Origin of the sequence: Streptomyces sp. NPDC001852 (assembly GCF_042891825.1) — a bacterium.
GTDB lineage: Bacteria > Actinomycetota > Actinomycetes > Streptomycetales > Streptomycetaceae > Streptomyces.
In genome coordinates this window covers 112538-167682 of sequence record NZ_JBIATN010000020.1, presented here as the reverse complement: position 1 = coordinate 167682, position 55145 = coordinate 112538, and the positions used below count along the sequence as shown (strand labels likewise).

Here is a 55145-nt window from a genome sequence, read left to right as displayed (position 1 = left end):
AGCACGGGGCGGACACGCACTTCGAGGATCCGCTCGCGCATCTGGCCGTGTCGCTGGACGCGCAGCGGGCCGTGCAGGTGGCGTGTCATGAGCTGGCGCACGAGTACGCCGGGGGGAAGTGGGTGGCGCTGGGGGGCGGGGGGTACGCGGTGGTGGACGTCGTGCCGCGGTCGTGGACGCATCTGGTGGGGATCGCGGCGGGGAGGCCGATCGCTCCGGAGACGGTGATTCCGGAGGGGTGGCGGCAGGAGGTCTTCGCCCGGACCCGGCAGTTGGCGCCGCAGCGGATGACCGATGGGCGGTGGCCGGTGAGTTGGGCGTCGTGGGAGTCGGGTTACGACCCCGCGGACCGCCTGGATCAGGCGGTACGGGCCACTCGTCGGGCGGTGTTTCCGCTGCGGGGGCTTCTTCCCTGAACCGGCCCGGCCGGCCGCAGCCAAGCGTCGTTTACGCCAACCGTGGGCATTCCAGCGGATTTCCTCCCGTGCCTGTCCCCGGTGCGTCACCATCGCACCCATGTCGACCAGCGGAGCTCTGCGTGCGCATCTGGTGGCTGTTCGGCTTGCCGGGGTGGTGGGGACCTCTCGGGAGGACAGTCTGCGCAGTTATCGGCTGTTCGCGGCCCGGGATCCTCGGGTGCTGATCGGGATTGATCCCGAAGGGGCCTGGGGGCAGCCGGAGTTGCTGGAGCTGATGGCGGAGAAGTGCGGGGTGTCGGGCGATCCTCGGCACACTTCGGGACCGGATGTGATCGATCCGGAGCGGACGCTGGCCGGGTTGGACGCCTTTGCGGGCCGGATCCGGGAGGTGGCCAGGCGCGGCGCGCCCGTGTTGTTCGGGACCGGGCACCCGCAGCGGCTGCTCGGGTTCTACGCCGGCTTGGCGGACGCCCTCTCGGCGGCGGGGTGTGACGTGCTCACCCCCGCGCAGGGTCGCCGTATCGACATATTGACCCGGTTCGGTCTACGTACGTGTGCACTGGACTACGCACGAGGAGTCGGGTTGGTGCGGGAAACCGACGATGGGCGCCCCGGTTGTGAGCCCGGCGTGCACAGTCATTCGCCGCTGCCGGTTCGGGTCGTGCTGGAGGCCGCGGCGGAGGGCGGCGGGCCGCTGCCCGAGTTGGTCGTGGGGGATCACGGGTGGGTCTGCGGCGCTGGTCAGCTGGGCTTCGAGGCCATCGGGCTGGCCGACACCGACGATCCGGCGCTGTTCGTGGGGGAGGCGGAGGGGCGCGTGTCCGTCGTCGTTCCGGTTGATGACGGCGTGCGGTCTGAGTACTACCGGCCACTCACCCGCTACGTACTCAAACGAGCGTGTCTGTCACAGTAGGCCTGCGATGGGTGCACCTCTTCCCCACTTGCATCACCCGCCCCTACATTGGGGAGTGAGCACGCAACGACGAAGAGTCACCGGAAGGGGAAGCCGGTGGCCGTCGAGTGCGGAAGGTTCAGGTGTGTCATGGCTGCAGCTGACGAGAGGCCTCTGAACGAGGTCGTGTTCCTTACCGTGGCGGAGGTCGCCTCGGTGATGCGAGTGTCGAAGATGACCGTGTACCGCCTGGTGCACAGCGGTCATCTGCCCGCGATCCGGGTCGGGCGGTCGTTCCGTGTCCCGGAGCAAGCGGTACACGAGTACCTCCGTGACAGCTATGTGGGGGTGGAGACGGCCTGACGGCAACCCGAGGGTGACCCGGGGGTGACCCCGGGTACCCCCCTCGATTACGACCTTGGCGCTCGGTTGGGTAGGCTAGCCCCTCGTAGGTCGTGTGGGCCCATGGCGCCCAAACAACCGAGTGATGAGAAGTGAGCGAGGGTAGTCGTGGGCTCTGTTATCAAGAAGCGGCGCAAGCGGATGGCCAAGAAGAAGCACCGCAAGCTGCTCAAGCGCACGCGCGTTCAGCGTCGCAACAAGAAGTAGGCGACGCGCGAGAGCGTGTCAGCGTGGTCCGTGGCCTCCCATCAGCATTGGTGGGGGGCCACAGGCATATGTGGGGAACCAGGGACGCCCGGGGAACCCGGAAGTTCCGTTGAGTGAATTTCCGTCACTTCATGCATCGGGCAGTCATCACAGCGCAACATCGACCCGCTAGGTTGGCCATACGCATCACGTACGAGGGAAGGCGCTGATCTTGGGGAAGGTCGTGCTCGTCACCGGAGTGGCCCGGCAACTGGGCGGCCGGTTCGTACGGCGGATCCAGCGGGATCCGGAGGTCGACCGGGTGATCGCCGTGGACGCGGTGCCACCGGCGCACCATCTCGGCGGCGCGGACTTCATCCAGGCCGACATCCGGCACCCGACCATCGCGCGGGTGCTGGCGGAGACGGGCGCCGACACGGTCGTCCACATGGATGTGACCGGTACGGCGCTGGGCAGCGGCAACCGGGCCACGGTCAAGGAGACCAACGTCATCGGCACCATGCAGCTGCTCGGCGCCTGCCAGAAGTCGCCGACCGTGAAGCGGCTGGTGGTGAAGTCCAGTACCAACGTGTACGGGTCCGCGCCGCGGGATCCGGCCGTGTTCACCGAGACGACCCCGCCCAAGTCGCTGCCGAGCGGCGGGTTCGCGAAGGACGCCGTCGAGGTCGAGGGGTATGTGCGCGGGTTCGCCCGGCGGCGGCCGGACGTCGCCGTGTGCGTGCTGCGGTTCGCCAACATCCTCGGGCCGACCGCCGAGACCCCGCTCGCCTCCTACTTCGCTCTGCCCGTCCTGCCGACCGTGTTCGGCTACGACCCGCGGCTGCAGTTCGTGCACGAGGACGATGTCGTCGAGGTGCTCAGGATCGCCTCGCACGAGCCGCGCCGGGGCACCCTCAACAGCGGGACCTTCAACATCGCGGGCGACGGCGTGCTGCTGCTCTCGCAGTGCTCGCGGCGGCTCGGGCGGCCGACCGTGCCGTTGCTGCTGCCGGCGGTCACCTGGGCGGGTTCGCTGGTGCGTACGCTCGGTATGACGGACTTCTCGCCGGAACAGATCCGGCTGCTCACGCACGGGCGGGTGGTCGACACGGTCCAGATGCGCGAGACGCTGGGCTTCACGCCCAGGTACACGACGGCGGAGACGTTCGCGGACTTCGCGCGCGGCCAGGGCCCGGGACTGGTGCCGCCGGAGGCCCTCGCGGGGGCCGTCGACCGGATCGCCGCGCTGGCCGTCAGGGGCGGCGGCCGGCCCACGACGCACAGCGCCGACAGCACCAACTGAGGAGAGCGGCAACGATGGCGGACGCCAAGGTCATTCCGTTCGACGACGACCGGTCCCGCGGGAGCGCCGCACAGCGCCCGGCGCGGCGCCGCGGCACGGGCAGCCGGCGGGGCGCCCTCACCGAGGCCGGGGCCGGGGAGATGGGTGAGGTCCAGCCACTGCCGGGTCGCGGCCGGGCACGGGAGGATGGGCCTGTGAGCCGTGAGGAGAAGCGGGAGGCGCCGCCGGAGCGGGCGCCGGGTGCCGGCGGTCAGGGCGGCGGCCTGGAGCGGCGTGTGGCGGCCGGGCTGGCCTTTCTGCGGCGCCGGCTGACCGGGGACTACGACGTCGACGACTTCGGTTACGACGAGGAGCTGACCGACCAGGTCCTGATGTCGCTGCTGCGGCCGGTGTACGAGAAGTACTTCCGGGTCGAGGTGAAGGGCATCGAGAACGTCCCGGCGAAGGGCGGGGCGCTGATCGTCGCCAACCACTCCGGGACGCTGCCGCTGGACGGGCTGATGATGCAGGTCGCCGTGCACGACCACCATCCGGCCGATCGTCATCTACGGCTGCTGGCGGCCGACTTGGTGTTCGTGCTGCCGGTGGTCAACGAGCTGGCCCGCAAGCTGGGGCACACCCTGGCCTGTGCGGAGGACGCCGAGCGGCTGCTGGCTCAGGGTGAGCTGGTCGGGGTGATGCCGGAGGGCTTCAAGGGCATCGGGAAACCTTTCAGCGAGCGGTACAAGCTGCAGCGGTTCGGGCGGGGCGGGTTTGTGTCGACCGCGCTGCGGCAGGGGGCGCCGATCATCCCCTGCTCGATCGTCGGGGCGGAGGAGATCTACCCGATGATCGGCAACGCGAAGACGCTGGCGCGGTTGCTGGGCTTCCCGTACTTCCCGTTGACGCCGACGTTTCCGTGGCTCGGGCCGCTCGGTGCGGTTCCGCTGCCGACGAAGTGGACGATCCAGTTCGGGGAGCCGATTCCGACGGACGGGTATCCGGCGGAGGCGGCGGAGGATCCGATGCTGATGTTCAACCTGACCGATCAGGTGCGGGAGCAGATCCAGCACACGCTGTACAAGCTGCTGGTGCAGAGGCGGTCGGTGTTCTTCTGAGCTTGTTCGCCCACCCGCCCGACTCGGTGGGAGGGCCTTTGCCACCCACCCGCCCGTGACTGTCGGGCGCCCTGTCTCGGGTGTGTACGACACCGGGGGCGCCCCGCTCGGGTGGGGTGCCCCCGGTGTCGTGGCCGTAGCGGCGCTAGTGGGTGTCCTCGCCCTCGATGCCCAGGCCCGGCAGGAGGCCGGGGAGGAGCGGGGGGAGGGTGACGTCGGGGGCCGTCGTCGGGGGCTTGCTGGTGGACGGGGCGCTGCTGCCGGTGCCGGTCTTCGGCGGCTCCAGCAGACCGCCCGTGTCGCCGCCGATGAGGCCCACGCCGCTGCTGCCGGTGGCCGAGTTGCTCGGGTCGCCGGAGCGTGCGTGCTTGCCGGAGGACGGGGTGCTGCCGGAGGAGCTGGGCGCCGTCGACCGGTGGCCCCCGGAGGAGCCGGAGGATGCCGAGCCGGAGCCCTGCCGCTTGCCGTCGCCGCCCTGGGCGGGCGACTGCGGGAGCAGGGACTGCAGCGGGGCGACCTCTTGGTCTATGGCGTCGAACACCGACGACACCTGCTGTTTGACGTCCCCGAGCTGCACGGGCAGCTTGTCGCTGAGCGCGGTCCACACCTCCCGGTGGGAGCGGGAGAACGTGGACAGGGCCTGGATGGGGCCGAGGGAGTGGGGATCGGCCTCGTAGGCCTCGTGGAGCAGCCGGTGGCCCTCGGTGACGTCCTGCCGCATGCCGGAGAGCGTGCGGCGGATCTCGCTGATGGACTCGTGGTCGAGGTGTCCGCCGCGGCCGCGCTCCATCAGCCGGCGGGCCTCGCTGAGCCGGGTGGAGGCCTGGTCGAGGTAGGTCTGGCCGCGCTGGTCGTCGCCGTTGGTCAGATAGTTGAGCTTGAAGTCCTCGATGCCGCGCTTGAGGCCGTACAGGGAGTCACCGGGCAGGGCGTCCGAGCTGGCGGCGGCTACTCCGCCGAAGGCTCCGGCGGCCACGCCCACGCTGAGCCCGCCCGCCGCGAGCCCCTTGGTCAGCCGGGAACGCGGGCGGAGTTTGCCCAGCGGGTTCGCCCGGTGCGCGCCTCTGGACCTCGAAGAGCGCTGTTCCGGTACCGACGCATCCGCCGCCCCCGTGCCCTCCTGAAGCATGGCCTCCATCGCGGCCACCAGCTGGGCGCGCTGCACGACCTTGACCTCGGGGTCGAGTTGCGGCTTGGGCAGCGCGTCGAGGTCCGCGGCCAGGGCCAGCAACTCGCCCCGTTCGGTCTGTTCCTCGGCGGTCGGCGGGGATCCCGCCGTGCCTACGGACTGCTCGGCCGCCGTGTCCCGGTCGGACTGTTCTTCCAGGGCCTGGGCGAAGGCGTTCGCCCGCCGGTGCGCCGATACGTTCGCGATCACTGGCGGCACCTCCTCTCGTCATGACGGTCGACTCCCCAGGGGGTCCTGAGGGTTGCACGCCCGCGACCACTTCACACGATCGAGTGATCAAGGTCGGCCAAGACGTGACCACAGGGAGCCTGTATCCCGCACAACGACTGGCGCGGCACTTGGGTTACGGACGACGGACGCCCGGATCCGAAAGGCAACCGGCTTTCACGGAACGTGAGTTGACAGTCGCCGAAAGTAACCCGGTTCAGCGGGCGTCGTCGGGCAGCAGGCGGGCGAGCGTGCGTACGGCGCGGTACTGGAGGGTCTTGATGGCGCCCTCGTTCTTGCCCATGACACGGGCCGTCTCGGCGACCGAGAGGCCCTGGAGGAAGCGGAGCGTCACACACTCCTGCTGCTGCGGGTTGAGCCGTCGCACGGCGTCCAGCAGCGCGGCGTTCGACAGGGACTCCAGGACGGAGTCCTCCGGGGAGCGCTCGACCTCGTTGGCGTCGAGCATCTCGCCGGTGGTGACCTCCAGCCGGAAGCGGCTGGACTTGAAGTGGTCGGCGACGAGGTTGCGGGCGATCGTGACCAGCCAGGCCCCGAAGTCGCGGCCCTGCCAGGTGAAGGTGCCGATCCGGCGCAGGGCCCGCAGAAAGGTCTCGCTCGTGAGGTCCTCGGCGGTCGCGCGGCCGCCGACGCGGTAGTAGATGTACCGGTACACCGTGTCGCTGTACTGGTCGTACAGCCGGCCGAAGGCCTCGGCCTCGCCGGCCTGGGCGCGCTCGACCAGGTCCATCATCCGGGCGCTGTCGCTGTCCGCGGCCGGGCGGCGGGCGGTGGCGGCGGCGCCGGCGGAGCGCCCTCGTCTGCCGACCGCGGCGCTGCCTTCGGCCAGTGCGTAGCACGGGCCTACGGGCGCGGCGGCGGCGAAGGCGGGGACGGCGTACGCGGTGGGGACGAGGCCGCGCAGCGTCTCTTTGACCGTTGCGACTGTTGCGCGCAGCGTAGCCAGGCCCGAGGCGTCAACCCCGACGTGTGGGTACACGGGACTCCCAGAGGCAGAGCTTCCATCACGTGCAGTGCGGGACCGTTCACCCGTCGTGGCGACGGAGGGGTACCGGTTTGCGTCTGAGGAGAATAACGCTTCGTGCAGGCACTGCTACACCGAGTTGCTCAAATCATCGATTGCGTCGCTTCTGTTGCCGATTGACGCCATATCAAGTGCCGCAGTCTGATCGCTTGTTGACCGGATTCTGGCCGGTTTCGGTGAGGTACAGGGCGTGTTGAAATGGCCGCGGCATAATCCCGGGCGCGGGTACCGGGGCGGGCAGCGCCCCGAAGGGGCGCGGGGCGTATCGATGTGCGGCTCCGCCGCGTGGGCGCGACCGGCCGCGACGGACCCGCACCCGGTGACGGGGCGCGGGCCCCAGGGTGGTGGTCCCTGCCGCCGACCTGTACCTATCGGCGCCGTCGGCTCAAAGCAATGGCCGCCGCAGTGCCACCGGCAACCGCGCCGACCCCGGCCGCCGCCGGAATCCCCACCTTCGCCGCCTTGCGCCCGGTGCGGTAGTCCCGCAGGCGCCAGTCCTTCTCGCGGGCGTGCTTGCGCAGCTTGGCGTCGGGGTTGATGGCGTAGGGGTGGCCGACGAGGCACAGCATCGGGATGTCGTTGTGGCTGTCGCTGTAGGCCGCGCAGCGGGAGAGGTCGAGCCCCTCCGCCGCGGCCAGGGCGCGGACCGCCTCCGCCTTCGCCGGACCGTGCAGCGGCTCGCCGACCAGCCGGCCCGTGTAGACGCCGTCCACCGACTCGGCCACGGTGCCGAGCGCGCCGGTGAGGCCCAGGCGGCGGGCGATCACCTGGGCGATCTCCACCGGGGCCGCCGTGACGAGCCACACCTTCTGACCGGCGTCCAGGTGGGCCTGGGCCAGGGCGCGGGTGCCGGGCCAGATGCGGTCGGCCATGTACTCGTCGTAGATCTCCTCGCCGATCGACTCGAGCTCGGCGACCCGGTGGCCCTTCACGATCGACAGCGCCGAGTCGCGGGCGTCCTGCATGTGCTCGGGGTCCTCGACGCCGGCCAGCCGGAACCAGGCCTGCTGCCAGGCGAACTTGGCGAGGTCGCGGGTCTCGAAGAACTTCCGCTTGTACAGGCCCCGGCCGAAGTGGAACAGAGCGGCGCCCTGCATGACGGTGTTGTCGAGGTCGAAGAAGGCGGCGGCCTTGTCGTCGCCGATGACGGGGAACTCCGGTTCCCTGTCGGCGGCCTGCGGCGTTTCCTGCGCCTCCTGCGAGGACTTGCGGGCAGCCTCCGCCGAGGCCTCGCCTGCCAACACGCTGCGCGCCGTGGCGGAGCGCCTACGAGGAGTGAGCCATCCGAGAGCGGCCATGTCGTGAGCATAGCCAGTTTGTTCGGTGCTTCCGTCGGTCGAGAGGTTGGATGCGTGTGAACTCTCCGCGACCGAGCCGTTAAAGACCTGATCCGAAGCGTGCGCGGCACGCGCGAGAATGGCCGGTATGAGTCCCCTTTTCCGGCGCAAGGCCGACCCGACCGACCCCCGTGACCGGCTGGTCACGCTGATCCGCAAGCCCGGCTGCCATCTCTGCGACGACGCGCAGGTCGTGATCGAGAAGGTCTGCGGAGAACTGGGCGTGTCCTGGGAGCGCAAGGACATCACCGAGGACCGGGCCCTGCATGACCAGTACTGGGAGCAGATCCCGGTCGTACTGATCGACGGTGAACAGCACACCTTCTGGCGCGTGAACGAGGAGCGGCTGCGCCGGGCACTGACCGACTAGTCCAAACAGGTCGGAAAGTCGCTTAGGATCGACGGCGGTCTGATCTCGGGGGCGGGATTCGTGAGGAGAGTGTGCGATTTTGCCCCCAGTAACGAAGGAACGTCGGTGCGTATGCGCCGGTTCCCGTCGAGGGCGCGAAAGGCGCGTGACCCCGGTCACTTCTGCCGGGCAAATCGGACACCATCTTTGTGCACGCGTTCACAAAGACATAGCCTGCTGTCGACGGGGCGGTCTGGGGACGTATGACCGCCTGCAGCCCCGCTCTACCCGCAGGAGCACCGTGGCAACTGGCCGAACACACCGACCGGCGACCCGTAGCCGAGGGATTCCCGAGGCCACCGTCGCCAGGCTTCCGCTGTACCTCCGAGCCCTGACCGCGCTGTCGGAGCGCTCGGTGCCCACGGTCTCCTCCGAGGAGCTCGCGGCCGCGGCGGGGGTCAACTCCGCCAAGCTGCGCAAGGACTTCTCGTACCTGGGCTCCTACGGAACGCGCGGTGTCGGCTACGACGTGGAGTATCTCGTCTACCAGATCTCCCGTGAACTCGGCCTGACCCAGGACTGGCCGGTTGTGATCGTCGGTATCGGTAACCTCGGCGCCGCCCTCGCCGGCTACGGCGGGTTCGCCTCCCGTGGCTTCCGGGTCGCCGCGCTGATCGACGCCGACCCCGCGATGGCCGGGAAGCCCGTCGCCGGTATCCCCGTGCAGCACACGGACCACCTCGAAAAGATCATCAAGGACAACGGGGTGTCCATCGGCGTGATCGCCACCCCCGCCGGCGTCGCCCAGCAGGTCTGCGACCGGCTCGTGGCCGCCGGGGTCACCTCCATCCTGAACTTCGCGCCGACCGTGCTGTCCGTCCCGGACGGCGTCGACGTGCGCAAGGTCGACCTGTCGATCGAACTCCAGATCCTCGCCTTCCACGAGCAGCGCAAGGCCGGCGAGGAGACCCCCATGGAGACCGCGGTGGGCGACGGCGCGCTGCCCGCGACCGCTCCCCGTGGCGCGGCCGCCGACGCTTCCACCGACCAGGGGCCCGACGGGGACGTACCCGCCGTGATGCCGGCATGAGTCTCCTCGTCGTCGGGCTGAGCCACCGCAGCGCGCCGGTCAGCGTGCTGGAGCGGGCCGCGCTGAGCGCGGACGCCCAGATCAAGCTGCTGCAGGACACGGTCGCCGCCGAGCCGGCCACCGAGGCCGCGGTGCTCGCCACCTGCAACCGCATCGAGCTGTACGCCGACGTGGACAAGTTCCACGCCGGTGTCGCCGAGCTGTCCACGCTGCTCGCCCAGCACAGCGGCGTCGGCCTGGAGGAGCTCACCCCCTATCTCTACGTGCACTACGAGGACCGGGCCGTCCACCACCTGTTCTCGGTGGCCTGCGGCCTGGACTCGATGGTCGTCGGCGAAGGGCAGATCCTCGGCCAGATCAAGGACTCCCTGGCCAGGGCGCAGGAGCTGCACACCGCCGGCAGGCTGCTGAACGACCTGTTCCAGCAGGCTCTCAGGGTCGGCAAGCGCGCCCACTCCGAGACCGGCATCGACCGCGCAGGGCAGTCCCTGGTCACCTTCGGCCTGCAGCAGCTGGCCCTCGGTGGAGCCGTCGAGGACTGGGCCCCAGGCAAGAAGGCGCTGGTCATCGGCGCCGGATCGATGTCCTCGCTGGCCGCCGCCACGCTGGCGCGGGCCGGGGTCGCCGAGGTCGTCGTCGCCAACCGCACCTTCGACCGCGCCGAGCGGCTGGCCCAGATACTCACCGAGGCGGACGACAACGCGGTGACCGCCCGCGCGGTACGGATGGACGCCGTGCCGGGCGAGCTGACACGTGCCGACGTCGTCGTCTCCTGTACCGGGGCGACGGGCCTGGTGCTCACGGCGCAGGCGGTCGCGCAGGCCGTCGAGGGCCGCACCGGAGCCCCCGTCGCCGAGATCGCCGACAGCGGTCGTACGACCCCGAGGGCCGCCGTCGCCCCGCTGCCGGCCGCCGGCGCCGACGAGAACTGCCCCCTGGACCTGGCCGCCGTACAGCCCGGCTTCTCCCTCATGGGCGAGGCCGCCGTGGCCGGGATGGACGCCGCGACGCTCGAGCAGCACGCGGCCTGGGCCGCGGGCAGCACCCTCGACCGCGTCGGCCGCCGTACCCCCGAGGCGGACGCCGAGCTGATCACCGCGCTCGCCGCGACCGCCGCGACGGTCGGCCGGATCCCCGAGCGGCGCAGGCCGGAGCCCCCGGCCGAGCGCCCGGCGCCCTTCTTCTTCCTCCTCGACCTGGCCATGCCCCGCGACATCGACGCGGCCGTGCACCGGCTGGCCGGGGTGCGGCTGGTGGACATCGAGTCGCTGGCGGAGGCTTCCGCCGACGCCCCGATGGCGGCCGATGTGGACCAGGTCCGGCGTATCGTCTCCGACGAGGTCGCGGCCTTCGGCGCGGCACAGCGGGCGGCGCACATCACGCCGACCGTGGTCGCGCTGCGCACCATGGCCGCCGACGTCGTCGCCAGTGAGATCGCGCGGCTCGACGGCCGCCTGCCCGACCTGGACGAACGCCAGCGCGGCGAGATCCGCCAGGCCGTGCACCGGGTCGTGGACAAGTTGCTGCACGCGCCGACCGTACGGGTCAAGCAGCTCGCGGCCGAGCCCGGCGGCGCCGGGTACGCGGACGCGCTGCGCACCCTGTTCGACCTCGACCCCGAGACGGTCGCAGCCGTCTCCCGGGCCGGGGACAGCACAGACACGAAGGACCGACCGGCATGAGTGACAACCCACTGAGGCCACTGCGCCTGGGAACCAGGCGGAGCAAGCTCGCCATGGCCCAGTCCGGGCAGGTGGCGGAGGCCGTCCGCCGGGTGACCGGGCGACCGGTCGAGCTGGTCGAGATCACCACCTACGGCGATGTCTCCCGTGAGGCCCTCGCGCAGATCGGCGGCACCGGCGTGTTCGTCACGGCGCTGCGCGACGCGCTGCTGAAGGGCGAGGTCGACTTCGCGGTTCATTCGCTCAAGGACCTGCCGACCGCGCAGCCCGAGGAGCTGGTCATCGCCGCCGTACCGGTGCGCGAGGACCCGCGGGACGTGATCGTCGCCCGGGACGCGCTGAAGTTCACGGACCTGCCGCGCGGGGCGCGCATCGGCACCGGTGCGCCGCGCCGCATGGCGCAGCTGAACGCGTACGCCCGCGCCCACGGCCTGGACGTGGAGACGGTCCCGATACGCGGCAACGTCGACACCCGCATCCGGTACGTCCGGGACGGCGAACTCGACGCGGTCGTGCTGGCCGCCGCCGGACTGAACCGGATAGGCCGGATCGACGAGGTGACCGACTTCCTGTCGGTCGACACGGTTTTGCCCGCCCCCGGCCAGGGGGCCCTGGCGATCGAGTGTGCCGCGGGCAACGCGGACCTGATCGCGGCGCTCGGCGAGCTCGACGACCCGTTCACCCGGGCCGCCGTGACCGCCGAACGGTCACTGCTCGCCGCCCTGGAGGCCGGTTGCAGCGCCCCTGTGGGCGCGCTGGCCGACCTTCTGGCCGACGGGCAGATTGTCAAGGAAATGCGCCTGCGCGGCGTCGTCGGCACGACCGACGGCACCCGCATGGTGCAGCTGTCCACCACCGGTCCCGTGCCCGAGACGCACGACCAAGCGCTGGCGCTCGGTCGCGACCTCGCAACCGAGATGCTTGCCCAGGGCGCGGCCGGTCTGATGGGGGAGCGAGCACATTGAGCCCCACCGCCCTTCCTGCCGCCGGTCCTGAGCACGGGCACGTCACCTTCCTCGGTGCCGGACCCGGAGATCCGGGACTGCTGACTCTGCGCGCCGTGGAGGCGCTGTCGAGCGCGGACGTCCTGATCGCCGAGCACGAGGTGCTCGACGTGATCCGGACGCACGCCCGACAGGGCGTCTCCGTGGTCCAGACGGACGCAGACCCCTCTTCGGTCTCGCCGCCGGGCACGGGCACGCCCCAGCTGACGGTCGTTGACGGCACGTCAACAACCGCCGCTTTCCCGGGCGCTGCCCGGGACGCCGCTCATCTTGTCATGGAGGCTGCGCGGGGCGGCAGGCGGGTCGTCCGTGCGGTGTCCGGGGACCCGGGACTTGATACGTACGCGGCCGAGGAAATGCTCGCCTGCGCCGCCGCCGGGGTCCCCTTCGAGGTGGTCCCGGGCGTCGCGGCGGCGGTCGGTGTCCCCGCGTACGCCGGTGTGCCGCTGCGGGACGCCGAGGGCGCGGACGTCCGGTTCGTGGACGCCCGTACGGCCTCGGACCGCTGCTGGACCGAGGTGGGCGCCTCCGACGGCACGGTCGTGGTCTCCACGACCCTGGACGCGGTGGCCGCGGCCGCCGGGGAGCTGGTGTCCGCGGGCCGCAAGCCCGACACCCCCCTGTCGGTCACGATCGCCGGTACGACGACCCGCCAGCGCACCTGGACGGCGACGCTCGGCACGATCGCGCAGACCCTGAAGCAGGCGAAGGTGCTGCCGTCGCCGGAGGGCGGCAGGCCGGTCATAGCCGTGGTCGGTGAGCGCAGCACCGCCGCCCGGCGCGACCAGCTGTCGTGGTTCGAGTCCAAGCCGCTCTTCGGCTGGAAGGTGCTCGTGCCGCGCACGAAGGAGCAGGCGGCGTCGCTCTCCGACCAGCTGCGGTCCTACGGCGCGGTGCCGCACGAGGTCCCGACGATCGCGGTGGAGCCCCCGCGCACCCCGCAGCAGATGGAACGTGCCGTCAAGGGTCTGGTCACCGGCCGCTACGAGTGGATCGCCTTCACGTCGGTCAACGCGGTGAAGGCGGTGCGGGAGAAGTTCGAGGAGTACGGCCTCGACGCGCGTGCCTTCGCGGGCATCAAGGTGGCCGCGGTGGGCGAGCAGACGGCCAGGGCACTGGTCGCGTTCGGCGTGAAGCCGGACCTGGTGCCGAGCGGTGAGCAGTCGGCCGCGGGCCTGCTGGAGGACTGGCCGCCGTACGACCCGGTCTTCGACCCGATCGACCGTGTCTTCCTCCCCCGTGCCGACATCGCCACGGAGACGCTCGTCGCCGGTCTGATCGAGCTCGGCTGGGAGGTGGACGACGTCACGGCCTACCGGACCGTCCGCGCCTCGCCGCCGCCGGCGGAGACCCGTGAGGCCATCAAGGGCGGCGGCTTCGACGCGGTCCTCTTCACGTCCTCGTCGACGGTCCGCAACCTGGTGGGCATCGCGGGCAAGCCGCACAACGTGACGGTCATCGCCTGCATCGGCCCGGCCACGGCCAAGACCGCCGAGGAACACGGTCTGCGGGTCGACGTCATGGCCCCGGAGCCTTCCGTGCACAAGCTGGCGGAGGCCCTGGCCGACTTCGGGATGAAGAGGCGGGCTGCCGCGGTGGAGAACGGGGATCCGGTGACGCGACCGAGCGAGCGGCGGCCGGGGGCGCGTAGGCGGCGGTCGACGACCTGACGTGCGGGCGGAGTGCTCCTTACCGGGACACTCCGCCTTTCCGCTCGGTCAGTGCTGCGAGGCGTACGGCAGGACCACCCTCCGCGTGTCTGCGATGCTGATCGGCATGTCTGAGGATGATCGGGGGCGGAGCCAGGGCGTTGGGGCCTGGTTTCGGCGGCGTGCCGTGGCGGTGGTGCTGACGGGCGTCGGGGTAGGGGCCGCCATCGTGCACGTCGTGGCGCCCGGGCTGAAGGTCGACGGTGTCACGGTCGCGCTGTTGGCGGTGGCGGTGGTGCCGTGGCTCGGGGATCTGGTCCGCAGTATCGACGTACCGGGCCTCGGACGGATCGAGTTCCGGGACATGCAGCGTCAGCTCGCCGTAGTTCAACGGACGGCGAACGCGGCACTCGTCGGTGACGGTCCGCAGGGCGGCGACGTCGACGACACCGCCGCCTCGGACGCGGTCCGGGAACTGGCCGCCGAGTACGGCAGGGTGCGAGACGAACTGCCCAAGGGCCCGGCGCGGACCCACCGGCTGGACCAGGTCTTCGCCCGCCTGGTACGAGCGACGCAGAGGGTGCGCGACTTCGACGCGGAGGCTTTGCTGCGCTCCCCGGACGCCGGGCTGCGGCTCGCGGCCTACGCGCGCCTGTACGCGCTGCCCGAGCCGGAGTTGCTGGGCGCGCTGGTCGACGTGGTGACCAGTGAGCCGCTGGCCTTCAACCAGTACTGGGGGCTGCGCGTGGTCGGCAGAGTGGTGGAGGAGACGGGAGCGGAGCACGTTCCGCTCGGCGTGGTCCGCCGCCTGGAGGAGTTCCGCTCCCGGATGCCGCGCGACAGCGACCGGGGCCTGCTCGCCGACCGGGTACTCACTGAGTTCGGCGGGGGGTGAGCGGCCGGCGGGACCGGGGAAGTGGTGACCCGTCGGCCGCTGTCGGGTCAGGCCGCCGTGCCGCCCGCGTAGTCGCTGTTGAACGTCGTCTCGATCGTCTGGGCGACCGGCTGGGCCACGCCGGTGCCGGTGAGGATGATGCCGAGCTCGCGGTTGTTGCTCAGGGAGTTGCTGCTGATGTTCATCGAGCCGGCCTCGACCTCCTGGGTGGACAGGCCGTAGTCGGCGACCATCGCCTTGGCGTGGATGTAGAAGCCGTTGGGGTCGGAGTAGCCGACGACCGTGCCGCCGGCCGCCTCGACGGCGGAGACCTCGCTGGCGTAGCTGGAAGGATTCTCCAGGACCACGCGGACCTTCACGCCCGCCTTGGCGCGGGCCACGATCGCGTTGACCACCGTGCTGTCGCTGAACTCCAGCTCTTCCACGTCGAGGGTCTTGGTGGCGGAGTTGATGAAGGACACCAGGCGGTTGCGGGAGTCGGTGGGGGACCACAGCAGGTGGTCGCCGTCGGTGGGGGTGACGGAGGTCGCCGTGTAGTCGGCGTTGAAGACCTTCTCGATGGCGGCGACGTCGCGAGTGTCGTCGGTGAAGACGCCGTAGTCGCGGCTGGTCGTGTAGTACTGCGAGGTCAGGTTGCCGGTCATGACCAGGGACTTGGTGCCGTCGACGGTGATCGTCTTCTGGTGGGTGTAGACGTAGGCGGAGGACGACCAGACCACGCCTATGCCCGCGTTCTTCAGGGACGTGTACGCCGAGTTGTTGGCGCTCTGGTGCTGGCGGTCGAGGATGACGCGGACCGTGACGCCCTTGTTCTTCAGGGCTATGAGGTCGTTGACGGCCGTGGTGTCCTCCAGCTCGTACATGGTCAGGTCGAGCGTGCTGGTGGCCGAGTCGATGAAGTCGTAGATCGTGGGCTGGCTGCCGGTCTGGGAGAAGGCGAACGCCGAGTAGCTCGCGGCATTGGCGGGGACGGCCGTGGCGACGACGGCGGTGCCGGCGGTCAGGGCGATGGCCGCGCGGGTGAGGACCTTCCGCAGCATGCGTGACTCCTGGGCTCATGGGCGAGGAGGGGGTGGCGCGGGCATGACACCACGCGCGTAGAACGCTGAGGAGGCCGCAGGATCCAGGGATGACCAGGGGAGCGCAAAGACTTCGTATACGCGCGCCGCTATGCCCGCGAATGGCGTGAATGGGCTGTCTGTGGGACGCCTGTGAGTCCGTCGCCGAGTCCGCTGTCGCCCCTTGAGCCGGACCGACAGGGCGTCGGCAAAGGCGGGGGCGCGGCGGGCGTAGCGTAGAAGGCATGACGAAGTACGGATCTTTTCCCGGGGCCCGTCCCCGGCGACTGCGGACCTCGCCCGTCATGCGGCGGATGGTCGCGGAGACGCGCCTGCACCCCGCCGACTTCATCCTGCCCGCCTTCGTCCGCGAGGGCGTGAGCGAGCCCGTGCCGATCGCCGCCATGCCCGGTGTCGTCCAGCACACCCGCGACAGCCTGAAGAAGGCCGCGCTGGAGGCCGTGGAGGCCGGCGTCTCCGGGATCATGCTGTTCGGCGTGCCGGAGGAGGACAAGAAGGACGCCCAGGGCACGGCCGGCACCGACCCCGACGGGATCCTCCAGGTGGCGCTGCGCGACGTACGCGCCGAGGTCGGCGACGACCTGCTCGTCATGTCCGACCTGTGCCTGGACGAGTTCACCGACCACGGGCACTGCGGCGTCCTGGACGCCGAGGGCCGTGTCGACAACGACGCGACCCTGGAGCGGTACGCCGAGATGGCCCAGGTGCAGGCCGATGCCGGCGCCCATGTCGTGGGCCCCAGCGGCATGATGGACGGCCAAATCGGCGTCGTCCGCGACGCGCTCGACCAGATCGGGCGCGAGGACGTGGCGATCCTCGCCTACACCGTCAAGTACTCGTCCGTCTTCTTCGGCCCCTTCCGCGAGGCCGTCGCCTCCTCGCTCCAGGGCGACCGCAAGACCTACCAGCAGGACCCCGCCAACTGGCGCGATTCCCTGCGGGAGCTGTCCCTCGATCTGGAGGAGGGCGCGGACATGGTCATGGTCAAGCCCGCCGGGCCGTACCTCGACATCCTCGCCCGGGTCGCGGACGCCGTGGACGTGCCCGTCGCCGCGTACCAGATCTCCGGCGAGTACTCGATGGTCGAGGCCGCCGCGGAGAAGGGCTGGATCGACCGCGACCGCGCCATCTTCGAGACCCTGACCGGCATCAAGCGCGCCGGGGCCCGGAACATCCTCACCTACTGGGCGACCGAGGCGGCGCAGAAGCTGCGCTGAGCCGGTGCGAACACGCTGCGGCCCCCGGGCCGGCTCGGAGCGGAGCCGACCCGGGGGCCGCATGCCTGTCGGGGTGCTCCGGCCGGGGTCAGTCCCACCAGAAGGCCCAGGCGGGCGCCCCCACCAGGTCCTTCGCGTAGGCGCGGAAGGTGTCCCGCTCGCCCTGGAGGACGTTGTCCGGGCAGAACGCGAAGTGCTCCGCCGCCACCGCCTCGGCGTCCTCCTCGGTGGCCGGTGGAGCCGCCACGGAGACGACGAGGGCGTCCAGGCCGAGGGCCACGACCCGTATGCCGAACCGGTCCTCCCAGGAACGCAGCACCGCGCACATCCGGGCCACATCGCTCTCGTAGTTCACCGGGCCGGTCCAGCCGATCGCCGCCGGTATGTCGGCGGACCGGCGGGCCGGCACCAGGGCGAGGTGTGCCTCCTCGATCATCGCGCCCCGGCCGCCCTCGAGCGCGTCGGCGACCTGCGCGGCGCGGGTGTCCGGATCCGCGGAGAGGGAGCCGACCGGTGCGAGGCCGGGCCACTCGCCCCCGAACGGCTCGATCTCCTCGGCGAGCTCGCCGTCCTCCGTCTCCTCCTGCCAGTACTCGGCCAGGACGTCCTCTGCGTCGTGATCCCCCGGGTACGACGTCTCGCCGGGCCGCAGCCCCCAGTCCTCCGGGCCGCCCCGGGACGCGGCCAGGTCCACGAGCACCGGCAGCAGACCGGCGCGGGCGGCTGGTGCCCCCAGCGCCTTCCACGTGCCCGGCGCGGCGGGCTTTTCCGCGTGCCACAGCAGGGGTTCGTGCCAGGGCCCGTCGTACGTCATGTCGACGAGCCTGCCGGGTGGCAGCTGAAGCCCGAGGGAACGGCCGCTGGGGTCGGTGGCCAGCCTGGGCAGCGGGTTGGGAAGAGTCGCCATACCCGTGACTGTAAGGGCCGCCACTGACAACGGCGTTGGCCTGCTCGTCCCGAGCAACCCCGACCCGCCTCAGCTTCTCTTACCGGGGGGTGTTGTGATGGCTGGGGACACGGTGACCGGCGTGACGGGAGGACGGAGGAACGTGCAGATCGGGCGCTACCCGGTGCGGTGGCACATCGTGCTGCTCACGCTGTGGACGGCCGTGTGGTTCGTCGTGGCCGAACGACACGCGGCCGTATCCTGGCACTATCTGCGCGAGGGCGAGCAATTGCTCTTCGGCCACGGCGACGGCGGCGGCCTCGCCCTCTACGCCAACCATCCCGAGCTGCAGATAGGCCCGGTCAGCTTCTTCGTCGCCGGACTCTTCGCGCCTTTCCCCGCCGCCCTTGGTGAGAAATTGGCCGACGCGTTCATGTCCGGCCTGGGCCTCTACATGCTCGTGCTGGTGGGCCGTGCGGCGGCCGACCACTACCTCGGCACAGGCGTCAACCACAAACGCCTCCAACAGCGCGTCCTGATCGCCGGCGCCGCCTTCATCCCCATGTGGGTCGAGGTCTCGGTCCGTTTCGCCCACCTCGACGACGTCCTCGCCCTGTTCTTCACCACGCTCGCCGTCCGCGCCCTGGTCCGGGGCAACGCCACGGCCGTGGGCGTGTTCCTGGCCCTCGCGGTCGACTCCAAACCCTGGGCCGTGGGCTTCCTGCCCCTGCTCCTGGCCCTGCCCCGGCCGACCCGCCTGCGCGCGGCGGCCTGGACCTTCGGCCTGGTGGCGGTGGCCTGGCTCCCCTTCTACCTGACCCACCTGGACACCCTGCACGCTGCCCGCTTCACCATCCCCAACCAACCCGCCTCCTCACTGCGCTGGTTCGGCGTGAACGACCCCGTGACCCCCTGGTGGGACCGCCCCACGCAGATGGCCCTGGCCATGGGTCTCGGCGCCCTGGCGGTACGACGGGGCCGCTGGCCGGCGGTGGTCTTCCTGGCCGCCGACGCCCGCATCCTGTTCGACCCCAGCGTCTACACCTACTACAACGCCTCCGTCCTCCTGGGCACGTTGATCTGGGACTCGATCGGCCAGCGCCGCCTGGTCCCGTGGGTCAGCTGGATCGCCCTCATCACCCTCTACGGCAGCGCCCTGGTGGTCCCGTCGGACTCCACCCGGGGTCTCATCCGCCTGGCGTTCTGCCTCGGCTCGGCGGCGTACGTGCTGTTCTGGCCCCAGAGGGCGCCTCGCGGCGGCCGCCGGGGCCGGCGCCCAGGCAGGGAGCCCGCCCACGGGACCCTCATCAGCGACGGACCCCACGGCACGGCACTGAAGTGAACGCGGGCAGGGTGCCGTACCTCTCGTACGTCCTGCCCCGAACGCCTACACCAGCGTCGTGATGCAGAACGGGTGCCCGGCGGGATCCAGCAGCACCCGCCACCGCTCCCCGCCCGGCTGGAACTCCGGCTTCTCGGCGCCCAGTTCGAGCAGCCGCTTCTCGGCGACGTCCAGGTCGTCCACCCCCAGCTCGATGTGCGCCTGCTTCTCCTGCGCCGGGTCCGGCCAGGTCGGCCGGCGGTAGTCGGCGAGGCGGTTGAAGCCGAGACCGGTCGCGCCCTCCTTGCCCAGCAGAACGAAGTCGTCGGTGGAGTAGAGGGCCGACATGCCCAGCAACTCGCCGTAGAAGTTCGCGAGTTCGGCAGGGTCGGCGCAGTCGAAGGTGACGGCGGCACAGCGGAACGCGGGTGCGGAAGGGGACGTGGAAGAGGACGTGGAAGTGGTCTGTGTGGTCATGAGCGGCAGACTAGGACGTGACCAGGACAGTTCCGGTCCTGGTCATGTAGGCCATGTGCCAGACTTCCCGCCGTGCTCAGCTCCTCCGCCCGCCTGCTCCGCCTGCTCTCCCTGCTGTCCTCCCGCCCCTGCTGGACCTGCGCCGAACTGGCCGAGCGCATGGAGGTCACCGGCCGCACGGTCCGCAGGGACATGGCGAGGCTCCGGGACCTCGGCTACTCGGTCGACTCGGAGGCCGGCCCCTGGGGCGGATACCGCCTGCGCGCCGGGTCCCGGGTGCCGCCGCTGATCCTCGACGACGAAGAGGCACTCGCCGTCGCCGTCGGCCTGCGCGAGGCGGCCCTGAGCGACGCGCTCGGCGGCGACCAGGCGGCGCTGTCGGCGCTGCTGAAGCTGCGGCACGTGCTGCCCCGGCGCATCGCGGACCGCCTCGGCGAGCTGGACGACGCCTTCGTACGACTTCCCGGAGCCGACAGCCCCCGGATCAGACCGGGCCTGCTGCTGGAACTGGCGGTCGCCTGCCGTCAGGGCGAACGGGCCCGGCTGTCGTACACCGACGGGGAGGGCAGGAGCACGGTCCGCGAGGTCGACCCCTACCGCCTGGTCCACACCGGCCGACGCTGGTACTTCGTCGCCCGGGACGTGACCCGGGGCCAGTGGCGCACCTTCCGCGCCGACCGGGTCGACCGCCTCCAGCCCACCGGCCACCCGGCAGACCTCACCGACCCACCGGACCCGGCCCTCCTGGTCTCCCGCAACATCGCGAACGGCCCCTACCCCCTGTCCGCGACCATCCGCCTCCCCCTGCCCCTGGACCAGGCGCTGCGGCTCGTCCCGGCGACGGTCGGCACCCATCGCCCCGACGGCCCCGACGCCACCCTCGTCGACATCGGCGGCCCCGACCCGGACGGCCTCGCCCGCTACCTCCTCGGCCTGGGCTCGCCCCTGCGCGTCCTCGAACCGGAGTCGGTACGGCAGGCCCTGGCGCGCCGCGCCCGCGAGCTCGCCGAGGAGAACGCGGCCCAAGGGTAGCCAAGGCCCTACGGCGAGCGTCAGAGCTTCTCGGGCGTCCGGATGCCCAGCAGCGCCATGCCCTGGTGCAGGGTGCGGGCCGTGACGTCACACAGGAAGAGGCGGTTCTCCACCTGCTGCGGCGTCTCGGCCTTCAGGACAGGGCACTTGTCGTAGAAGGACGTGTACAGCGACGCCAGCTGGTACAGGTACGCGGCCAGCTTGTGCGGGGCGTACTCCGCCGCCGCCTCCGCGACCGTCTGCGCGAAGGCGTCCACGTGCAGGCCCAGGGCACGCTCGGCCTCCGCCAGCGCCAGCTCCGGGTGCGCGGCCGGGCGGGTCTCGCCCGCCTTGCGGAGGATGGACTGGATACGGGCGTACGCGTACTGCAGGTACACCGACGTGTCGCCGTTCAGGGACACCATCTGGTCCAGGTCGAACTTGTAGTCCCGGTTCGCCGACGTCGACAGGTCCGCGTACTTCACCGCGCCGATGCCCACCTGGGCACCCCGCTCGGCGATCTCCTCCTCGGAGAGGTCCTGGGCCTTCTCGCGGACCACGGCCGACGCGCGGTCGATCGCCTCGTCCAGCAGGTCCACCAGGCGGACCGTCTCGCCCTCACGCGTCTTGAACGGCTTGCCGTCCTTGCCGAGGACCGTGCCGAAGGCCAGCTGGAAGGCCGTGATGTCCTCGTTCAGCCAGCCGGCCCGCCGCGCCGTCTCGAAGACCATCTTGAAGTGCAGGGCCTGCCGGGCGTCCACCACGTAGAGCAGGTTGTTCGCCTTGAGGTTGAACACGCGGTCGCGGATGGCGGACAGGTCGGTCGCCGCGTAGCCGTAGCCGCCGTCAGACTTCTGGACGATCAGCGGGACCGGGTTGCCGTCCGGGCCCTTGACGTCGTCGAAGAACACGCACAGGGCGCCCTCGCTGCGGACCGCGACGCCCGACTCCTCCAGCAGGCGGCAGGTCTCCGCCAGCATGTCGTTGTAGCCGGACTCGCCGACGATGTCGGGGTCGCGGATCTCCATGTCCAGCTTCTCGAAGACGGAGAAGAAGTAGATCTTCGACTCGTCCACGAACTTCTGCCACATGGCCAGCGTGTGCGGATCGCCCGCCTGGAGGTCCACCACCCGGCGCCGGGCCCGCGTCTTGAACTCCTCGTCGGAGTCGAACTTCTTCCGCGCGGCCTTGTAGAGGCGGTCCAGGTTGGACATCGCCTCCTCGCCGGAGGCCGCCGTGTCCTCGGCGGACGCCTTGTGGTCCAGCTCGTGCGGGTGCTCGTCCAGGTACTGGATGAGCATGCCGAACTGGGTGCCCCAGTCGCCGATGTGGTGCCGGCGGACCACGTTCTCACCCGTGAACTCCAGGAGCCGGACCACCGAGTCGCCGATCACCGCCGACCGCAGATGGCCTACGTGCATCTCCTTCGCCACGTTCGGCTGCGCGTAGTCGATCACCGTCGTGCCCGGCTGCGCGGCGGTCGGCACGCCGAGGCGGCCCGTCTCGTCCGCGTACCGCGCCGCCAGGTTCCCGGTGATCGCCCGGTCGGCGATCGTGATGTTCAGGAAGCCGGGGCCGGAGACCTCGACGTCCTTGACCAGCTCCTCACCCGTCACCACGTGGGAGACGACCTGCGTCGCCAGCTCCCGCGGGTTCGCCTTCGCCTTCTTGGCCAGCGCCAGGATGCCGTTGGCCTGGAAGTCGGCCCGGTCGCTTCGTCGCAGCAGCGGGTCCGCGCCGGCCGCCTCCGGCAGGGTGGCCGAGAGGGCGGACGCGAGGTGCTGCTGGACGGAATCGCTGAGGGACGTGACCGAGGCCATAGGAATGGGTGCCGTTCTCCTCGTGGGGATGGATAGTCCCAGCCAGTATCCCATGGGAGGTAAAGCCGTTTTCGCGGGCGCGAGCCGGTCTGTGAGAATGGAGTGTCACCCCGATCAGACGGAGTGCCACCCCCGTTCAGAAAGAAGGACGTGCCGATCGTGGCTCAGAGCACCGAGACCACCGACTGGGTCTCCCGTTTCGCGGATGAGGTCATCGAGGAATCGGAGCGCCGTGCCCCGGGCAAACCGGTCGTCGTCGCGTCCGGACTCTCGCCGTCGGGCCCGATCCACCTCGGCAACCTCCGCGAGGTCATGACCCCGCACCTCGTCGCCGACGAGATCCGCCGCCGCGGACACCAGGTCCGGCACCTGATCTCCTGGGACGACTACGACCGCTACCGCAAGGTCCCGGCGGGCATCGCCGGCATCGACGAGTCCTGGGCCGAGCACATCGGCAAGCCGCTGACCTCGGTGCCCGCGCCGCGCGGATCGTCGTACCCGAACTGGGCCGAGCACTTCAAGGCCGCCATGATCGCCTCGCTCGCCGAGCTGGGCGTCGAGTTCGACGGCATCAGCCAGACCGCGCAGTACACCTCCGGCGTTTATCGCGAGCAGATCCTGCACGCCATGAAGCACCGCGGCGACATCGACGCGATCCTCGCCCAGTACCGCACCAAGAAGGCCCCCAAGAAGCAGCAGCAGAAGGCCGTCGACGACGCCGAGCTGGAGGCCGAGGAGGGCTCCGGCGCCGCCTCCGAGGACGACGGCAGCTCCGGCTCCGCCGGGTACTTCCCGTACAAGCCGTACTGCGGCAACTGCGAGAAGGACCTGACGACCGTCACCTCCTACGACGACGACACCACCGAGCTCGCCTACACCTGCAACGACTGCGGCTTCACCGAGACCGTCCGGCTCAGCGAGTTCAACCGCGGCAAGCTGGTCTGGAAGGTCGACTGGCCGATGCGCTGGGCGTACGAGGGCGTGATCTTCGAACCGAGCGGCGTGGACCACTCCTCGCCGGGGTCCAGCTTCCAGGTGGGCGGGCAGATCGTCGGCATCTTCGGCGGCAAGCAGCCCATCGGCCCCATGTACGCCTTCGTGGGCATCAGCGGCATGGCGAAGATGTCCTCCTCGCGCGGCGGAGTCCCCACGCCCGCCGACGCGCTGAAGATCATGGAGCCGCAGATCCTGCGCTGGCTCTACGCCCGCCGCAGGCCCAACCAGTCCTTCAAGATCGCCTTCGACCAGGAGATCCAGCGGCTCTACGACGAATGGGACAAGCTCGCCGGAAAGGTCACCGACGGCTCCGCCCTCCCCGCCGACATCGCCGCCTACACGCGCGCCGTCGGCACGGCCGCCGGTGAACTGCCGAAGACGACGCGCCCGCTGCCGTACCGCACCCTCGCGTCCGTCGCCGACATCACCGCCGGACACCAGGACCAGGCCCTGCGCATCCTCTCCGAGCTCGACCCGGAACAGCCCCTCGCCTCCCTGGACGAGGCCCGCCCGCGCTACGACAAGGCCGAGGCCTGGATCAACACGCACGTGCCCGCCGACCAGCGGACCATCGTGCGCGACGAACCCGACGCCGAACTGCTGAAGTCCCTCGACGAGGCCTCCCAGCAGTCCGTACGGCTGCTGCTCGACGGCCTCGCCGAGCACTGGTCCCTCGACGGGCTCACCCACCTCGTGTACGGCGTACCCAAGGTGCAGGCCGGATTCCCCGCCGACGCCACACCGAAGGAACTGCCGGCCGAGATCAAGACGGCCCAGCGCGCGTTCTTCGCCCTGCTCTACCACCTGCTCGTCGGCCGGGACACCGGGCCCCGCCTGCCCACACTGCTGCTCGCGGTCGGGCAGGACCGGGTGCGGCGCCTGCTCGGCGAGTAAGCGGCAACCGAGAACGCGGCAACCGGGCAAGCGGCAACCGAAGAAGGGGCCCTCGGATCGAGGGCCCCTTCTTCATGCGCTCATGTTCTTCATGCGCTCAGGCGAAACGCGCTCATGCGATGTGGTCTTCCTCCAGCTCCGCTGAATGACGCTGCTGGAAGCGCTCCGCGAGCGTCTTCAGGGCGCTGGGGCTCAGCGTCGTCCCGAAGGTCGCCTGGATGTTGTCACCAAGGACCCGCGGCGTGGGATAGCTGCCGTCGATCGACTGACGGAAGACCTGGTAGTAGGCCTCCTCGTCCGGCTCCGGCGACCCACCGCCCTCGCCCAGCTCGCGCGTCCGGTTCGGGCCCACCGGGATCGGGAAACTCCCCGTCTCCTCCGGCGAGGGCTGCTGGAAGTCCTCCGGCTGCTGCTCCTCGTACCACTCCCCGTACTGCTCGTCCGGCGCGTACTGAGGCTCCTGCATCATCGGGTCGTAGGTGGGGTCGTAACCGCCGTGGTAGTCGACCTGGCGCTGCGCCTGGAACCAAGGGCTCTCCTCGTCCACCGGGGCGCCCTCCGCCTGCCCGGCGTACTGACCGGGCAGCTCCAGGCGCTGCCCGCTCGCAGGCGCCGCCTTCTGCGGGACCGGCGCCACCCCAGCGGCACGACCACCCGCAGCCGCGGCCGGTATCAGCGCCGGCTCTATGCCCGCCGCCGCAAGCCCCGCCGGAGCCGTCTCCGCCAGCGGCACCCCGTACCTCGCCAGCCGCAGCGGCATCAGGGACTCCACCGGAGCCTTCCGCCGCCAGGCACGGCCGAAGCGGGAACGCAGACGGGCCTGATAGACGAGACGTTCCTGCTCCAGCTTGATCACCTGCTCGTACGAGCGCAGCTCCCACAGCTTCATACGACGCCACAGAAGAAACGTGGGAACCGGCGAGAGCAGCCAGCGCGTCAGGCGGACCCCCTCCATGTGCTTGTCCGCCGTGATGTCGGCGATCCGCCCGATCGCATGCCGGGCCGCCTCCACCGCGACCACGAACAGCACCGGGATCACCGCATGCATACCCACGCCCAGCGGATCCGGCCAGGCGGCGGCACCGTTGAACGCGATCGTCGCCGCCGTCAGCAGCCACGCCGTCTGACGCAGCAGCGGGAACGGGATACGGATCCAGGTCAGCAGCAGGTCCAGGGACAGAAGCACACAGATACCTGCGTCGATGCCCACCGGGAACACATAGGAGAAGTTCCCGAAGCCCTTCTTGATGGCCAGCTCACGCACGGCCGCGTAAGAGCCGGCGAAGCCGATACCGGCGATGATCAAGGCGCCGGTCACGACCACGCCGATGAGAACGCGGTGCATCCGAGACAGCTGCAGTGGCGCGGCCACGCGTACTCCCCTCCCCTTGCCTGTTGTTGCGCGCAACAGGGTGGCACACGCGAACGGCGAACGTGGTATCGGTCGGGCTTCGAAAACCCCTCAGACCCCTCGCTCAGCCCTTCTTCGCGGCCGACTTGGACGGAGAAGCACTGGAAGAAGCCGACTTGGACGGAGAACCCGAGGCGGACTTCGAAGGCGAAGCCGACGTCGACGGCGCCGAACCCCCCGACGACGAGCCGCCATTGGCCGACGACACCGCGCCGACCACCTCCTTCACCGCGCCTTCCGCGGCCTTCGTCAGCTCATCCGCGTCCGGAGTCTTCTCGCCCGCCAGACCGGCCCCGTTGTAGTCGAGCGTGACGACCACGTTCTCGACCCGCGCGACCACCGTCTGCTGCTTGAAGAGACCCTCCTTCTTCTGCAGGTCGTAGCGCACGGCCGTCGCCTCCGCGCCCGTACCCGACAGCGGGGTCTCCTTGGTGTTCTTCGCACCCGCCACCGACGCGGCGTCCTTGACCTGCTGGGCGAAGTACGTGTGCGCCTGCGCGTCACCGGCACCACGCGTGCTGTCCGAGTCGAAACGCAGCAGCGACACGTTCAGCCACCGGAACTGCGAACCCTTCACACCGTTGTTGTCCAGGCTGCTCCACGAACAGGAGCCACGCGACGACGGATCGTCCGAACTGCCCTTCTTGCCCGACGTGCCCTGCGGCACCAGATCCGTCAGCGTCTTCTTCGACAACACCGCGCACGCGTCCGGCAGCCTCTTGTACGCCGCCGCCTGCACGGTCGGGGACGAACTCGCCGACGACTGCGCGCCGCCGCCCGCGGACTGCTGCGCGCTGCTGCCGGATCCCTTGCCCTTGGAATCACCCGAGTCCGAAGAACAGGCCGCGGTGATCAGCACCGCCGGCACGGCTGCCGCGCAGACAAGAACACGGCTCAGGCGCTTGCCACGCATTCCTCGCTGGGCACGGTCGTCTCGCTGGGCTGCTCGCTGCATGGTTCCTTCACTCATGACGCTCGGTGGTCGTGCGGGTTCCTGCGGGGGCCCACGGTACGCGGTGAAGGAGCTGTGCGGTTTCCGTTCGGGTGCTTTGCGCACAGCGGGACGAACGGCTCCCGCCGCCGTCAACCGCCCAGCGCGTCATCCAGATGAGAGGCCAGATTACGGGCCCTGTCCTGCATTTCCTTGCTGTCCGGGACCGTTCCGACAACCGTCGGCTGCTCCTCGTACTCGATGGTGACGACGACGTTGGACGTGCGGAACACCACAGTCACCGTCCGCTGTTCGGCCGTCGAACCCGACGAGCCGAGCTGGTCGTCGATATACGCCTCGTCACCGAGATCGGACAGCACCCGCGGCTGCAGATCGGCCGCGGAGCCGGAGGGGGAGGCATCACCGGCGGACGCCGAGGCGCTGCCGCTGGACGAGGAGGAGGGCGAAGACGAGGAGGAGGCCGACGGCGACGACGAAGACGAGGGCGACGAGGAAGACGAGGAAGTGGGCGTCGGCACCCCGCTCGCCGTCGGGGAACCGCTCGGCTCCGGGAGGTTGGCCGCCACCTGCTTGCCCTGGAACAGCTTCTTCGCCTGGTCGTCGTCGCTGACCGCGTTGTCGTACGACACCACACGCTCGAAGTCGACCGAGAGACGGTCGGTCGCGTCGGCGGACTCCACCTTCCAGTGGCAACCGACCTTTCGATCGGTGTCATAGGTGAGCTCCGCCTCGCCCTGGTACGCCTTGTCCCGCTGGGCGGGATCGGCGATCTGCTTGATGCCGGGCAGCATCGAGTCGAGGGTGTCGTGGCCGACCGCACCGCAGGGCTCGGGCAGTGTGCGGTACTTGCCCGGCTGGGCGGCGACCGTGGTGGTGCCGGTGTCGCCGGGGTTGGCGTTGTCCGTCGAACCGTCGCTCCCCGAGCCGCTCGTGCAGCCGGCCACCAGCGCCGCGAGGAGGGCGGCGGTGCCGGTTACGTACGCCTTCCGCTGCACGGTCGGGCTCCTCTCGGGTGTGCGCTCGCTCGATGGTCCAGTGTCCCCGCTGGTTATTCGCTTGCCGCAGCGGGGCGTCCCCTGGAGACAATGTGTATCGCACGCGCCGCCGTGGCCGCCGGTCCCTTGTCCCTTTTCACCGGCGTCAGCGCTGAATTTCCGTTCTGCTGCTTATAAGCCTTGCGTAAGCCTTTGTTGTCGTTTTCGGGGGAATGAGGACCATATGTCGTACGTGGAGATGCCGGGCGCGAAGGTCCCGATCCGGATGTGGACCGACCCCGCGACGGTCGAGGACGTGGCCCTGCGCCAGCTCCAGAACGTGGCGACCCTGCCCTGGATCAAGGGCCTCGCCGTGATGCCGGACGTGCACTACGGCAAGGGTGCGACGGTCGGCTCCGTCATCGCCATGCAGGGCGCGGTGTGTCCGGCGGCGGTGGGGGTCGACATCGGGTGCGGGATGTCCGCCGTCAAGACGTCGCTGACGGCGAACGACCTGCCTGGCGACCTGTCGCGGCTGCGGTCGAAGATCGAGCAGGCGATTCCGGTGGGGCGGGGGATGCATGAGGATCCCGTGGAGCCGGGGGACTTCCATGGGCTCGCGACTGCGGGGTGGGACGGGTTCTGGGGGCGGTTCGACGGGGTCGCGGAGGCGGTGAAGTTCCGGGAGGAGCGGGCGCATAAGCAGATGGGAACGCTTGGAGCGGGCAACCACTTTTGCGAAGTTTGTGTAGATATGTCCGGTTCGGTGTGGCTCATGCTCCACTCCGGTTCCCGGAACATCGGCAAGGAACTCGCCGAGCACCACATCAGCGTGGCCCAGAAGCTCCCGCACAACCAGGGCCTGGTCGATCGCGATCTCGCCGTGTTTGTCGCGGACACTCCGCAGATGGCGGCCTACCGCAACGACCTGTTCTGGGCGCAGGAGTACGCCAAGTACAACCGCACGCTCATGATGGCGCTCCTGAAGGACGTGATCCGGAAGGAGTTCAAGAAGGCCAAGCCGACCTTCGAGCCGGAGATCTCCTGCCACCACAACTACGTTGCGGAGGAGCGGTACGACGGCATGGATCTGCTCGTCACCCGCAAGGGCGCGATCCGGGCCGGCTCCGGCGACTACGGGATCATCCCGGGCTCAATGGGTACGGGGTCGTACATCGTGAAGGGCCTCGGAAACGAGAAGGCCTTCAACTCCGCCTCGCACGGCGCGGGTCGGCGGATGAGCCGTAACGCGGCCAAGAAGCGGTTCTCCACGAAGGACCTGGAGGAGCAGACCCGGGGCGTGGAGTGCCGCAAGGACTCCGGTGTCGTGGACGAGATCCCGGGCGCCTACAAGTCCATCGACCAGCAGCGGGACCTGGTGGAGGTCGTGGCGAAGCTGAAGCAGGTCGTGTGTGTGAAGGGCTGACGTGAAAGGCCCCCGGTCGGTGCCGGGGGCCTCGCTCAACTGGTCACTGATCGCTGGGTTTGGATGCTTGGCCGGAGTTCAGGCGCCAGAGGCGGAGATGGCAGCTCTGGGTGGTCCTGCCGAGTACCTCCGCGGTGGCCGTTGGGCTGTTGAGCTGCAGGAGGATCCGGTCCTCGTGTTCAGTCCAGCGGCGCCTTGTGTAGGCGGCCCTCATTCCTGCGGGGCGTACCCAGGTCGAGAGCGAGTCGGCGGCGGTGTGCTTGCGCTCCAGGGCCAGGCAGCCGGGGTAGTACAAGTCGGTTGCGAGGCGCTGCGCCACCTCCTTCAGGTAGAGGACGTTGTAGATGTCGTCGCGGGCGTTGCGCTTGAGGATGCGCTCGGCTCCCGTGACGTCCCTGCAGTAGTCGCGCAGGCAGGACGCGATGGCGCTGCTGGCCGTGGTCAGGGAGACGAAGGGGAACCCCTTGCCGGTGAAGCCGACTGAGCCGTCTGCGTCGATCAGTCCTCGGAGATAGTCACGGCGGGGGAACTCGACACTCGGGGGAGCGATCGTCTTTGACTTGCGGCCGTAGGGCAGGCCGAGTTCGTTGAGTGTGGTCCTGGCTTCGAGGGAACACAGGCTCCAGATGGCGGCGGTGTGAGTCTCGGTGAAGTTGGTGGATCGGGTGCGCTCGGTGATGCTGCTGTAGTAGGGCGTCAGTTTCTGGAACTTACGCAGGAGATCGATGTCCCGGGCGCTGATCTCGACGGTCAAACGGCCCTTTTGTCCCGTGCCCTTCGCCAGATGGCCATCCGCCTGCAAGAACCCGAACATGTACGCGTACTCGGGCACCGTGAGGTCCATGAACCGGTGGGCGCTAGGCTCGCATTCAGCCACAGGGAAGCCTCCACTTCCATGCTGGTGAGGCCCTCGGCGGGGCTGCATCCCTGCCGAGGGCCGTCGAAGTGATCGTGTGGCGCGAGCCTAGATCGCCAGTTCGTACGGCGATCGGGTGATCGGGGAGGTTCGCCCGTTTGGGTTAATTGTGGGCTGATCGTCGGTCACTTCGCGTGGCGGACCGCGTAGATCATCACGAAGGCCACGATGTGGATGCCGAAGAGGAAGTAGCCGAGGAAGTACCAGACCTTGCGTTCGTCCTTGGTCTCCTGGGCCAGGCGGGCCTTTTCCAGCGACTCGGCGGCGTCTGCGTTCTCTTCAGGCATCACGGCTCCCGGTGGACCTTGGTGTTGGACGCCTGGGCGCGGGGGCGGAGGACGAGGAGGTCGACGTTGACGTGGCTGGGGCGGGTGACGGCCCAGGTGATCGTCTCGGCGACGTCGTCGGCCGTGAGGGGTTCGGCGACGCCCTCGTAGACCTTGGCCGCCTTCGTCTCGTCGCCGGCGAAGCGGGTCAGGGCGAACTCCTCCGTCTTCACCATGCCGGGGGCGATCTCGATGACGCGGACCGGCTGGCCGACGATCTCCAGGCGCAGGGTCTCGGCGAGGACGTGGGCGCCGTGCTTGGCGGCGACGTAGCCACCGCCGCCCTCGTAGGTGCCGTGGCCGGCGGTGGAGGAGACGACGACGATGGCGCCGTCGCCGCCGGCGACCAGCTTGGGCAGCAGGGCCTGGGTGAGGTTCAGGGTGCCGATGACGTTGGTCTCGTACATCGTGCGCCAGTCCGCCGGGTCGCCGGTGGCCACCGGGTCCGCGCCGAGGGCGCCGCCCGCGTTGTTGACCAGGACGCCGATGGTCTGGAAGGCCGTCGCGAACTCGTCGACGGCCGTGCGGTCGGTGACGTCCAGCTGGTAGGCGACCGCCGAGTGGCCGGCCTTGGTCAGTTCCTCCGCCAGCGCCTCGATCCGGTCCTTGCGGCGGGCGGTGAGGACGACGCGGTAGCCGGCCTCGGCGAGCTGCCGGGCCGTGGCGGCGCCGATGCCGCTGCTCGCACCGGTGACGACGGCGATGCGGGAGGCGGGGGCCATGGGCAGCTCCTGGAGTTCTGGGGGCTTTCAAGGTCCCGTCCAGCGTAAGTGAGGCTCAGGCGCCGTTTCGCGGGGCCCACATGATCACGGCCATGCCGGCGAGGCAGATCAGCGCCCCGGTCACGTCCCAGCGGTCGGGGCGGTAGCCGTCGGCGATCGCGCCCCACAGAAGTGAGCCGGCGACGAAGATGCCGCCGTACGCGGCCAGGATGCGGCCGAAGTGGGCGTCGGGCTGGAAGGTGGCGACGAAGCCGTACGCGCCGAGGGCGAGGACTCCGCCGGTCATCCACAGCCAGCCCCGGTGCTCGCGCATGCCCTGCCAGATCAGCCAGGCGCCGCCGATCTCGAAGACGGCGGCGACGACGAACAGGGCGGCGGAGCGGAGGATCGGCATGGGCAGCAGCTTGGCATGGGTGCGGGGCGGGAGCCGGTGGTCAGGCGGGGTTCTCGGTGTCGTAGCGCTCGCGGGCCGCTCGTACCTCTTCGAAGTGGGTCTCGGCCCAGTCCTTCACGGCGGTCAGCAGGCCGGCGAGGCTGGCGCCGAGGGGGGTGAGCGCGTAGTCGACGCGGACGGGGACGGAGGGGGTGAGGGTGCGGCTGATGATGCCGTCCCGTTCGAGGGTGCGCAGGGTCTGGGTGAGCATCTTGGGGCTGACGCCGGCGATGGTGCGGCCGAGGTCGCTGTAGCGCCTGGGGCCGCCGGAGAGTGCGGCGATGACGAGGCTGACCCACTTGTCGCTGAGGCGGCCGAGCAGCTGGTGGGAGGGGCATGCGCGCAGGAAGGCGTCGTAGTCGGCGCGGGCCTGTTCGCGGCGCTGGGCGGCGGTCGTGGTCGCCATGGGCTCTTCCCTTCGGGGCAGCTACGCACTCTGAGGTAACTACTTACTGATGGATAGTAGCTCTCCTACGGTTGGTGGTGCGGCCGGAAAGGTGCCGCGGAATCATCAACTGGCTTGTGTTTGGGGAGAGTTGGCATGCGTGCTGCTGTGGTGAGGGTGTTCGGTGGCCCGGAGAGTGTGGAGATCGCGGACGTCGCGGTGCCGGAGCCGGGGGCGGGGCAGGTGCGGATCAAGGTGGCCGCGGGTGCGCTGAACCCGGTGGACGCGGCCGTGCGGGCCGGCGTCTTCGGTGGGGCCGGCAAGACCCTGGGGCTGGGCTGGGACGTGGCCGGCACGGTGGACGCGGTGGGTGCGCCCGCATCCTGGGAGGTCGGTGATGCGGTGGTGGCGCTGGTGGCGGGCGTGGCCGAGCCGCTGGGGTCGCATGCCGAGTACGTCGTGGTGGACGCGCGTGCGGTGGCCTCGGCACCGGTCTCGGTGGACGCGGCGCACGCGGGCACCCTGCCGTTGAACGGGCTGACCGCGGTGCAGGCCCTGGACCTGCTGGGCCTCGCGCCGGGCGAGAGGCTGCTGGTGACCGGGGCCGCGGGTGCGGTCGGCGGGTTCGCGGTGCAGTTGGCCGCGCACCGGGGCATCGAGGTGACCGGGCATGCCCGCGTGGACGACGAGGAACTGGTGCGATCCCTGGGTGCCGCGCGCTTCACGGCCGACGGGGTGGAGCCGGGGAGCGTGGACGCGGTGCTGGACGCCGCCGTGCTCGGGGCGCCCGCGCTGGCGTGGGTGCGGGACGGGGGCGGGTTCGTCGCGGTCCGTGACGGGGTGCTGCCGGAGGCGGAGCGTGGGGTGCGGACGGAGAACGTGTGGGTGCGGGCGGACGGGGCGCAGCTCGCGGAGCTGGTCCGGCTGGTGGACGAGGGGGTGCTGACCCTGCGGGTGGCTCAGACGTACGCACTGGAGGAGGCGGCGAAGGCGCACGCGCGGCTGGCGGAGGGCGGGGTGCGCGGGCGTCTGGTGCTGGTGCCGCCGTTCGCCGAGCAGGCGCCGGGCTTGCGGCCCTGACCTGGGGGCTCCGTCCCCAGTCGACGGCCTTGCGGCTCTGAGAGCGGTGCCCCGGCGCTCGGGTGGGGTGAGAAGACGGTAGGGCGGCGGGCAGGGTTGCCCATGTGACGGTGAGAGGGGGGTAAAAAGGGTGATCGTAGGTCCGCCCGCCCCGACCGAACCGGCCGAGGCCTTGGCAAACTGGGTGCGTGCCCCAGACTGTGCTGCTCGCCGAAGACGACCGTGCCATCCGTCATGCCCTGGAGCGTGCCCTGACTCTGGAGGGGTACGAGGTGACGGCGGTGGCCGACGGTGTCGAGGCGCTGGCGCAGGCCCACAAGACCCCGCCGGACGTCCTTCTGCTCGACGTGATGATGCCGGGGATCGACGGCCTCCAGGTCTGCCGCGTGCTGCGGGCCGAGGGTGATCGCACCCCGATCCTGATGCTCACCGCGCTCGTGGAGACCGCCGACCGCATCGCGGGACTGGACGCCGGCGCGGACGACTACGTGGTCAAGCCGTTCGACGTCGAGGAGGTCTTCGCCCGGCTGCGCGCCCTGCTCCGCCGTACCAGCCCGGCGCCGGCCGGCGGCAACGGTGGCGGCGGTGAGAGCGGCGGCCGGGAGCCCCAGCTCTCCGACCGGCAGGTCGAGGCCGCCGGTATCCGCATGGATCTGCAGGCCCGCCGTGCCTGGCGCGGCAAGCGTGAGCTGGAGCTGACCCGCACGGAGTTCGAGCTGCTGGAGCTGCTCGTGCGCAACGCGGGCATCGTGCTCGACCACTCCACGATCTACGACCGGATCTGGGGCTACGACTTCGGGCCCGGCTCGAAGAACCTCGCCGTGTACGTCGGCTACCTGCGCCGCAAGCTCGACGAACCGGGTGCGCCGCAGCTGATCCACACCGTGCGGGGCGTGGGTTACGTGCTCCGGGAGGACTAGGTGGGCCGCCTGCGGCGGCTGCTGGCCCCGGGCCGGCCCAAGCTGGTCTCGCTGCGCACCACGTTCGCCGTGTCCTTCGCGGCCGTGACCGCCGCCGTCACCGTCCTCGTCGGCATCCTGTCCTACGGCAGTGCCGCGCGGCTCGTCCGGGTCGACCAGCAGTCGGTGTTCACGCAGGTCGTGCAGGACGTGCAGGGCGAGGTGCGGCAGCACGAGATGGTCCCCGAGGACTTCTCCTCCTCCCGTCCCGGGCACGACCTGGTGCGGCCCGCCCGCACCGATGTGCAGGTGCTGGGTGCGCAGGGGCAGATCGTGGACCACGGCAACCCGAGCCTGCCCGTCTCCTCCCGTGACAAGGCGATGGCGCTCGCGACGACGGCCGGGAAGGTCGTCGAGCACAAGGACGTACCGGTGGACGGGGACCTGTTCCGCATCGCCACGGTCTCCCTGGGTGACGGGCGGGGTGCGGTCCAGGTCGCGCAGGAGTTCAGCGACACCGAGGACCTGCTGCGGACGCTGCAGCGGCGGACACTGATCCTGATGGTGGCGGTCGTGGTGGCGGCCGGGCTGTTCGGCTGGTGGCTGGCCCGCCGGATCACCCGGCGTCTGGTGATTCTGACCTCCGCCGCGGAGGACGTGGCCCGCACCCGGCAGCTGGGCATCGAGGTGCCGGTGGCCGGGCTGGACGAGGTGGGCCGGCTCGGCCGCGCCTTCGACCGCATGCTGGGCCGCCTGGCCCAGTCCGAGGAGGACCAGCGGCGCCTGGTGCAGGACGCGGGGCACGAACTGCGCACTCCGCTGACGTCCCTGCGTACGAACATCTCCCTGCTGCGCCGGATCGACGAGCTGTCGCCCGCCATGCGGGAGGAACTGGTCGCCGATCTCAGCCAGGAGGCGCGGGAGCTGACCGACCTGGTCAACGAGCTGGTCGACCTCGCCGCGGGGCAGTCGGACACCGAGCCGCCGCAGCGGGTGGACCTCGCCGACATCGCCGAGGACGTCGTGGGGCTCGCCAAGCGCCGTACCGGGCGGGAGATCGTCCTGCGCACCAGCGGGGACACGAGGACCGACGGGCGGCCGGGAATGCTGCAGCGGGCCATGTCGAACCTGGTGGAGAACGCGGCCAAGTTCGACCGGGAGGGGAAGGGGCCCATCGAGGTCCACATCACCGGGCCGGCGCGGTCGGGGCCCGTGCGGGTGGAGGTGCTGGACCGGGGGCCGGGCATCGCCGAGAGCGATCTGATCCGGATCTTCGACCGCTTCTACCGGGCTGCCGACGCCAGGTCCCTGCCGGGGTCGGGGCTGGGGTTGTCCATCGTCCGCGAGGTCGCCATGGCGCACGGCGGGGCACCGTTCGCCTTCCGGCGGGAGGGCGGCGGAGCGGTGATCGGTTTCACCGTGGGCGGCTGAGCGCCGTAGGGGTGCTTCGGCGTCGCCGGGTGTCGTCAGGAGGGGGACAGGATGCCCTCGCCGGTTTGGCGTGGACCCTTTGCGGACCGCCGGGGTGAAGTCAGCCCGGCGGTCCGCGACACCGTGACGCCGCTACTGCTTGCGGCCGCCGAGTCCCGGGAGTTCGAGGAACCCCTCCGCACGGGCGCTCGCCAGGCCGATCCGTGGGATGTCGCTGCTCTTGGCGAAGAGCAGGAAGCGCGGTTCCCACACCGGGCGGTACTTGGCGTTGGCGCGGTAGAGGGACTCGATCTGCCACCAGCGTGAGAAGAAGGTGAGGGTGGAGCGCCACAGGCGCAGGACGGGGCCCGCGCCGAGGCGGGCGCCGCGTTCGAAGACCGAGCGGAACATCGCGAAGTTCAGCGAGACCCGCTGGATCCCCAATTCCTTCGCCCGCAGCAGGAGTTCCACGACCATGTACTCCATCAGGCCGTTCTCGCAGTCGCGGTCGCGGCGCATCAGGTCCAGCGAGAGGCCGTGCTCGCCCCAGGGCACGAAGCTGAGCAGGGCGCGCGGTTCGTCGTTGCCGTCGCGGCACTCCAGCATCACGCAGCGGCCGTCCGTCGGGTCGCCGAGACGGCCGAGGGCCATGGAGAAGCCGCGTTCGGTGGCGCCGTCGCGCCAGTCGTCGGCGCGCTTCATCAGCAGGGCCATCTCGTCGGCGGGGATGTCCTCGTGGCGGCGGATGCGGACGGTGTAGCCGGCCCGCTTGACCCGGTTGTGGGCCTGGCGGACCACGCGCATGGCGCGGCCCTCGAGGGTGAAGTCGGCGATGTCGACGATGGCCTCGTCGCCGAGTTCGAGGGCGTCCAGGCCGTGCCGGGCGTAGATCGTGCCGGCCTCCTCGCTGGCGCCCATGACGGCCGGGGTCCAGGCGTGCCGGCGGGCCTCGGCGAGCCAGGCGTCGATGGCACCGGGCCAGGCCTCGGGGTCGCCGATCGGGTCGCCGGAGGCGAGGGAGACCGCGCCGACGACGCGGTAGGTGACGGCCGCCTTGCCGGTGGGGGAGAAGATGGCGGCCTTGTCGCGGCGCAGCGCGAAGTAGCCGAGGGAGTCACGGGCGCCGTGCTTGTCCAGCAGGGCCCGCAGCTGGGTCTCGTCCTCCTCGGTGAGCCGTCGCCGGCCGCGCGGGGAGCGGAAGCAGGCGTACAGGACCAGGAGGAAGGCCGCGGCGAGCAGGATGTTGATGATGATGTCGACCCAGCGGGGCGCGTGCACGGAGTCCACCCGGTCGGCGAGCGGGCCGACGCTGATGCCGCGCAGCAGGCTGTAGGCCAGCTCTTCGTACACGCTGGCGCCCGTCAGCTTGTTGGTGGCGTGCACGAGCAGCGTGCCGAGACCGCCGGTGACCAGGACGCCGCCGGCGCCGACGGCCAGCGCGAGCTTCGGGTTGGAGGGGTCGCCGATGGCGTTGAACTCACGGCGGCCGATCAGCAGCGCGACCACGAAGAGGCCGGTGAGGGCGGTGGAGACCCAGTTGAAGGCGTGGTCGCGGAACGGGTGCTGGGTGAGCGCGAGGACGTAGAGCACGAACAGGGGGCCCGCGCACAGCAGGTTGACCACCCAGGCGGCGCGCTTGCCGCGCCGCATCACCAGCGCCAGGAAGATGGCCGCCGCGGCCGAGGCCAGGCCGGCGGTGGCCAGGTACGGGGTGAAGAACTGGCCGGCGTGGTGGGTGTGCGCGTGCACGTGGCGGGCGGTGAAGAGCTTGCCGTCGTTGTGTTCCTGCACCTCTTTGCGGAACGGCAGCGACAGGACCGCGATGATGTTGAAGACGGCGATGAGCCGCAGGTACCACACGGTGGCCGAGGCGGCCCGCGCGCGCAGGCGGGGCCCGGGCACGGGCAGTTGCGGCACACGGCGCGTGCCGCGCTGTGCGGGGACCTGTGAGGAGAGCAGGGTCTGCTGCTGAGCGGGCATGGTGACTGGTCACCTTGTGGAGTGGGGGACGGTCGACCCCGGTCGGGGCCACCTTGACCCTACAGCTTGTAGGGTAGTCCGGTTGGGCGCTGTTCCGGGACAGGAGCGTACCGACAACCGCTCTTACCCGGCACTTCCCGTGTCGTGCCTCTTACCCGGCCCTTCCCCTGTCACGCCGGGCCGCCACCAGATGCCAGCCCAGGTTGCCCACCGCCGCGCCGGCCGCCACCGCGGCGACGATCACCCCGCCGGTGGCGAGTCCGTCGCTGAACAGATGCGGCCGCCGGTCGAGGCTGTGCAGCCCGAACCCGCACAGCTCGTACACGCCGACGGCGGCGACGAGAAGGCTGACGGCCAGCAGGGTCAGTGTCGGCGCGAGACTGCGCACACAGACCTGCACGGCTGCCTCCGTTTCCGTGTTCTGCATGGATCCCCCGATGAACAGACGAATGAACAGCCCTGCGATCGCCGCCGGTTGGGAACCTACAATACGTAGGGTCGGCCGGGGGTGATGACGACGGCGTGGGCCCGCGAGTCGTGGTCCGGGTGTGCTCAGTCCTCCTCGGTACGCCCCGTGCGGCGGGCGTAGGCGCGGGCGGCGCGGGCGCGGTCGCCGCAGCGGGTGGAGCACCAGTGCCGGCGGCCGTGGCGGAGCAGGTAGCGGTTGCAGGGGGCCGAACCGCAGGCGGTGAGACGGTCGGCGTCGGGGCCGGTGAGCAGGTCGGCGGCGTCGGCGGCGAGGGCGGCCAGGGCGTGTTCGAGGATCTGTGTGGCGGGGTGGGCCGTCGCACGGTACGGGCCGCGCTCCGGGGACCACTGCAGCAGCGCCGCCGCGGGGGCGCGGGTGAGCGCGTCGTTGACGGCGTTCAGGGCGCCGGCCGGAGGGGTGTGTCCCTCGACCCGGGCGGCGATCAGCGACCGGAGGTGCTCGCGCAGGGAGCGCAACTGGGCCGCGCAGGTCTCCCGCAGTCCGGCGTCGGCCGGGGCGAGCCCGTGCGCGGTGAGCCAGTGGTTCGCGGCCTGCGGGGTGCCGAGCAGGTCGGTGAACCGGCCGCCGGGCAGGGCGGGCGCGCTGTTGGCGAGGTCGAGCGCGGCGTGCTGCTCGGCGCCCGGTGCGGGTGGCAGCCCCATGTCGTCGGTCAGGCGTTCCTTCACATCTCTCATGGTACGGCTTGCGTTCAACCGTGAGGTGGGGCTAGCTTCTTGTCACGGACAGCAATAGATTCAACCGTGAGGATCCCGCCATGACTGCTCCTGCCGAGCCGGTTCCCGTGCGCGTACTCGGTGGCCCGACCGTTCTCATCGAGTACGGCGGTCTGCGCCTCCTCACCGACCCCACCTTCGACGCCCCGGGCGACTACTCGCGCGGCGGCGACCGGTTCCTGAGCAAGACCGCCCCGCCCCGCCTGCCGCAGACGGACCTGGGCCCGGTCGACGTCGTCCTGCTCTCCCACGACGAACACCCCGACAACCTCGACCACTCCGGCCGGGCCCTGCTCGCCTCCGTACCGCGCACCTTCACCACGAGCGGCGGCGCCGTCCGTCTCGGCGGCACCGCCGAGGGCCTCGCCCCCTGGCAGTCCGTCGAGCTGCCCCGGCCCGACGGCGGCACGCTCACCGTCACCGGCGCACCCGCCCTGCACGGCCCCGACGGCGCCGACGCGGTCATCGGTGAGGTCATCGGCTTCGTCCTCACCTCGGCCGACCTGCCCACTGTCTACGTCAGCGGGGACAACGCCTCCCTGGAACTGGTGAAGGAGATCGCCGACCGCTTCGGCCCGGTGGACACCGCGGTGCTGTTCGCCGGGGCGCCGCGCATCCCGGGCATCCTCGACGGCGCCCTGCTCGTCCTGGACGCCGCCGCCGCCGTGACCGCCGCCGGGCTCCTCGGCGCCCGCCGGGTGGTCCCGGCCCACTGCGACAGCTGGGCCCACTTCACCGAGACCCGTGACGACGTGCTGGCGGCGTTCGAGGAGGCGGGGCTGGCCGACCGGCTCCAGCTGGACTGATCCGGACGCGTCCCTCAGGGCTCCAGGCCGCGCAGCAGTACGGCGAGGCCGCCGAAGAACTCCCGCTCCGCGTCGACCCGTTGGGCGTGGGCCGCGGTCTGTGCCATGAGCGGGAACTCCTCGGGCGCCAGCGCGGCGATGGCCTCGGTGCCCGCGCCCGACAGGGAGCCGAGCCGGGCCAGCTGCAGGGCGCCGTTGACGTAGGCGACCAGGCTGCGCAGGGCCACGACCCGGCGCTCGCCCGCGAAGCCCGCGTCGGTGAGGATGCCGAGCACCGTCTCCGACCAGCGCAGCACGGTGCGGGAGTGGTGCCGGTGGGCGACCGACAGCGGGATCACCGAGGGATGCGCGCTCAGGGTGTCCCGCAGCCGCCGCACCATCACCTCGACGCGCTCGCGCCACGGCAGGTCCGCCGGCGGGGTCCCGGTGTCGACCGCCCCGAGCGCGGACTCCACGACCAGCCGCTCCAGTTCCTCGCGGTCGGCCACGTACCGGTAGAGCGCCATCGTGCTCATGCCGAGTTCCTTGGCGACCGTACGCATGGACAGCCCGGCCAGTCCGTCGCGGTCGAGGACGGCGAGCGCGGCCGACGCCAGCCGGCCGGGGGTCAGGGAGCGGGGTCGAGGCATGGCGCTTGACAGCGTACGGCACACGCTTACGCTCGTAGGTGTACGACGTACGCCTACACGTCCGTGCCTACGAGGGAGGCATCCGTCCATGTCCTCGCCCACATCCCGACGGCCCCTGGGCCCCGGCTCCCGGCTCTCCCCGCGCGAACTCACCCCGCTCTGCGGCCCAGCCCTGCCCGTGCCCGACCCGGACCGGCTGGTCCACCTCCAGTTCCGCCGCTTCGCGGGCTGCCCGGTCTGCAACCTGCATCTGCGGTCCTTCGTACGCCGGCACGCGGAGATCGAGGCGGCCGGCATCCGCGAGGTCGTCGTCTTCCACTCGCCCGCCGGGGAACTGCGGCAGCACACGGCGGACCTGCCCTTCGCCGTCGTGGCCGATCCGGACAAGCGGCTGTACACCGAGTTCGGCGTGGAGTCGGCACCCCGAGCGCTGCTGGACCCGCGGGTGTGGGGGCCGATCGCGCGGGCGGTGCTGCGCGGCACCTGGGCGATCCTGCGCGGGCGGGAGCGGCCCCCGGCGTCCCGGCCGCACGGCGGCCGGCTCGGCCTCCCCGCGGATTTCCTGATCAGCACCGACGGCAGCGTGCTCGCCGCGAAGTACGGCGAGCACGCGTACGACCAGTGGGAGGTGGCGGAACTGCTGGAGCTGGCGGGCGGGGTACGACGGCCCGGTACGGCCCGCGCCTGAGGGGTGCCGCGTGCTGCGGCCGGGCGGGGGGAGAGGCCCGAGAAGGTTCGGCGAGGGGCCCCGTCAGGTCCGTGCCGACGGCTGTCCGACCCCGAGGACCTCCAGCATCGCCCGGGTCGCGGGGCTCGGGTTGAACCGGCCCCAGGCCAGGTACTCGAGCCGCCCCGGCCCGTCGGCCACCGGAACCAGGGCCAGCCCGGGGTCGTCTTCGGCGAGCGGCCGGATGAACGCCGACGGCAGCAGCGCGACGCCGAGCCCGCGCCCGATCAGCCGGGTGATCAGCTCCACGACACCCGCCTCGTACGCGACGTCACGGGACAGCCCCGCCGCGGCGAACGCCCGGTCGGACTGGGCGCGGGCGGGCGTCCCGGCCACGAAGTCCACGAAGGTCTCGTCGGCGATGTCCGCGAGCGTGACCCGGGAGGCGCCCGCCAGCCGGTGCCCCGCCGCCACGACCAGGACATGCCGGTCGTGATCGAGGACGACGGTCTCCACACCGGCCGGCCGCTCACCCTCCGGCAGACCCAGGAAGGCGATGTCCAGTTCCCCGGCGCGGATCGCCGCCACCATCTCGTCACTGCGTCCGGACCGCAGGACGACCCGCACCTCCGGGTGCCGCGCGCGATACCGCTGCAGCAACTCGGGTACGTCGACGGCGGCCGCGGTCACGATCACGCCGACCGCCAGCCGCCCGCGCACCACGCCGGTCGCGGCGGCGGCGTCGGCGACCGCGCGGTCGGCGGCGGCCAGGCACTCGCGGGCGCCCACGAGGAACGCCGCGCCGGCGCCGGTCAGTTCGACCCGACGGCTGGACCGGGCGAACAGCCGTACCCCCAACTCCCGCTCCAGCGCGGCGATCCGATGGCTCAGCGCGGACTGCACCACCTCACACCGCTGCGCGGCACGGGTGAAGTTGAGGGTGTCGGCGACGGCGACGACGTAACGCAACTGCTGAAGGTCCACGGATCAATCGTGATCGTTCATGGCTGCCATGACAAGCATGCGTTGGAGTCATGGGCGTCTCGGCTCGACACTTTCCCCATGCATCGGTACAAGACCCAGGCGGCGACCGTCCTGCTGACCGCGCTCGCGCCCGCGTCCTGGGGCACCACCTACGTGGTCACCACACGGCTGCTCCCGCCCGGACACCCCCTGTTCGCCGGCCTGATGCGAGCCCTGCCCGCCGGGCTGCTCGCGCTGGCGATCACCCGGGTGCTCCCGCGCGGGGAGTGGTGGTGGAGGACCGCGGTCCTCGGCGTCCTCAACATCGGCGCCATGCCCCTGCTGTTCGTGGCCGCCGAGCGCCTGCCCGGCGGTGTGGCCGCCACCCTCGGCGCCGCCCAGCCGCTGCTGGTGGCCGCCCTCGGCCTCGCGCTGCTCCACGACCGGCCCACCGCCTGGCGGCTGGCCTGGGGCGTGCTCGGCGTGCTCGGGGTGGGGCTGGTCGTCCTCGGACCGCGGGCCCGGCTGGACGCCGTCGGCGTGCTCGCCGGCCTCGGACACACGGCGATGATGGCCGCCGGGGTCGTCCTCACCAAACGCTGGGGCCGGCCGGCCGGCGTCGGCCCGCTCACCCTGGCCGGCTGGCAACTGACCGCCGGAGGGCTGCTGTTGCTGCCGCTCACCCTGGCGGCCGAGGGGGTGCCGCAGCGGATCGACGCGGGGGCCGCCGGCGGCTATCTGTGGCTCGGCAGCATGGGCGGACTGATCGCGTACACGCTGTGGTTCCGCGGGATCGGCAGGCTTCCGGTCGCCGCGTCCGCGCCGCTGGTGCTGCTGTCACCGCTGGTCGCGACCGTCATCGGCGTCGCGCAGGGCGAGTCGCTGAGCATGCCGCAGGTCCTGGGTTTCGCCCTGGCGCTGATCGCGCTGGTGGCCGCGCAACTCGGCCCGGCGGAACGGAAGAAGACCGAGACGAAGGAGGAGTTCCACCATGCCGAAGAGCATGACGATCGCCGTGCTCGGAGCCACCGGGATGGCCGGCGGCCGAGTGGTCGACGAGGCGAGGAGGCGCGGACACCGCGTGCGGGCGCTGTCCCGGAAGCCGCCGGCGAGCGACGACCCTGAGGTGACGCCGGTCGCGGTGGACGCGACCGACCCGTACGCCGTACAGCGGGCGCTGGCCGGCTCCGATGCCGTCGTGCTCGCCGTACGGACGACCCCCGTCGACCAGGAGTTCCTGGTCGGCGCCACCCGCGCGGTGCTGGACGCCGCCGCCCGGCCGGGTGTCCGCGTTCTCGTGATCGGCGGCGCGGGCGCCCTGCGCAGCCCCGGCGACCGGGACCTGCCGGTCGCCGAGAACCCCGCGTACGTGCCCGACGAGTACCGCGCCGTGGCACGCGCGGGCGTCGCCCAGCTGCACGCCTGCCGGGCCCACACCGGCGCCGACTGGGTCTACCTCAGCCCGCCCGCCGTACTGGAACCCGGCACCCGCACCGGCCACTACCGGCGCGGCACCGACACCCTGCTCCTCGGCACCGACGGGGAGTCCCGCATCAGCGCCGGGGACCTGGCGGTGGCGGTGCTGGACGAGCTGGAGCGTCCGGGCGGCGACCGCCACTTCACGGTCGTGGAGTCGGACCGCTAGGTCCTGTCGTCACCTTCCCGTCGTCCGCCCGGAGGGCGGGCCCTGCGCCCGCCCCGATGGGGGTCCCCCCCCCGCGAGCCTGTTCGAACGTGGGGGAAGGAATTCGACGACAGGGCCTAGTCCATGTCCACGGGGCCGTCGTCCGACTTCCGGTCCCTGCCGGAGCGCAGCTGCAGCAGGCCGTTGACGTCGCCCCTGGTGCCCTGGCCGCCCTGGCCGTCCTTGTCCTGGCCCAGGCCCTGCCGGACCGAGTCGAGGATCGTCAGACCCTGGGACACCAGGCCCGCGGCGATCTCGCCGAGGCCGTCCGCGCCGTTCAGGACGTTGACGTTGGCGCCGGACAGCCCGCCGGCGGCCTCCTTCACGATCTGCGGGAGCTGGTCGATGAGCATCCGGTCGAGCGCGACCCGGTCGTAGGAGGCCGCCGCCTCCGCCTGGATCTTCATGCGCTGGGCCTCGGCGGCGGCGAGGATCCGCACCCGCTCGGCCTCGGCCTCGGCGGGCTTGACGACCTCGGCCACCAGCTGCTTCTGGCGCAGCTCGGCCTGGCGCTGGGCCAGCTCCGTCTGGGCCTCGAGCACCTCCTGCTGGGCGTGCGCCTGGGCGAGCGGGCCGGCCTGCGCGGCCTGCGCCTGGGCGCGGTCCACCTCGGCCGAGTACTCGGCCTTCACGATGGCGGTCTGCCGGGCGTACTCGGCCTGCTTGCGGGCCGCCTCCTGCTCCGCCTCGACCGCGGCCTGGGTGGCCTGGGCCTGGGCGATCTGGGCCTGCCGCTGGATCGCCGCCTTGTGCGGGGCGGACATCGCGTCGATGTAGCCGGTGTCGCCGTCGTCGATCGACTGGATCTGCAGCGAGTCGACGATCAGGCCGATCTTCGCCATCTCCGTCTTGGAGGTGTCCAGCACCTCGGCGGCGAGCTTCTGCCGCTCGGTGACGATCTCCTCGACGGTCATCGAGCCGATGATCGCCCGCAGGTGGCCGGCGAAGATCCGGCCGGTGAGCACCGACATCTGCTCCTGGTCGGAGAGGAAGCGCTGACCGGCGTTGATGATGCTCTCGTGGTCGTTGCCGACCTTGAAGGCGATGACCGCGCGGACGTGCAGCGAGATGCCCTGCTTGGTCACACAGGTCTCGGTGACCTCCGCCTCGCACATGGAAAGGGTGAGGAACCGGACCTTGCGAAAGACCGGAAGGACGAACTTTCCATGGCCCGTCACCACTCGGAACGGCGCGCCCCCCAGTCCCCGCCGGCCCCCCGAGATCAACATCGCCTCGTCGGGAGCGGGAACGCGGTATCCGAACATGCTTGTACTCCTCAGCCTGCGTCGGCGGTCTCTCCGCCGAGCGTGTCCAATGGATCCACCCACTCGATGACGCCGACCTCGCGGCATCCCCGTGATTCGATCACGAGGACCGTGGCGCCCGCGGGCAGGGGATCCTCGGACCACGCCAGGAAGGTCTCGGAACCGCCTCTGACCCGCACCAGGACCTCACCGGGGCCCGCGGATCCCCGCGTCCCGATGAGCACCTTGCCCGTGCGGCCGACCACGGCCTCGTCCTGCGGCATCACCGGCCGTCCTCCTCCTTCTGGCCTGAGAATTCCGACGATAGACCGACCGGGGCCGGTTCCCAACGGGTGGGAGGCCACCGGAGTCGGCGACCGGCTGCGCCGGGCGCGCAGGACGTGCGCAGGACGTGCGCAGGACGTTGCGCGGGGACGTGCGCGGGGACGTCAGGAGCAGCGCAGAAGGATCATGAACCCGTAGTCCATGTGGAGCTGCTGGTGGCAGTGGAACAGGGACAGTCCCGGCTGGTCGGCGTTGAAGTCGAGGTCGAGGGTCTGGTAGCCGCCGAGCATGACGACGTCCTTGCGCAGGCCGCGGGTGGGGCTGCCGGCGATGTGCGTGATCTCGAAGGTGTGGCGGTGCAGGTGGAGGGGGTGGATGTCGTCGGAGGCGTTGCGCAGCCGCATCCGGTACCGCTCGCCGCGCTCGATCTCCAGCACCGGCTCGTCGGTGTCCAGGGAGAACGGGACGCCGTTGAGGGGCCAGACGTTGAACCCCTTCTCGGCGGCGTTGCGCTTCTCCACCAGCAGGTCGATGGTGCGGTCGGGCCGCCGGGTGGCGGAGCCGGGACCGGCGAAGGTGCGGTAGTCCCACGTGAACGCGGGCGGCGCGATCCACTGCGGGGCCCCGGCACGGCCCGCGTACTCCACCACCGTGCCCATGCCGGCGTTCCGGTCGTCGTCGGAGAGGTCCCCGAGGACCCACACACCGGGATGGTTCATTTCGACGAGGGCCGAGACGCGTTCGGCGGTCCCGATCCACAGCACCGGCACGCTCGCCCGGCGGGGCACCGGGTTGCCGTCGAGCGCGACCACGGTGAAGGTGTGGCCGGGCAGGGCGAGACTGCGGATCTCGGTGGCGCTGGCGTTGAGGACGTGGAACAGCACGCGCTGTCCGGCCCTGACCTTGATCGGCCGGCCGTGGCCCAGTTTGCGGCCGTTGACGCTGAAGGAGCGGTAGCCGACCTCGTAGCCGCGCGGCATGCCCCGGGCCAGGGAGTCGGCCATCGCCCGCTCGCCCCTGCGCTTCAGCTCCGGCACCTGGGAACCGGCCAGGGACGCCCGGGTCTCCTCCCCGCCGTGGCCGAGGGAGGGCTCGAACTCCTTCAGCGTCAGGAACACCTCCTGGTCGTAGGCCCCGGGGTCGGCCTTCGGCTCGATGTAGACGGGGCCGGCCTGACCGGAGTACGTGCCCCGGGTCAGGTCACCGTGCGCTGTCACATGCGTGTGGTAGAAGCGGAAACCGGCCGGTCCGGGGGTGAACGACAGGCGCCGCATGCCGTGCGCGGGGATGTACGGGGTGCCCTCCTCGGCGGCCCCGTCCACGTCGGCGGGAACCCGCTGGCCGTGCCAGTGCAGCAGCTCGGGGGTGCCGGTGTCGTTGTGGACGTCGACCACGACCGGGCGGCCTTCGGTGAACCGCAGCAGCGGACCGGGGAAGCGGCCGTTGTACGTCGTGGTGGAGACGACCGTGTCCGGCGCGAGCTCGACCTGACCGGTCGCGATCCGCAGGGTGTAATCCGCCTTCCGCTTCCGCGAGAGCGACGGAAGGCGCTCGGCCTCGCTCGTCGCCGTCCGCGCGTCGCAGCCGGCCACCCCACCGGCACCGGCACCGGCCAGCGCGGACACGCCCCCCAGCCTGAGGACGTCACGACGAGAGATGGACACGGCTCGGCTCCCTTCCCCGTAGGCGCACGTCTCACTATGCGGATCCGGTGCGCCGGAGCCGGTAGATCGAGCCCGGTAACGGGGTGAATCACCGTGATGCCGGCTGACGCCGGGCACGGTCGCTGCCGGCCCGTCCCGAAGTCGCCTGCGAAGGCGGCCCGTTCGCCGCCTGGTGGTGCAGAACGCCGGAACGCTACCGTGATCCGGGGAGGTGTACACCCAGTGCATTACGCCGACTCGCCCTCATGGCGGTTCTCCGAGGGCTCCTCTCAGATGCTTCACGCCGCACTGTTCGTTCGCGACGCTGCTGCCCTGCCGGTTCCGGCGGACGCGCGCGTGCCACCGCCTCTGATCGACCGGCCCCACCACGTGGAGGTCCCGGAATCCCTGAACCGCGAACTGTCGGCAGCCGAGTGGCTGGAGTGGTGGGGCGCACTCGTCGCCTGCGAGATGGGCGATGACCACCGTGGCCCGGGAGAGGACAGCGACGACACCGCACAGCGCGTAGCTCGGATCCTGCAGCGACGGCAGGCCGTCTTCGATCCTCCCGACTTCGACGCGCTCCGCACCACGCCACAGCTGCAGGCGCTGGTCCGGCAGCATTCAAGGGAGTCCCTGCTGTGGGCCGGACGGACGCGGCGCCGGAACCCACCAGGACGGCCCCCCGACGGTTCGGCCTTCTCATGGAGCCTCGTCAAGAGCGTCGCCGAGAGGGTGGCCAGGACGCACGGTGTTCCGATCGCGGACGTCACGGGGACAGCCCTGGTCCTGCGGGTCGAAGGAATCTGGTCACAGCCGACAGGCCCGGGACACATGCTCTGCTCCACCGCGGCGGCCGCCGATCCCGACGTCGCGATCCCCTTGCTGCGCGACACTTTCGTCTCCGGGCTGGGCGCATGACACGCTCTGTGAACGGGGTGGCTCGTGGTGGCAGCGGCGGTCAGGCAGCCGTGGCAGGGCGTGGTTCGCCGTGGAAGACCTCTCGGGCGTGCCAGTCGCGGTGAGCTGCGGCGACAGGGCGTGCGCCGCGCTGTGGGCCGAGGAGCGGGCGGCCCGCGAGGGCTGTGACGTGCTCGCGGGCGGCGGGGCTGTGGCCGACGAAGCGCTGTGAGACCAGGACGCGGTGGTCGTCCCCCAGTCCGAGAACGCCCTTGTCGAAGAGCTTGTGGTGCAGCGAGCACAGGCAGAGCCCGTTCTCGATCTCGTCGGGGCCGTCGAACGCCCACCAGCGCACATGGGCGGCCTCCAGCCCGACCGGCACCGCGCCGATCCTGCCGTCGTAACCGCAGAAGGCGCACCGGTACTCGTAGGCGGTCAGGACCAGCTCCCGCATCCGTGGGTCGCGCTGTCTGCGTGTCGCAGACAGCTGCCCGGTCTGCGTCGGCTCCAGTTCCAGGCCGACGGCTTCGCACAGTTCGCTGTGCAGGGAGGGCGGGAAGTGCAGGTCGAGCAGCGATCGTGCGATTCTGCCGAGCAGGTCCGGTTCGCGGCGCAGCGCCGCTCTCAGGTCCGGCGCGAGCCGCCCGGTGGCGCCCGTCTCGCGGAGGTCCCGTACCCCGCTTCCCGGGCTCCCGGGTCCGCGGTCGGTGCGCACTTCCCATACGTCGTCGTTGACGAGGTGGTGGAAGGGGTAGGCGGGTGTCGTCCTGTGGGGCGGGCCGTACTCGGTCAGCAGGCGCTGCAGGTCGTGCTCCACCGCGGTGTACCGCAGACCGCCGTCGGCGTCCTCCTGGAACCGGCCGAGGGCGTACAGGAGCAGCAGCGGTTTGTGCGGGGCGCGCGTTCCGCTCCTGGTCCACTGCCTCAGCTTCGCTATCCGCTCCAGCCAGTCCATGGCGGCTGATCGTAGACGGGCCCGCCCGCACACGTGCGGGTACTGCTCGGGACGGCCGCATGCCTGGCAAGAGGGCGCCGGCGCGGTGCGGGCCGGGAGCGACGAAGGCGGGTGGTGGGCGGGTTCGGGCGTGGTCAGTCATCGGTCCGGACGAAGACCGGTTTGAGGTGCTCTTCGGGCAGCGCTGGCAGGTCCTCCCAGTCGATGACGTGGGAGACCACCTTTTCGGGGTGGACCTTTCCGGAGGCGGCGAGGGCGAGGGCGTCGGGTATGCGGGCGCGTACGTTGTCGCGGGCGATGCGCAGGGTGACGCCGGTGAGGTACATGTCGAGCAGGGGCAGCTCGCCGGGGCGGAAGTGGTTGCCCGCGCTCTCGCATATCCCTTCCGGGGTCAGGCACTGGACGGCGGCGGCGAGCCGGTCGACGCGTCCGGTGGCCTCCACGGCGATGTCGTAGCCCTGCGGACGGGGTGCGGCGCCCGGGCGGTGGCGGCGCCGAACCCCTGGGCCGGCGCCCGGTGTTCGGGGTCGGCGTAGAGGACGTCGGAGGCGCCGAGCGCGCGGGCGATGTCGCACACGTACAGACCGATGCTTCCGCGGGCGACGACCAGGACGCGGGCGCCGGGGCGGGCCCTGAGGCGGGGTGCGATCAGGCGCCACGCCAGGGACCAGTTGTCGCCGGCAGAGGCCATGGCGACCGGGTCGAGGCCGGTGGGCAGGGGGACGAGCATGGCGTCGGCGTACGGGACGCGGACCGGATCGGATCGGACCGGAGAAGAGTCCGCGCCAGTTCCCGCCGGTGGGTGCGGATCGGCGTGGCGGATGACGGAACCGCCCGCGCCCCAGGTGCCGTCGGCGGGCAGCCGGCGTGGAAGTCGCGCAGCACCCAGCCACTCGACCACGCCGCCGAGCAGTTGCAGGCGCTCATCACCGGCGCGATCAAGCACTGATCATCCGGAAGGCGACCCACCAGGCCGGCGAACGCTCGGGAGCCCGCGGGCGTCGACCATCGTGGGAGTCGCCCGCCGATGGCCATCAACCCCCCAAATCCCCAGCTCAGGGCCACACCAGGCAATACGGCTGATGCCCGGCCTCATGCAGCCGATGGCTGAAGTCCTGCCACTCGTGCAGCGAATGGGGGTGGCATGGCGCTGACCTGGGGTTTCTCGGTTGAATGTGCGTTGACCTGGGAAAACTCCTCTCGGTAGTTCTCACGGGTCAACGCCGTTTCCCAGGCTCATGTGCCCTGGATGTGCCCTCGGCGACCATGACCGTCGAGGGTCGACAACCGGATCAGTCGGCGACGATGTTCGCCGTGAGGATGCGGACGGCTTCACGAGTGTTGTCCGCGGCGAAGCGGACCTCTCGCACCTCCTGGAACGGCTTCCCGGGCTTGGGCGCCACAGAGTACGGCTCGCGCAGCTTGACGCTCAGGGTGGTGGAGTCACCGATTGGCATCGCCAGGATGCCGTCATTGATCTGGACGGCTCTGCGATAGCCGCTGTGCCGGGTCGTGCGGACCGATTCGACGAGGTCAAGCGGGATCGCGATCTGCACGAAGTGGGCAAACCGCAGCACCATTTTGCCGTCGCCGACGCTGTGAGGGCGGACGGAGAGTGCCGCAATGAAGCCGAGCACCCAGAGGGTTCCGTAGATGGAGAGCGCCAGCAGGATGATGCGCACCACGGACCAGGGGACGAGGAACTCGACGGCGAGGATCTCCAGAGGCACGAGAAACACCATTGCCCACATGATTGGCTTGATTTCCGAGCCGTAGGTCAGGATCTGGTGTCCTTCGGGTGCGTCCGGCTTGCGGCGGATCCAGCGCCAAAGAGCGCGGAAAAGGCCGAATTCCATCCCCATCGCCTTGGCCACAGGGGCAGGGAGCACGGTGGATAGCGCCTGGTTGAGGGCCTCCTGCCCGTCGGCACCCCGGCTCCGGGAGGTCTTGTAGGCCCGCGTGGCAAGGGTGAACTCGGTGATCACGATCCCGGCCAGGAGGAGTTCGAGTAGCAGTCCGACCGCCACCGCCTCGCCGAGGCTGAACACGCCTGTCCATACGAGGCAGACCTGGGCGAGGACAACGGTAGGTGCCGCCCATCGGGCGGTGGTCGCCAGGAACCTCCGCAACGTCAACCAACTTTCCTCTCGGGGGTGTTAAGTTCACTGGTTATTATCCCCGCTGGCTCTTCGCGGCTAAGCCCCGCGAAGGCCCGTACTGGCTGCTTTCTTTCGTAGACGCGGCCCGAAAAGAGAGCTTTCCGGACGAGCCGCACTCACTGTTTCTGCCAGTCCTCTTCCACGACAATCCAGTTCTCGCCAGTGAGTTTCTGTTCGAGGAAGGCATAGGGGAGGAGGCCGTAGCCCTGGACCCCCCAGCCGGTTCCCCAGCTGTTCCGGACGCGGAAGGCTCCCGAGCCGGTACCCCGGTCGTAGGGAGCGGTGTCCGCCTCGTCGTCGTAGCCGGTCAACAGGACCACATGAGGTCCCACCGACTGCTCCGTGGGCAGCTGTACAGGAATGACACCGCCGTTCAGCAGGGACATGGAGATCGACGGACAGAGCCGGATCTCCACGCTCACAGGGATGCCCAGCGCGATGTACCGGCGCGCCAGGTCGAGCAGGCCAGCCCCGTCCGGCGCACGCAGCGGACGCGCGATCGGGCGGGAGTGCCACGCGCTGACGTGGCAGTGCTCGGGCGGATCCCGGTCGACCCGGGTCGGACCGAGTTCGTCGTACGGCCAGGCTGCCTCCTCGCACAGCCCCGACTCTGCCCAGGCGCGGAAGCTGTGTTCGAGACGGGAGCCCTTGCGGTCCGCGGAACCGGCGAGCCGGCGTGAGAGCCGGTAATTGAAAAGGACTGAGGGGGTGAACTCCAGCTGCTTGGCCCGGCGGGCGTAATAGCCGGCGATCGCCGTGGTGACCGCGGCGGTGCACAGTGGGACCTGCCCCTGGTCGATCACGGGTGGCATCCAGCCGGACAGGTCCATCCGGTGAGGGACGCTTCCGGCCGTCCACCAGGGAGGCACGATCCCGGACAGCCAGTCGGCGTCGGCGGCTTCGGAGACCGCGGAGTCGGCGTCCTTGCCGGTAGGGCGTGCCGTCGTCACGACGGGTCCCGGGGTGTGTCGGGGCCTTTCCCGGCGTTCCGTTTCTGGACCGTCTGGTCGATCCGCTTCTGGCGACGAGTGACAGCGGAGTAGAACTCGTTCAGGGCGGCCTGGTCGAAGTTGGACTCGGGCCTGCGCTCGGGCAGGAAAGCACCGGTGTCCGTGCCGCGGACGAGCAGGGCGCTGTCCTCGCCCGCGGTGGGGGAGACTCGCGGTGTGATGTAGTCGATTGCGAAGTTGAAACGTCCAGTATCGGTCTGGTTGGGGCCCGAAGCGTGGGCCATGGCCAGATGGTGCACAGAGCACTGGCCAGCGTCAAGGAGAACGTCGACAGCCGCCACCTCATCGATGTCGACGGCGATCTCCTCACCGCGCATGATGTCCTCTAGGCCGGAACCACCGAACCGATGTGGCAACGCGCCGCGCAGATGTGAACCCCGCGCGTAGCGCATGGTGCCGTTGGCGACAGTGGTGTCGGTGAGCGCGACCCAGACGCGTGCCGCGTGCTGCTGGTAGCCGTCCAGGCCCAGGTAGACGGCGTCCTGGTGCCAGGCGAGTGAACTACCGCTGTGCGCGGGCCTGATGAAGAGGTTGGTGGACCACACCAGCAGGTCGGGTCCCAGCAGTGACTCGACGGCGTCGAGGATCGCGGGGTGGTGCACGATCCGATCGGCCCAGGAGGCGACCAGGTGGATCTTGGGGAAGGCCGCGTACCGTGCCAGGGCGCCGCCCACTGCGCTCACGGCACGCAAGTAGGTTTGGCACTCGGCCAGCGCCTGTTCGGCCTCGGCACGCGTGAGCGCGTCCACAGGGAAGGCGAATCCGTCGGTGCGGAACCGTGCCGCCAAGTCGGGAGCGGTCGTGGTCATCGGGCAGCCACCTCCGGGACGGGCACGATCCCGTACTGTTTGGCGTCCTGCCGCATCCGGTCCAGCAGGGCGAGCGCGTCGTCCCGCTTGGCATCCGGAGCCTCGGGGGACCGCAGGTAGCCGGCAAGACGCTGTCGGTCGGGTTCGGGCATAGTGCCCTTCAGCTGGTGCAGGGCGGCGGCGCTGGTGCGCTGCGGGAAGTACAGAGCCTTGGCGGTCTCCAGGAACAGTTCCGCGTTGTCCTTGCTCACCACCCTCCGGCGCAGCGCCGCGTTGATCGCGACGCGGATGTTGACCATGGGTTCGCACACCGGACGCAGTGACTCGCTGTCGAAGGTGATGGCGACCTCGTCGTCATCCTCCAGGGCGCCAGAGGCGTACATGCCGTACACGGTCCCGACTCCGGTCATGCCGTACATGTCGAGTTCGGCGGCTCGGAGGGCGCCCATGCTGGACGAGCCGTAGACGCGGACCCCGCGGTCCATGGCCCGCAGGATCTCCTTGGGGGAAATCGAGAAACTCTGCAGGAACTTCCCGTCGATGATGCCGATGCGGTTCGGCGGTTGCTCCTGCGCCATGAGGGTGTCGATGTCCCCGCGCTCGATGGGCGGCAGGAACTCGGCGCCGGGAAGGCGGGCCGCAGCGTCCTCGGGCGGCAGGCTGGGGCCGACGAACACGACCGTACGCATGATGTCTTCTTCCCTCACTGGGCGGAACCGGCGGTCCGCAGTTGCTGTCGGGCCGAGTTGATGGCGGCCAGGGCGTTGTTCCACGCCTGGGCGGCCCGAGGACCGAGCTTGTTGCGGTCGACGGTCCAGGACTCGATGCCGGGCACGATGACCCGTACGACTGTGGCGGGTACGCCGGGTGCTGACAGGTCGACGGCGATGGCCTGGTCGAGGCCGCGAGCCCGCAGACGCTGGAGCAGTAGCCGTACGTCGTCCATGACGTCCGTGCTGGGATGGGACGGGACATTCTGGAAGCGGATGGGGCGTGCGGACGGCTTGATGGCCCAGGAGTCGGGGTTCGCGCGGTTGCTGCGCCGCACGTGGTAAAGCGCCTTCTCGACGGGCTGCCCGGCGGCGGTGATGTCCTCGCGCATGGCCTGGATGTCCACCACGCGGGACTGGGCGACCTCGCTGATGGCCCGTACGACGGCGACCTCGGCGTCCGGGTGAGTTCCGATGCCATGGTGGGAGCGGGAGAAGGAGTCAGCGACGTATTCCGACACCACCGCCTGGAAGCTCGGGATGCCCGTCGCCGAGGTGATGTTCTTCACCTCGATGGCGATCCCGGCGTCCAGGAACTTCTCCATGAAGAACTGTGCCCGTGGCGGAAGTGTCGACGGATCGAGGCTGGGGTGGCGCTCTTGCGCCCAGGCCCGAATAGCGTCCCCTACGGGGCCGCCTTCGTCGTCGGCGGCCAGCTTGCCGAGGCGGTTGGAGATGAGGTCGGCCATGGTCCAGTCGTCGCGCTCGACGAGCTCGCACAGGGCGTGGCAGATGGCCTCTTCCAGGGAGTTACCGGAAGCGATGCCGTTGGTCGTGGAGACGGGGTAGCAGGGGACCTCGTGGTAGCTCATGTAGTAGCCGGCCAGGAACTGTGGCACGAGGACATTGCGCTCGTGCATCAGGTCGTAGCCCTCCACCCAGGAGATGGGGGTGTCGATGCGGTAGGCGTGGTGCAGCTCGAAGTTGCACGACCGGGGGTCGAGCACGGCACGTCCGGACTTTTCGAGTTCCGGGTAGGAGGCGATCGCGGTCGGCCGTAGGGGCAGGGAAGCGGCGAAGCGTTCGGCAGCCTCCATGATGGCCGACGTCTTGGCGTCGATCTTCGTCGCGCCCTTGCCGTTGTAGACGGAGATGATGTCGAACGACCGCGGGGCGATGGCGTTGTAGACGGGGATACCGACTCGGTCGAGACCGGTGATGTCAGCGACCCTGGTCACGCCGATCCGCTTCAGGTGCGGGGCCATGCGTGCGTAGGTGGTCTCGGCGGTGATCTCGCGGTGCGGGCCGTTTCCGGTGATCTTGGGAACGCTGGAACGCAGTTTCAAAGCAAGGGCTCCTTGGATGCGCTGTACACCGGGCAGGTCAGCGGCTGCCGACGGGTTCGAGGCGGGATGTGCCGTCGCCGAAGTAGCTGTAGGTGTAGGCCAGTTCCTGGCCGGTGGTGATTTCCACGGGTTCCGGAAGCGCCCAGACGGCGGTGTACCAGTGGCTACGGGCGCAGCCCAGCCAAGGGGCCGTCGACAGGGTGGCGTTCGGCCCGAGCTGAGCCTCGAAATGCACGACGATGGCGTTGGCTTCGCCCGCGCGATCGGCGGTGAGCGTGCACTGGGTTTCAAGCGGGCGGATCAAGTCCTGGTGCAGGTCGACCTGGTACAGCTCGGTCGGCTTGGACAGGAACTCCCAGGTCTGCACGGTCTCCGGGCGCTCGTAGAAGCCGATGGAGCGTCGGCTGTCTGACTCGGCCATGGGGCCGAAGTCGATGCCGAACATCTCCTTCCAGCGAGCGAGATGAGCCTGGGTGACCCGGTGCTTGTCGAGAACTCCGTCGGGGATCCGGGCCAATGTTGCGAACGAGGTGAGCCGGCCGGGGACCAGGCGGGGGGCGTCCGTCATCAGTCGGCGCCGGGCGTCCTGGACGGTCTCCCAGATCTGCATGTCCAGCGCTTCGTTGCCGACGATGTCCGTCAGTAGGACATCGGCCCGCTCTGGGAGTTCGAGCTGCGGCGACCAACCTGGGATGAATTCGATGCGGTCGGCTACCCCGTTGCGCTCGGCGATCCGCTGGGCCAGGTGGACCATGCCGGCTGGCTCGACCG

General features: G+C 70.6%; 56 protein-coding genes and 1 pseudogene (2 of these 57 running past the window's edge). 26 read left to right on the top strand and 31 right to left on the bottom strand.

Translation table 11 applies throughout. The features are described 5' to 3' along the window. The 6 genes from ACFYZB_RS30665 to ACFYZB_RS30640 all read left to right on the top strand — a co-directional run. Positions 1 to 416, top strand: the final stretch of a protein-coding gene (locus ACFYZB_RS30665; protein ID WP_388764126.1) for an acetoin utilization protein AcuC. It extends 757 nt beyond the left edge of the window; the window shows 416 of its 1173 coding nt (coding positions 758–1173); its start codon lies off the left edge, out of view; the stop codon is at positions 414 to 416. A 100-nt stretch (positions 417 to 516) separates the two neighbouring features. After that, entirely contained in the window at positions 517 to 1332 is an 816-nt protein-coding gene (locus tag ACFYZB_RS30660; protein WP_388764124.1) for a phosphatase, read from the top strand. Between the two features lie 129 nt (positions 1333 to 1461). Next, on the top strand, positions 1462 to 1674 hold the full coding sequence (locus ACFYZB_RS30655) for a helix-turn-helix domain-containing protein (protein WP_159045602.1): 213 nt from the start codon (positions 1462 to 1464) through the stop codon (positions 1672 to 1674). Between the two features lie 147 nt (positions 1675 to 1821). Further along, entirely contained in the window at positions 1822 to 1920 is a 99-nt protein-coding gene (locus ACFYZB_RS30650; protein WP_003948845.1) for a 30S ribosomal protein bS22, read from the top strand. A gap of 211 nt (positions 1921 to 2131) precedes the next feature. Further along, the gene (locus ACFYZB_RS30645; protein ID WP_388764122.1) at positions 2132 to 3202 is read left to right on the top strand and encodes an NAD-dependent epimerase/dehydratase family protein; all 1071 of its coding nucleotides are present in this window, start codon (positions 2132 to 2134) and stop codon (positions 3200 to 3202) included. 14 nt (positions 3203 to 3216) lie between these two features. Continuing rightward, on the top strand, positions 3217 to 4299 hold the full coding sequence (locus ACFYZB_RS30640) for a lysophospholipid acyltransferase family protein (protein WP_388764120.1): 1083 nt from the start codon (positions 3217 to 3219) through the stop codon (positions 4297 to 4299). Between the two features lie 145 nt (positions 4300 to 4444). Here the strand turns inward: ACFYZB_RS30640 and ACFYZB_RS30635 are convergent, their stop codons facing one another. The 3 genes from ACFYZB_RS30635 to ACFYZB_RS30625 all read right to left on the bottom strand — a co-directional run bounded on the left by ACFYZB_RS30635 (position 4445) and on the right by ACFYZB_RS30625 (position 8038). Further along, positions 4445 to 5677: a DUF5667 domain-containing protein gene (locus ACFYZB_RS30635; protein WP_388764119.1), complete on the bottom strand. Its 1233-nt coding sequence runs from the start codon at positions 5675 to 5677 to the stop codon at positions 4445 to 4447. A gap of 235 nt (positions 5678 to 5912) precedes the next feature. Further along, complete coding sequence (locus ACFYZB_RS30630; protein ID WP_388764118.1) at positions 5913 to 6695, bottom strand: ECF subfamily RNA polymerase sigma factor, BldN family; 783 nt, start codon at positions 6693 to 6695, stop codon at positions 5913 to 5915. A gap of 413 nt (positions 6696 to 7108) precedes the next feature. After that, on the bottom strand, positions 7109 to 8038 hold the full coding sequence (locus ACFYZB_RS30625) for an HAD-IB family hydrolase (RefSeq protein ID WP_351211430.1): 930 nt from the start codon (positions 8036 to 8038) through the stop codon (positions 7109 to 7111). A gap of 127 nt (positions 8039 to 8165) precedes the next feature. On the opposite strand from ACFYZB_RS30625, the gene ACFYZB_RS30620 reads away from it, so the two are divergent. The 6 genes from ACFYZB_RS30620 (at position 8166) to ACFYZB_RS30595 (ending at position 14746) form a co-directional block, all read left to right on the top strand. Further along, positions 8166 to 8447: a glutaredoxin family protein gene (locus ACFYZB_RS30620; protein WP_351211428.1), complete on the top strand. Its 282-nt coding sequence runs from the start codon at positions 8166 to 8168 to the stop codon at positions 8445 to 8447. A gap of 280 nt (positions 8448 to 8727) precedes the next feature. Further along, positions 8728 to 9516 carry a redox-sensing transcriptional repressor Rex gene (locus tag ACFYZB_RS30615; RefSeq protein WP_388764115.1) on the top strand — a complete coding sequence of 263 codons (789 nt, stop codon included), beginning with the start codon at positions 8728 to 8730 and terminating at the stop codon, positions 9514 to 9516. Beyond that, positions 9513 to 11198, top strand: a complete 1686-nt coding sequence (locus tag ACFYZB_RS30610; protein ID WP_388764113.1) for a glutamyl-tRNA reductase — start codon at positions 9513 to 9515, stop codon at positions 11196 to 11198. Before ACFYZB_RS30615 ends, ACFYZB_RS30610 begins: the two co-directional genes overlap by 4 nt. Beyond that, on the top strand, positions 11195 to 12163 hold the full coding sequence (gene hemC / locus ACFYZB_RS30605; protein WP_388764112.1) for a hydroxymethylbilane synthase: 969 nt from the start codon (positions 11195 to 11197) through the stop codon (positions 12161 to 12163). The genes ACFYZB_RS30610 and hemC overlap by 4 nt, the downstream gene beginning before the upstream one ends. Beyond that, positions 12160 to 13872: a uroporphyrinogen-III synthase gene (locus ACFYZB_RS30600; protein ID WP_388764110.1), complete on the top strand. Its 1713-nt coding sequence runs from the start codon at positions 12160 to 12162 to the stop codon at positions 13870 to 13872. Before hemC ends, ACFYZB_RS30600 begins: the two co-directional genes overlap by 4 nt. 106 nt (positions 13873 to 13978) lie before the next feature. Beyond that, the gene (locus ACFYZB_RS30595) at positions 13979 to 14746 is read left to right on the top strand and encodes a hypothetical protein (RefSeq protein WP_388764108.1); all 768 of its coding nucleotides are present in this window, start codon (positions 13979 to 13981) and stop codon (positions 14744 to 14746) included. Positions 14747 to 14793: 47 nt separating this feature from the next. On the opposite strand, the gene ACFYZB_RS30590 is transcribed toward ACFYZB_RS30595, so the two are convergent. Next, entirely contained in the window at positions 14794 to 15786 is a 993-nt protein-coding gene (locus ACFYZB_RS30590) for a phospholipase D-like domain-containing protein (protein ID WP_388764106.1), read from the bottom strand. 263 nt (positions 15787 to 16049) lie between these two features. Between ACFYZB_RS30590 and hemB the strand changes: the two genes are divergently transcribed. After that, on the top strand, positions 16050 to 17042 hold the full coding sequence (gene hemB, locus ACFYZB_RS30585) for a porphobilinogen synthase (RefSeq protein ID WP_351211417.1): 993 nt from the start codon (positions 16050 to 16052) through the stop codon (positions 17040 to 17042). 88 nt (positions 17043 to 17130) lie between these two features. Here hemB and ACFYZB_RS30580 read toward each other — a convergent pair whose 3' ends face one another. Next, positions 17131 to 17949, bottom strand: a complete 819-nt coding sequence (locus ACFYZB_RS30580) for a DUF4253 domain-containing protein (protein ID WP_388764104.1) — start codon at positions 17947 to 17949, stop codon at positions 17131 to 17133. Positions 17950 to 18046: 97 nt separating this feature from the next. Here ACFYZB_RS30580 and ACFYZB_RS30575 point away from each other — a divergent pair, with 97 nt between their 5' ends. Continuing rightward, positions 18047 to 19270 (top strand): hypothetical protein, encoded by a 1224-nt coding sequence (locus ACFYZB_RS30575; protein ID WP_388764102.1) that lies wholly within the window; start codon positions 18047 to 18049, stop codon positions 19268 to 19270. A gap of 45 nt (positions 19271 to 19315) precedes the next feature. On the opposite strand, the gene ACFYZB_RS30570 is transcribed toward ACFYZB_RS30575, so the two are convergent. Further along, a complete protein-coding gene (locus ACFYZB_RS30570; protein WP_388764101.1) occupies positions 19316 to 19726 on the bottom strand; it encodes a VOC family protein in 411 nt (136 codons plus the stop codon). A gap of 72 nt (positions 19727 to 19798) precedes the next feature. On the opposite strand from ACFYZB_RS30570, the gene ACFYZB_RS30565 reads away from it, so the two are divergent. Beyond that, positions 19799 to 20758: a helix-turn-helix transcriptional regulator gene (locus ACFYZB_RS30565; RefSeq protein WP_388764099.1), complete on the top strand. Its 960-nt coding sequence runs from the start codon at positions 19799 to 19801 to the stop codon at positions 20756 to 20758. 20 nt (positions 20759 to 20778) lie between these two features. Here the strand turns inward: ACFYZB_RS30565 and argS are convergent, their stop codons facing one another. After that, positions 20779 to 22557, bottom strand: a complete 1779-nt coding sequence (gene argS, locus ACFYZB_RS30560; protein WP_388764098.1) for an arginine--tRNA ligase — start codon at positions 22555 to 22557, stop codon at positions 20779 to 20781. 150 nt (positions 22558 to 22707) lie between these two features. Between argS and lysS the strand changes: the two genes are divergently transcribed. Next, on the top strand, positions 22708 to 24447 hold the full coding sequence (gene lysS / locus ACFYZB_RS30555; protein ID WP_351211409.1) for a lysine--tRNA ligase: 1740 nt from the start codon (positions 22708 to 22710) through the stop codon (positions 24445 to 24447). A 112-nt stretch (positions 24448 to 24559) separates the two neighbouring features. Here lysS and ACFYZB_RS30550 read toward each other — a convergent pair whose 3' ends face one another. From ACFYZB_RS30550 to ACFYZB_RS30540, 3 genes are all read right to left on the bottom strand, one after another. Next, positions 24560 to 25819, bottom strand: a complete 1260-nt coding sequence (locus tag ACFYZB_RS30550; protein ID WP_388764095.1) for a DUF2637 domain-containing protein — start codon at positions 25817 to 25819, stop codon at positions 24560 to 24562. A gap of 103 nt (positions 25820 to 25922) precedes the next feature. Beyond that, complete coding sequence (locus ACFYZB_RS30545; protein ID WP_388764093.1) at positions 25923 to 26813, bottom strand: DUF3558 domain-containing protein; 891 nt, start codon at positions 26811 to 26813, stop codon at positions 25923 to 25925. 128 nt (positions 26814 to 26941) lie between these two features. Then, the gene (locus ACFYZB_RS30540; RefSeq protein WP_388764091.1) at positions 26942 to 27805 is read right to left on the bottom strand and encodes a DUF3558 domain-containing protein; all 864 of its coding nucleotides are present in this window, start codon (positions 27803 to 27805) and stop codon (positions 26942 to 26944) included. 223 nt (positions 27806 to 28028) lie between these two features. Between ACFYZB_RS30540 and ACFYZB_RS30535 the strand changes: the two genes are divergently transcribed. Next, entirely contained in the window at positions 28029 to 29210 is a 1182-nt protein-coding gene (locus ACFYZB_RS30535; protein ID WP_388764090.1) for an RtcB family protein, read from the top strand. A gap of 43 nt (positions 29211 to 29253) precedes the next feature. On the opposite strand, the gene ACFYZB_RS30530 is transcribed toward ACFYZB_RS30535, so the two are convergent. The 5 genes from ACFYZB_RS30530 to ACFYZB_RS30510 all read right to left on the bottom strand — a co-directional run bounded on the left by ACFYZB_RS30530 (position 29254) and on the right by ACFYZB_RS30510 (position 32013). Further along, a complete protein-coding gene (locus tag ACFYZB_RS30530) occupies positions 29254 to 30054 on the bottom strand; it encodes an LAGLIDADG family homing endonuclease (RefSeq protein WP_351211399.1) in 801 nt (266 codons plus the stop codon). Between the two features lie 197 nt (positions 30055 to 30251). Continuing rightward, positions 30252 to 30413 (bottom strand): hypothetical protein, encoded by a 162-nt coding sequence (locus ACFYZB_RS30525; RefSeq protein WP_351211397.1) that lies wholly within the window; start codon positions 30411 to 30413, stop codon positions 30252 to 30254. Then, positions 30413 to 31174 carry an SDR family NAD(P)-dependent oxidoreductase gene (locus ACFYZB_RS30520; RefSeq protein ID WP_351211395.1) on the bottom strand — a complete coding sequence of 254 codons (762 nt, stop codon included), beginning with the start codon at positions 31172 to 31174 and terminating at the stop codon, positions 30413 to 30415. The genes ACFYZB_RS30525 and ACFYZB_RS30520 overlap by 1 nt, the downstream gene beginning before the upstream one ends. Before the next feature lie 55 nt (positions 31175 to 31229). Further along, the gene (locus tag ACFYZB_RS30515; protein ID WP_388764089.1) at positions 31230 to 31568 is read right to left on the bottom strand and encodes a YnfA family protein; all 339 of its coding nucleotides are present in this window, start codon (positions 31566 to 31568) and stop codon (positions 31230 to 31232) included. Positions 31569 to 31608: 40 nt separating this feature from the next. Beyond that, positions 31609 to 32013: a winged helix-turn-helix transcriptional regulator gene (locus ACFYZB_RS30510; RefSeq protein WP_388764087.1), complete on the bottom strand. Its 405-nt coding sequence runs from the start codon at positions 32011 to 32013 to the stop codon at positions 31609 to 31611. 135 nt (positions 32014 to 32148) lie between these two features. On the opposite strand from ACFYZB_RS30510, the gene ACFYZB_RS30505 reads away from it, so the two are divergent. The 3 genes from ACFYZB_RS30505 to ACFYZB_RS30495 all read left to right on the top strand — a co-directional run bounded on the left by ACFYZB_RS30505 (position 32149) and on the right by ACFYZB_RS30495 (position 35402). Then, the gene (locus tag ACFYZB_RS30505) at positions 32149 to 33072 is read left to right on the top strand and encodes an NADP-dependent oxidoreductase (protein WP_351211389.1); all 924 of its coding nucleotides are present in this window, start codon (positions 32149 to 32151) and stop codon (positions 33070 to 33072) included. Between the two features lie 188 nt (positions 33073 to 33260). After that, positions 33261 to 33992 carry a response regulator transcription factor gene (locus ACFYZB_RS30500; RefSeq protein ID WP_388764085.1) on the top strand — a complete coding sequence of 244 codons (732 nt, stop codon included), beginning with the start codon at positions 33261 to 33263 and terminating at the stop codon, positions 33990 to 33992. Further along, positions 33993 to 35402: an ATP-binding protein gene (locus tag ACFYZB_RS30495; protein WP_388764083.1), complete on the top strand. Its 1410-nt coding sequence runs from the start codon at positions 33993 to 33995 to the stop codon at positions 35400 to 35402. A 132-nt stretch (positions 35403 to 35534) separates the two neighbouring features. On the opposite strand, the gene ACFYZB_RS30490 is transcribed toward ACFYZB_RS30495, so the two are convergent. The 3 genes from ACFYZB_RS30490 to ACFYZB_RS30480 all read right to left on the bottom strand — a co-directional run bounded on the left by ACFYZB_RS30490 (position 35535) and on the right by ACFYZB_RS30480 (position 38525). Then, positions 35535 to 37361 (bottom strand): phosphatidylglycerol lysyltransferase domain-containing protein, encoded by a 1827-nt coding sequence (locus ACFYZB_RS30490; RefSeq protein ID WP_388764082.1) that lies wholly within the window; start codon positions 37359 to 37361, stop codon positions 35535 to 35537. 151 nt (positions 37362 to 37512) lie between these two features. Beyond that, positions 37513 to 37788 (bottom strand): hypothetical protein, encoded by a 276-nt coding sequence (locus ACFYZB_RS30485; protein WP_351211381.1) that lies wholly within the window; start codon positions 37786 to 37788, stop codon positions 37513 to 37515. A gap of 125 nt (positions 37789 to 37913) precedes the next feature. Next, positions 37914 to 38525, bottom strand: a complete 612-nt coding sequence (locus tag ACFYZB_RS30480; RefSeq protein WP_388764080.1) for a CGNR zinc finger domain-containing protein — start codon at positions 38523 to 38525, stop codon at positions 37914 to 37916. An 80-nt stretch (positions 38526 to 38605) separates the two neighbouring features. Here ACFYZB_RS30480 and ACFYZB_RS30475 point away from each other — a divergent pair, with 80 nt between their 5' ends. Continuing rightward, positions 38606 to 39370 carry an MBL fold metallo-hydrolase gene (locus ACFYZB_RS30475; RefSeq protein WP_388764079.1) on the top strand — a complete coding sequence of 255 codons (765 nt, stop codon included), beginning with the start codon at positions 38606 to 38608 and terminating at the stop codon, positions 39368 to 39370. A 14-nt stretch (positions 39371 to 39384) separates the two neighbouring features. Here the strand turns inward: ACFYZB_RS30475 and ACFYZB_RS30470 are convergent, their stop codons facing one another. Beyond that, positions 39385 to 39999 carry a TetR/AcrR family transcriptional regulator gene (locus tag ACFYZB_RS30470; protein ID WP_388764077.1) on the bottom strand — a complete coding sequence of 205 codons (615 nt, stop codon included), beginning with the start codon at positions 39997 to 39999 and terminating at the stop codon, positions 39385 to 39387. An 88-nt stretch (positions 40000 to 40087) separates the two neighbouring features. Between ACFYZB_RS30470 and ACFYZB_RS30465 the strand changes: the two genes are divergently transcribed. Next, entirely contained in the window at positions 40088 to 40687 is a 600-nt protein-coding gene (locus ACFYZB_RS30465) for a peroxiredoxin-like family protein (RefSeq protein ID WP_388764075.1), read from the top strand. A 63-nt stretch (positions 40688 to 40750) separates the two neighbouring features. Here the strand turns inward: ACFYZB_RS30465 and ACFYZB_RS30460 are convergent, their stop codons facing one another. After that, the gene (locus ACFYZB_RS30460; protein ID WP_388764073.1) at positions 40751 to 41650 is read right to left on the bottom strand and encodes a LysR family transcriptional regulator; all 900 of its coding nucleotides are present in this window, start codon (positions 41648 to 41650) and stop codon (positions 40751 to 40753) included. A 78-nt stretch (positions 41651 to 41728) separates the two neighbouring features. Between ACFYZB_RS30460 and ACFYZB_RS30455 the strand changes: the two genes are divergently transcribed. Together ACFYZB_RS30455 and ACFYZB_RS30450 are read left to right on the top strand one after the other, a co-directional pair. Next, the gene (locus ACFYZB_RS30455; protein WP_388764071.1) at positions 41729 to 42754 is read left to right on the top strand and encodes an EamA family transporter; all 1026 of its coding nucleotides are present in this window, start codon (positions 41729 to 41731) and stop codon (positions 42752 to 42754) included. Beyond that, entirely contained in the window at positions 42663 to 43274 is a 612-nt protein-coding gene (locus ACFYZB_RS30450; protein ID WP_388764149.1) for an NAD(P)-dependent oxidoreductase, read from the top strand. The genes ACFYZB_RS30455 and ACFYZB_RS30450 overlap by 92 nt, the downstream gene beginning before the upstream one ends. Positions 43275 to 43390: 116 nt before the next feature. Here the strand turns inward: ACFYZB_RS30450 and ACFYZB_RS30445 are convergent, their stop codons facing one another. From ACFYZB_RS30445 to ACFYZB_RS30435, 3 genes are all read right to left on the bottom strand, one after another. Continuing rightward, positions 43391 to 44578 carry an SPFH domain-containing protein gene (locus ACFYZB_RS30445; RefSeq protein ID WP_388764069.1) on the bottom strand — a complete coding sequence of 396 codons (1188 nt, stop codon included), beginning with the start codon at positions 44576 to 44578 and terminating at the stop codon, positions 43391 to 43393. A gap of 11 nt (positions 44579 to 44589) precedes the next feature. Further along, positions 44590 to 44841, bottom strand: a complete 252-nt coding sequence (locus ACFYZB_RS30440; RefSeq protein WP_351211366.1) for a hypothetical protein — start codon at positions 44839 to 44841, stop codon at positions 44590 to 44592. A 165-nt stretch (positions 44842 to 45006) separates the two neighbouring features. Then, on the bottom strand, positions 45007 to 46506 hold the full coding sequence (locus ACFYZB_RS30435; RefSeq protein ID WP_388764066.1) for a multicopper oxidase family protein: 1500 nt from the start codon (positions 46504 to 46506) through the stop codon (positions 45007 to 45009). Between the two features lie 336 nt (positions 46507 to 46842). Here ACFYZB_RS30435 and ACFYZB_RS30430 point away from each other — a divergent pair, with 336 nt between their 5' ends. Then, complete coding sequence (locus ACFYZB_RS30430) at positions 46843 to 47406, top strand: hypothetical protein (RefSeq protein ID WP_388764064.1); 564 nt, start codon at positions 46843 to 46845, stop codon at positions 47404 to 47406. Positions 47407 to 47446: 40 nt separating this feature from the next. Here the strand turns inward: ACFYZB_RS30430 and ACFYZB_RS30425 are convergent, their stop codons facing one another. Then, complete coding sequence (locus ACFYZB_RS30425) at positions 47447 to 48340, bottom strand: phosphorothioated DNA-binding restriction endonuclease (protein ID WP_388764062.1); 894 nt, start codon at positions 48338 to 48340, stop codon at positions 47447 to 47449. Between the two features lie 134 nt (positions 48341 to 48474). After that, positions 48475 to 49146 (bottom strand): annotated as a pseudogene (locus ACFYZB_RS30420) (dehydrogenase); the annotation flags it as partial. A gap of 8 nt (positions 49147 to 49154) precedes the next feature. Here ACFYZB_RS30420 and ACFYZB_RS30415 point away from each other — a divergent pair. Beyond that, positions 49155 to 49289 carry a hypothetical protein gene (locus ACFYZB_RS30415; protein WP_388764151.1) on the top strand — a complete coding sequence of 45 codons (135 nt, stop codon included), beginning with the start codon at positions 49155 to 49157 and terminating at the stop codon, positions 49287 to 49289. A 343-nt stretch (positions 49290 to 49632) separates the two neighbouring features. Here ACFYZB_RS30415 and ACFYZB_RS30410 read toward each other — a convergent pair whose 3' ends face one another. The 6 genes from ACFYZB_RS30410 to ACFYZB_RS30385 all read right to left on the bottom strand — a co-directional run. Then, a complete protein-coding gene (locus ACFYZB_RS30410) occupies positions 49633 to 50388 on the bottom strand; it encodes a hypothetical protein (RefSeq protein WP_071375618.1) in 756 nt (251 codons plus the stop codon). A gap of 227 nt (positions 50389 to 50615) precedes the next feature. Then, positions 50616 to 51449, bottom strand: a complete 834-nt coding sequence (locus ACFYZB_RS30405) for a C1 family peptidase (protein WP_388764060.1) — start codon at positions 51447 to 51449, stop codon at positions 50616 to 50618. Then, positions 51446 to 52318: a phytanoyl-CoA dioxygenase family protein gene (locus ACFYZB_RS30400; protein ID WP_388764058.1), complete on the bottom strand. Its 873-nt coding sequence runs from the start codon at positions 52316 to 52318 to the stop codon at positions 51446 to 51448. Before ACFYZB_RS30400 ends, ACFYZB_RS30405 begins: the two co-directional genes overlap by 4 nt. Continuing rightward, positions 52315 to 53007 carry a TfuA-like protein gene (locus tag ACFYZB_RS30395; protein ID WP_388764057.1) on the bottom strand — a complete coding sequence of 231 codons (693 nt, stop codon included), beginning with the start codon at positions 53005 to 53007 and terminating at the stop codon, positions 52315 to 52317. Before ACFYZB_RS30395 ends, ACFYZB_RS30400 begins: the two co-directional genes overlap by 4 nt. A gap of 14 nt (positions 53008 to 53021) precedes the next feature. Continuing rightward, positions 53022 to 54374, bottom strand: a complete 1353-nt coding sequence (locus tag ACFYZB_RS30390) for a YcaO-like family protein (RefSeq protein WP_388764055.1) — start codon at positions 54372 to 54374, stop codon at positions 53022 to 53024. Between the two features lie 37 nt (positions 54375 to 54411). After that, positions 54412 to 55145: the 3' portion of a 50S ribosomal protein L11 methyltransferase gene (locus tag ACFYZB_RS30385; protein WP_388764053.1), read on the bottom strand. Its footprint extends 484 nt past the window's final position; the window shows 734 of its 1218 coding nt (coding positions 485–1218); its start codon lies beyond the right edge, outside the window; it ends in the stop codon at positions 54412 to 54414.

Excerpts from the sequence above, each read along its gene's own strand:
- ACFYZB_RS30590 (WP_388764106.1), bottom strand. The coding sequence starts at position 15,786 with ATGCTGCGGAAGGTCCTCACCCGCGCGGCCATCGCCCTGACCGCCGGC.
- ACFYZB_RS30580 (WP_388764104.1), bottom strand. The coding sequence starts at position 17,949 with ATGGCGACTCTTCCCAACCCGCTGCCCAGGCTGGCCACCGACCCCAGC.
- hemC (WP_388764112.1), top strand. The coding sequence starts at position 11,195 with ATGAGTGACAACCCACTGAGGCCACTGCGCCTGGGAACCAGGCGGAGC.
- ACFYZB_RS30400 (WP_388764058.1), bottom strand. The coding sequence starts at position 52,318 with ATGACCACGACCGCTCCCGACTTGGCGGCACGGTTCCGCACCGACGGA.
- ACFYZB_RS30480 (WP_388764080.1), bottom strand. The coding sequence starts at position 38,525 with ATGAGAGATGTGAAGGAACGCCTGACCGACGACATGGGGCTGCCACCC.
- ACFYZB_RS30570 (WP_388764101.1), bottom strand. The coding sequence starts at position 19,726 with ATGACCACACAGACCACTTCCACGTCCTCTTCCACGTCCCCTTCCGCA.
- ACFYZB_RS30530 (WP_351211399.1), bottom strand. The coding sequence starts at position 30,054 with ATGGACCTCACGGTGCCCGAGTACGCGTACATGTTCGGGTTCTTGCAG.
- ACFYZB_RS30450 (WP_388764149.1), top strand. The coding sequence starts at position 42,663 with ATGGCCGGCGGCCGAGTGGTCGACGAGGCGAGGAGGCGCGGACACCGC.
- ACFYZB_RS30595 (WP_388764108.1), top strand. The coding sequence starts at position 13,979 with ATGTCTGAGGATGATCGGGGGCGGAGCCAGGGCGTTGGGGCCTGGTTT.
- ACFYZB_RS30620 (WP_351211428.1), top strand. The coding sequence starts at position 8,166 with ATGAGTCCCCTTTTCCGGCGCAAGGCCGACCCGACCGACCCCCGTGAC.
- ACFYZB_RS30535 (WP_388764090.1), top strand. The coding sequence starts at position 28,029 with ATGTCGTACGTGGAGATGCCGGGCGCGAAGGTCCCGATCCGGATGTGG.
- ACFYZB_RS30525 (WP_351211397.1), bottom strand. The coding sequence starts at position 30,413 with ATGCCTGAAGAGAACGCAGACGCCGCCGAGTCGCTGGAAAAGGCCCGC.
- ACFYZB_RS30660 (WP_388764124.1), top strand. The coding sequence starts at position 517 with ATGTCGACCAGCGGAGCTCTGCGTGCGCATCTGGTGGCTGTTCGGCTT.
- ACFYZB_RS30640 (WP_388764120.1), top strand. The coding sequence starts at position 3,217 with ATGGCGGACGCCAAGGTCATTCCGTTCGACGACGACCGGTCCCGCGGG.
- ACFYZB_RS30470 (WP_388764077.1), bottom strand. The coding sequence starts at position 39,999 with ATGCCTCGACCCCGCTCCCTGACCCCCGGCCGGCTGGCGTCGGCCGCG.
- hemB (WP_351211417.1), top strand. The coding sequence starts at position 16,050 with ATGACGAAGTACGGATCTTTTCCCGGGGCCCGTCCCCGGCGACTGCGG.
- ACFYZB_RS30520 (WP_351211395.1), bottom strand. The coding sequence starts at position 31,174 with ATGGCCCCCGCCTCCCGCATCGCCGTCGTCACCGGTGCGAGCAGCGGC.
- ACFYZB_RS30510 (WP_388764087.1), bottom strand. The coding sequence starts at position 32,013 with ATGGCGACCACGACCGCCGCCCAGCGCCGCGAACAGGCCCGCGCCGAC.
- ACFYZB_RS30655 (WP_159045602.1), top strand. The coding sequence starts at position 1,462 with ATGGCTGCAGCTGACGAGAGGCCTCTGAACGAGGTCGTGTTCCTTACC.
- ACFYZB_RS30515 (WP_388764089.1), bottom strand. The coding sequence starts at position 31,568 with ATGCCGATCCTCCGCTCCGCCGCCCTGTTCGTCGTCGCCGCCGTCTTC.
- ACFYZB_RS30395 (WP_388764057.1), bottom strand. The coding sequence starts at position 53,007 with ATGCGTACGGTCGTGTTCGTCGGCCCCAGCCTGCCGCCCGAGGACGCT.
- ACFYZB_RS30475 (WP_388764079.1), top strand. The coding sequence starts at position 38,606 with ATGACTGCTCCTGCCGAGCCGGTTCCCGTGCGCGTACTCGGTGGCCCG.
- ACFYZB_RS30455 (WP_388764071.1), top strand. The coding sequence starts at position 41,729 with ATGCATCGGTACAAGACCCAGGCGGCGACCGTCCTGCTGACCGCGCTC.
- argS (WP_388764098.1), bottom strand. The coding sequence starts at position 22,557 with ATGGCCTCGGTCACGTCCCTCAGCGATTCCGTCCAGCAGCACCTCGCG.
- ACFYZB_RS30425 (WP_388764062.1), bottom strand. The coding sequence starts at position 48,340 with ATGGACTGGCTGGAGCGGATAGCGAAGCTGAGGCAGTGGACCAGGAGC.
- ACFYZB_RS30485 (WP_351211381.1), bottom strand. The coding sequence starts at position 37,788 with ATGCAGAACACGGAAACGGAGGCAGCCGTGCAGGTCTGTGTGCGCAGT.
- ACFYZB_RS30610 (WP_388764113.1), top strand. The coding sequence starts at position 9,513 with ATGAGTCTCCTCGTCGTCGGGCTGAGCCACCGCAGCGCGCCGGTCAGC.
- ACFYZB_RS30545 (WP_388764093.1), bottom strand. The coding sequence starts at position 26,813 with ATGCAGCGAGCAGCCCAGCGAGACGACCGTGCCCAGCGAGGAATGCGT.
- ACFYZB_RS30490 (WP_388764082.1), bottom strand. The coding sequence starts at position 37,361 with ATGCCCGCTCAGCAGCAGACCCTGCTCTCCTCACAGGTCCCCGCACAG.
- ACFYZB_RS30625 (WP_351211430.1), bottom strand. The coding sequence starts at position 8,038 with ATGGCCGCTCTCGGATGGCTCACTCCTCGTAGGCGCTCCGCCACGGCG.
- ACFYZB_RS30445 (WP_388764069.1), bottom strand. The coding sequence starts at position 44,578 with ATGTTCGGATACCGCGTTCCCGCTCCCGACGAGGCGATGTTGATCTCG.
- ACFYZB_RS30575 (WP_388764102.1), top strand. The coding sequence starts at position 18,047 with ATGGCTGGGGACACGGTGACCGGCGTGACGGGAGGACGGAGGAACGTG.
- ACFYZB_RS30465 (WP_388764075.1), top strand. The coding sequence starts at position 40,088 with ATGTCCTCGCCCACATCCCGACGGCCCCTGGGCCCCGGCTCCCGGCTC.
- ACFYZB_RS30440 (WP_351211366.1), bottom strand. The coding sequence starts at position 44,841 with ATGCCGCAGGACGAGGCCGTGGTCGGCCGCACGGGCAAGGTGCTCATC.
- ACFYZB_RS30505 (WP_351211389.1), top strand. The coding sequence starts at position 32,149 with ATGCGTGCTGCTGTGGTGAGGGTGTTCGGTGGCCCGGAGAGTGTGGAG.